Source organism: Propioniciclava sp. LT432 (assembly GCF_059515965.1).
The window spans coordinates 1-45,534 of sequence record NZ_JCAKNE010000033.1 but is presented as its reverse complement, the minus strand read 5'-3'; the positions used below and the strand labels follow the sequence as shown (position 1 = coordinate 45,534).

General features: G+C 69.4%; 44 protein-coding genes, 1 tRNA gene and 1 pseudogene. 21 read left to right on the top strand and 25 right to left on the bottom strand.

Annotated elements, in window-relative coordinates:
* The first annotated feature begins 244 nt into the window (after nt 1–244).
* From AC5YDV_RS16840 to AC5YDV_RS16830, 3 genes are read left to right on the top strand one after another with little or no spacing between them, the layout of a single operon-like run.
* Nucleotides 245–1,300, top strand: a complete 1,056-nt coding sequence (locus AC5YDV_RS16840) for an IS110 family RNA-guided transposase (protein ID WP_496182335.1) — start codon at nt 245–247, stop codon at nt 1,298–1,300.
* Nucleotides 1,301–1,314: 14 nt separating this feature from the next.
* Nucleotides 1,315–1,554 (top strand): hypothetical protein, encoded by a 240-nt coding sequence (locus AC5YDV_RS16835; protein WP_496184716.1) that lies wholly within the window; start codon nt 1,315–1,317, stop codon nt 1,552–1,554.
* Between the two features lie 6 nt (nt 1,555–1,560).
* A complete protein-coding gene (locus AC5YDV_RS16830; protein ID WP_496184715.1) occupies nt 1,561–2,970 on the top strand; it encodes a sodium:proton antiporter in 1,410 nt (469 codons plus the stop codon).
* Nucleotides 2,971–3,000: 30 nt separating this feature from the next.
* Here AC5YDV_RS16830 and AC5YDV_RS16825 read toward each other — a convergent pair.
* The 5 genes and pseudogenes from AC5YDV_RS16825 to rpsF all read right to left on the bottom strand — a co-directional run.
* Nucleotides 3,001–3,861 (bottom strand): annotated as a pseudogene (locus AC5YDV_RS16825) (DUF4349 domain-containing protein); the annotation flags it as partial.
* Nucleotides 3,862–3,977: 116 nt separating this feature from the next.
* A complete protein-coding gene (rplI, locus tag AC5YDV_RS16820; protein ID WP_496184714.1) occupies nt 3,978–4,424 on the bottom strand; it encodes a 50S ribosomal protein L9 in 447 nt (148 codons plus the stop codon).
* Between the two features lie 17 nt (nt 4,425–4,441).
* Complete coding sequence (gene rpsR, locus AC5YDV_RS16815) at nt 4,442–4,678, bottom strand: 30S ribosomal protein S18 (RefSeq protein WP_496184713.1); 237 nt, start codon at nt 4,676–4,678, stop codon at nt 4,442–4,444.
* A gap of 99 nt (nt 4,679–4,777) precedes the next feature.
* A complete protein-coding gene (locus AC5YDV_RS16810; RefSeq protein WP_496184712.1) occupies nt 4,778–5,329 on the bottom strand; it encodes a single-stranded DNA-binding protein in 552 nt (183 codons plus the stop codon).
* Nucleotides 5,330–5,432: 103 nt separating this feature from the next.
* Nucleotides 5,433–5,726, bottom strand: a complete 294-nt coding sequence (gene rpsF, locus AC5YDV_RS16805) for a 30S ribosomal protein S6 (protein ID WP_496184711.1) — start codon at nt 5,724–5,726, stop codon at nt 5,433–5,435.
* Nucleotides 5,727–5,897: 171 nt separating this feature from the next.
* Between rpsF and AC5YDV_RS16800 the strand changes: the two genes are divergently transcribed.
* Nucleotides 5,898–7,247, top strand: coding sequence for a M20 family metallopeptidase (locus AC5YDV_RS16800; protein WP_496184710.1), 1,350 nt, complete (start codon nt 5,898–5,900; stop codon nt 7,245–7,247).
* A gap of 36 nt (nt 7,248–7,283) precedes the next feature.
* Nucleotides 7,284–7,676: a globin gene (locus tag AC5YDV_RS16795; RefSeq protein WP_496184709.1), complete on the top strand. Its 393-nt coding sequence runs from the start codon at nt 7,284–7,286 to the stop codon at nt 7,674–7,676.
* A gap of 2 nt (nt 7,677–7,678) precedes the next feature.
* On the opposite strand, the gene AC5YDV_RS16790 is transcribed toward AC5YDV_RS16795, so the two are convergent.
* The 4 genes from AC5YDV_RS16790 to AC5YDV_RS16775 all read right to left on the bottom strand — a co-directional run bounded on the left by AC5YDV_RS16790 (nt 7,679) and on the right by AC5YDV_RS16775 (nt 11,324).
* The gene (locus AC5YDV_RS16790; RefSeq protein ID WP_496184708.1) at nt 7,679–8,185 is read right to left on the bottom strand and encodes a DUF6328 family protein; all 507 of its coding nucleotides are present in this window, start codon (nt 8,183–8,185) and stop codon (nt 7,679–7,681) included.
* Nucleotides 8,186–8,284: 99 nt separating this feature from the next.
* A complete protein-coding gene (locus tag AC5YDV_RS16785; protein WP_496184707.1) occupies nt 8,285–8,935 on the bottom strand; it encodes a hypothetical protein in 651 nt (216 codons plus the stop codon).
* Complete coding sequence (locus AC5YDV_RS16780) at nt 8,928–9,437, bottom strand: RNA polymerase sigma factor (RefSeq protein WP_496184706.1); 510 nt, start codon at nt 9,435–9,437, stop codon at nt 8,928–8,930. The genes AC5YDV_RS16785 and AC5YDV_RS16780 overlap by 8 nt, the downstream gene beginning before the upstream one ends.
* Nucleotides 9,438–9,512: 75 nt before the next feature.
* Nucleotides 9,513–11,324, bottom strand: a complete 1,812-nt coding sequence (locus AC5YDV_RS16775; RefSeq protein ID WP_496184705.1) for an AMP-dependent synthetase/ligase — start codon at nt 11,322–11,324, stop codon at nt 9,513–9,515.
* A gap of 164 nt (nt 11,325–11,488) precedes the next feature.
* Between AC5YDV_RS16775 and AC5YDV_RS16770 the strand changes: the two genes are divergently transcribed.
* From AC5YDV_RS16770 to AC5YDV_RS16760, 3 genes are all read left to right on the top strand, one after another.
* Nucleotides 11,489–11,932 (top strand): Hsp20/alpha crystallin family protein, encoded by a 444-nt coding sequence (locus AC5YDV_RS16770; protein WP_496184704.1) that lies wholly within the window; start codon nt 11,489–11,491, stop codon nt 11,930–11,932.
* 115 nt (nt 11,933–12,047) lie between these two features.
* Nucleotides 12,048–12,428 (top strand): ACT domain-containing protein, encoded by a 381-nt coding sequence (locus AC5YDV_RS16765; protein ID WP_496184703.1) that lies wholly within the window; start codon nt 12,048–12,050, stop codon nt 12,426–12,428.
* Entirely contained in the window at nt 12,425–13,216 is a 792-nt protein-coding gene (locus AC5YDV_RS16760; RefSeq protein ID WP_496184702.1) for a deoxyribonuclease IV, read from the top strand. The genes AC5YDV_RS16765 and AC5YDV_RS16760 overlap by 4 nt, the downstream gene beginning before the upstream one ends.
* A 37-nt stretch (nt 13,217–13,253) precedes the next feature.
* On the opposite strand, the gene AC5YDV_RS16755 is transcribed toward AC5YDV_RS16760, so the two are convergent.
* The 3 genes from AC5YDV_RS16755 to ahpC all read right to left on the bottom strand — a co-directional run bounded on the left by AC5YDV_RS16755 (nt 13,254) and on the right by ahpC (nt 16,466).
* Nucleotides 13,254–14,168, bottom strand: a complete 915-nt coding sequence (locus AC5YDV_RS16755) for a LysR substrate-binding domain-containing protein (RefSeq protein WP_496184701.1) — start codon at nt 14,166–14,168, stop codon at nt 13,254–13,256.
* Entirely contained in the window at nt 14,165–15,730 is a 1,566-nt protein-coding gene (gene ahpF / locus AC5YDV_RS16750; RefSeq protein WP_496184700.1) for an alkyl hydroperoxide reductase subunit F, read from the bottom strand. The genes AC5YDV_RS16755 and ahpF overlap by 4 nt, the downstream gene beginning before the upstream one ends.
* Before the next feature lie 175 nt (nt 15,731–15,905).
* Nucleotides 15,906–16,466, bottom strand: coding sequence for an alkyl hydroperoxide reductase subunit C (ahpC, locus tag AC5YDV_RS16745; RefSeq protein ID WP_496184699.1), 561 nt, complete (start codon nt 16,464–16,466; stop codon nt 15,906–15,908).
* Nucleotides 16,467–16,624: 158 nt separating this feature from the next.
* On the opposite strand from ahpC, the gene pta reads away from it, so the two are divergent.
* Both pta and AC5YDV_RS16735 read left to right on the top strand, forming a co-directional pair.
* Entirely contained in the window at nt 16,625–18,685 is a 2,061-nt protein-coding gene (pta, locus tag AC5YDV_RS16740) for a phosphate acetyltransferase (protein WP_496184698.1), read from the top strand.
* A 13-nt stretch (nt 18,686–18,698) separates the two neighbouring features.
* The gene (locus AC5YDV_RS16735) at nt 18,699–19,883 is read left to right on the top strand and encodes an acetate/propionate family kinase (protein ID WP_496184697.1); all 1,185 of its coding nucleotides are present in this window, start codon (nt 18,699–18,701) and stop codon (nt 19,881–19,883) included.
* Nucleotides 19,884–20,120: 237 nt separating this feature from the next.
* On the opposite strand, the gene AC5YDV_RS16730 is transcribed toward AC5YDV_RS16735, so the two are convergent.
* Together AC5YDV_RS16730 and AC5YDV_RS16725 are read right to left on the bottom strand one after the other, a co-directional pair.
* Nucleotides 20,121–20,915: a DUF4097 family beta strand repeat-containing protein gene (locus AC5YDV_RS16730; RefSeq protein ID WP_496184696.1), complete on the bottom strand. Its 795-nt coding sequence runs from the start codon at nt 20,913–20,915 to the stop codon at nt 20,121–20,123.
* A gap of 11 nt (nt 20,916–20,926) precedes the next feature.
* Nucleotides 20,927–21,403, bottom strand: coding sequence for a YlcI/YnfO family protein (locus tag AC5YDV_RS16725; RefSeq protein WP_496184695.1), 477 nt, complete (start codon nt 21,401–21,403; stop codon nt 20,927–20,929).
* A gap of 87 nt (nt 21,404–21,490) precedes the next feature.
* Here AC5YDV_RS16725 and AC5YDV_RS16720 point away from each other — a divergent pair, with 87 nt between their 5' ends.
* Nucleotides 21,491–22,258 (top strand): SDR family NAD(P)-dependent oxidoreductase, encoded by a 768-nt coding sequence (locus tag AC5YDV_RS16720; protein ID WP_496184694.1) that lies wholly within the window; start codon nt 21,491–21,493, stop codon nt 22,256–22,258.
* Between the two features lie 28 nt (nt 22,259–22,286).
* On the top strand, nt 22,287–23,123 hold the full coding sequence (locus AC5YDV_RS16715) for a lysophospholipid acyltransferase family protein (RefSeq protein ID WP_496184693.1): 837 nt from the start codon (nt 22,287–22,289) through the stop codon (nt 23,121–23,123).
* A 16-nt stretch (nt 23,124–23,139) separates the two neighbouring features.
* Here AC5YDV_RS16715 and AC5YDV_RS16710 read toward each other — a convergent pair whose 3' ends face one another.
* Together AC5YDV_RS16710 and AC5YDV_RS16705 are read right to left on the bottom strand one after the other, a co-directional pair.
* Entirely contained in the window at nt 23,140–25,704 is a 2,565-nt protein-coding gene (locus tag AC5YDV_RS16710; protein ID WP_496184692.1) for a YhgE/Pip family protein, read from the bottom strand.
* Nucleotides 25,701–28,484: an MMPL family transporter gene (locus tag AC5YDV_RS16705; protein ID WP_496184691.1), complete on the bottom strand. Its 2,784-nt coding sequence runs from the start codon at nt 28,482–28,484 to the stop codon at nt 25,701–25,703. The genes AC5YDV_RS16710 and AC5YDV_RS16705 overlap by 4 nt, the downstream gene beginning before the upstream one ends.
* Nucleotides 28,485–28,580: 96 nt before the next feature.
* On the opposite strand from AC5YDV_RS16705, the gene AC5YDV_RS16700 reads away from it, so the two are divergent.
* Nucleotides 28,581–29,216, top strand: coding sequence for a TetR/AcrR family transcriptional regulator (locus AC5YDV_RS16700; protein ID WP_496184690.1), 636 nt, complete (start codon nt 28,581–28,583; stop codon nt 29,214–29,216).
* Between the two features lie 25 nt (nt 29,217–29,241).
* On the opposite strand, the gene AC5YDV_RS16695 is transcribed toward AC5YDV_RS16700, so the two are convergent.
* The 3 genes from AC5YDV_RS16695 to AC5YDV_RS16685 all read right to left on the bottom strand — a co-directional run bounded on the left by AC5YDV_RS16695 (nt 29,242) and on the right by AC5YDV_RS16685 (nt 33,353).
* Nucleotides 29,242–29,856 (bottom strand): Dps family protein, encoded by a 615-nt coding sequence (locus AC5YDV_RS16695; RefSeq protein ID WP_496184689.1) that lies wholly within the window; start codon nt 29,854–29,856, stop codon nt 29,242–29,244.
* A gap of 102 nt (nt 29,857–29,958) precedes the next feature.
* Nucleotides 29,959–31,071 (bottom strand): mannosyltransferase family protein, encoded by a 1,113-nt coding sequence (locus AC5YDV_RS16690; RefSeq protein ID WP_496184688.1) that lies wholly within the window; start codon nt 31,069–31,071, stop codon nt 29,959–29,961.
* 44 nt (nt 31,072–31,115) lie between these two features.
* Nucleotides 31,116–33,353: a transglycosylase domain-containing protein gene (locus tag AC5YDV_RS16685; RefSeq protein ID WP_496184687.1), complete on the bottom strand. Its 2,238-nt coding sequence runs from the start codon at nt 33,351–33,353 to the stop codon at nt 31,116–31,118.
* 187 nt (nt 33,354–33,540) lie between these two features.
* On the opposite strand from AC5YDV_RS16685, the gene AC5YDV_RS16680 reads away from it, so the two are divergent.
* Nucleotides 33,541–33,613, top strand: a tRNA-Ala gene (locus AC5YDV_RS16680).
* A 123-nt stretch (nt 33,614–33,736) separates the two neighbouring features.
* Nucleotides 33,737–34,474 (top strand): hypothetical protein, encoded by a 738-nt coding sequence (locus tag AC5YDV_RS16675; protein ID WP_496184686.1) that lies wholly within the window; start codon nt 33,737–33,739, stop codon nt 34,472–34,474.
* 14 nt (nt 34,475–34,488) lie between these two features.
* Here AC5YDV_RS16675 and AC5YDV_RS16670 read toward each other — a convergent pair whose 3' ends face one another.
* The gene (locus AC5YDV_RS16670) at nt 34,489–35,697 is read right to left on the bottom strand and encodes a hypothetical protein (protein WP_496184685.1); all 1,209 of its coding nucleotides are present in this window, start codon (nt 35,695–35,697) and stop codon (nt 34,489–34,491) included.
* Between the two features lie 51 nt (nt 35,698–35,748).
* Nucleotides 35,749–36,195, bottom strand: coding sequence for an NUDIX hydrolase (locus AC5YDV_RS16665; protein WP_496184684.1), 447 nt, complete (start codon nt 36,193–36,195; stop codon nt 35,749–35,751).
* A gap of 419 nt (nt 36,196–36,614) precedes the next feature.
* Between AC5YDV_RS16665 and AC5YDV_RS16660 the strand changes: the two genes are divergently transcribed.
* Nucleotides 36,615–37,154: a hypothetical protein gene (locus AC5YDV_RS16660; protein WP_496184683.1), complete on the top strand. Its 540-nt coding sequence runs from the start codon at nt 36,615–36,617 to the stop codon at nt 37,152–37,154.
* Between the two features lie 73 nt (nt 37,155–37,227).
* Here AC5YDV_RS16660 and AC5YDV_RS16655 read toward each other — a convergent pair whose 3' ends face one another.
* A complete protein-coding gene (locus AC5YDV_RS16655; protein ID WP_496184682.1) occupies nt 37,228–37,611 on the bottom strand; it encodes a nuclear transport factor 2 family protein in 384 nt (127 codons plus the stop codon).
* A 216-nt stretch (nt 37,612–37,827) separates the two neighbouring features.
* On the opposite strand from AC5YDV_RS16655, the gene AC5YDV_RS16650 reads away from it, so the two are divergent.
* The 3 genes from AC5YDV_RS16650 (at nt 37,828) to AC5YDV_RS16640 (ending at nt 40,540) form a co-directional block, all read left to right on the top strand.
* Nucleotides 37,828–38,262 carry a DUF6653 family protein gene (locus AC5YDV_RS16650; protein ID WP_496184681.1) on the top strand — a complete coding sequence of 145 codons (435 nt, stop codon included), beginning with the start codon at nt 37,828–37,830 and terminating at the stop codon, nt 38,260–38,262.
* A 69-nt stretch (nt 38,263–38,331) separates the two neighbouring features.
* Nucleotides 38,332–39,582 carry an MFS transporter gene (locus AC5YDV_RS16645; protein WP_496184680.1) on the top strand — a complete coding sequence of 417 codons (1,251 nt, stop codon included), beginning with the start codon at nt 38,332–38,334 and terminating at the stop codon, nt 39,580–39,582.
* A 409-nt stretch (nt 39,583–39,991) separates the two neighbouring features.
* A complete protein-coding gene (locus tag AC5YDV_RS16640) occupies nt 39,992–40,540 on the top strand; it encodes a methyltransferase family protein (protein ID WP_496184679.1) in 549 nt (182 codons plus the stop codon).
* A gap of 72 nt (nt 40,541–40,612) precedes the next feature.
* On the opposite strand, the gene AC5YDV_RS16635 is transcribed toward AC5YDV_RS16640, so the two are convergent.
* The 3 genes from AC5YDV_RS16635 to AC5YDV_RS16625 form a co-directional block, all read right to left on the bottom strand.
* The gene (locus tag AC5YDV_RS16635; protein WP_496184678.1) at nt 40,613–40,843 is read right to left on the bottom strand and encodes a hypothetical protein; all 231 of its coding nucleotides are present in this window, start codon (nt 40,841–40,843) and stop codon (nt 40,613–40,615) included.
* Nucleotides 40,844–41,163: 320 nt separating this feature from the next.
* A complete protein-coding gene (locus AC5YDV_RS16630) occupies nt 41,164–41,469 on the bottom strand; it encodes a hypothetical protein (RefSeq protein ID WP_496184677.1) in 306 nt (101 codons plus the stop codon).
* Nucleotides 41,470–41,516: 47 nt separating this feature from the next.
* The gene (locus AC5YDV_RS16625) at nt 41,517–42,458 is read right to left on the bottom strand and encodes an IS3 family transposase (RefSeq protein WP_496184717.1); all 942 of its coding nucleotides are present in this window, start codon (nt 42,456–42,458) and stop codon (nt 41,517–41,519) included.
* Between the two features lie 23 nt (nt 42,459–42,481).
* On the opposite strand from AC5YDV_RS16625, the gene AC5YDV_RS16620 reads away from it, so the two are divergent.
* Together AC5YDV_RS16620 and AC5YDV_RS16615 are read left to right on the top strand one after the other, a co-directional pair.
* A complete protein-coding gene (locus tag AC5YDV_RS16620) occupies nt 42,482–43,534 on the top strand; it encodes a tyrosine-type recombinase/integrase (RefSeq protein WP_463644791.1) in 1,053 nt (350 codons plus the stop codon).
* Nucleotides 43,535–43,593: 59 nt separating this feature from the next.
* Nucleotides 43,594–45,516 carry a tyrosine-type recombinase/integrase gene (locus tag AC5YDV_RS16615; protein ID WP_459018334.1) on the top strand — a complete coding sequence of 641 codons (1,923 nt, stop codon included), beginning with the start codon at nt 43,594–43,596 and terminating at the stop codon, nt 45,514–45,516.
* Nucleotides 45,517–45,534 lie beyond the last annotated feature (18 nt).

Genomic DNA, 45,534 nt, shown 5'->3' with positions numbered 1-45,534 from the left:
TCAGTGTCAGGGTGGTGGTACCGCGGTTGCGGTGGTTGGATCCTGACCATCAGTCGGCTGGTTCTTAGGCTTCGTGCCGGGAGTCCTTTTTGTGGGGATGTGGCGTCCATGCGTTTTGCCGTCGGCTGGTGGGAAGGAACCGGCCGGCGTGACTTGATAGGAGCGTGGCATCGCCCCCACTGAGATGTGTCCGCCGACCGGTTCCGACCGTCCTCCACTGATCAGGTGAAAGGAGGCAACCACCATGGTTGTCGTTGGTGTGGATGTTCACAAGCAGGCCCACACGTTCGTTGCGGTCGACGAGGTCGGCCGCAAGCTGGGCCAGTTCACGGTGAAAGCGACCAGCGAGGGGCACGCGAAGGCGTGGGCCTGGGCCACCGGCGAGTTCGGGGCCGAGTTGGTGTGGGCCATCGAGGACTGCCGGCACCTGTCGGCCCGCTTGGAACGTGACCTGCTCACGGTCGGGCAGAAGGTGGTGCGGGTGCCGCCGAAGATGATGGCCGAGCAGCGTCGGGTCGCACGGACGCGGGGGAAGTCTGATCCGATCGACGCGTTGGCGGTGGCGCGGGCGTTCTTGCGGGAACCCGATCTGCCGGTTGCGTCGCACGATGAGGGGTCACGGGAGTTGAAACTGCTGGTTGACTACCGGGAATCGTTGGTGTCGACCAGGACCAGGATCATCAACAGCTTGTTGTGGCGGATCCATGAACTCGACCCCGAGCGTGTGCCGGCGCCCCGGTCGCTTGACCGTCAGGCCACCCAACAGGCCTTGCGTGGGTGGCTGGTGGGTTTGCCGGGGATCGTGGCCGAGTTGGCCTTGGCGGAGCTCGACGACGTCGTTGCGCTCACGCGTCGGGTCAACGAGCTGGAGCGCAGGATTGCCGCCTCGGTGGTCAGGGTGGCCCCTTCGTTGGTGGCCATGCCTGGCTGCGGGGTGTTGACCGCGGCCAAGCTGGTCGGCGAGACAGCAGGTGTCACGCGGTTCGCGACCGAGGCCAAGTTCGCCCGGCATGCCGGGATCGCACCGATCCCGGTGTGGTCTGGCCGGACCGAAGGACGGGTCCGGTTGACCAGGTCCGGCAACCGGCAGCTGAACGTGGCGATCCATCGGATCGCCCTCACCCAGATCCGGCTGGCAGGCGGCCTCGGGAAGGTGTACTACGAACGGAAGAAGGCCGAGGGCATGTCCACCCCCGAAGCCCTGCGCTGCCTCAAACGACGCCTCGCCCGCATCGTCTACAACACCCTGAAGACCGACCACGAAGCGACCCTCGGGACCTGCATCCCGGCAGCCGCTTGACATAGGAGAAACGCATGGCGGAGACACGCAAGCACCGCGTCGAGGTGCGCGACGAACTGGACAAGGCACTGATCGCAGCCTTGGGCGCCCCCGTGCGTCCGGCCGAGCCCGGAGCCCCCGCCACACCCCAGCACGATGACGGCGATGCGCGGGCCGAGGACGCCGAGAAGCGCCACACGACCCCGTTCGTGACCCCCGGCAGCACGATCGCCGGCTTCACCTTCGGGGCGGCCACCCCGTCCCGAGAGGGCTGAGTTTCGTTGCAGGTCGAATGGTGGAGCATCATCCCGTTCGTCGCGTTGCTGCTCGCGATCGCGATCCTTCCCCTCGTCCCGGCGACGGCCCACGCCTGGGAGCGCAACGCCACCAAGCTGGTGGTCGCCTTGGCGTGCGGGCTCCCCGTCGCCACTTGGTTCGTCCTCGCCGGCCACGGTGGTGAGGTCACCCACGCCCTGTGGGAGTACGTGCAGTTCATCTGCCTGCTCTTCGCGCTGTTCGTCGTGTCAGGCGGGATCTTCCTCGCCGGCGACATCCGCGCGACCCCGCGCAACAACACGATCTTCCTGGCCATAGGTGGCCTGATCGCGTCCTTCGTCGGGACGACCGGCGCCGCCATGCTCCTCATCCGGCCCCTGTTGAACACCAACAGCGAGCGCAAGTACCGCGTCCACACCGTCGTGTTCGCGATCTTCATCGTGGCCAACTGTGGTGGCCTGTTGACGCCGCTGGGCGATCCGCCCCTGTTCCTGGGCTTCCTCCGGGGAGTGCCGTTCGAGTGGACCTTCTCCCTGTGGCCGATGTGGCTGCTCGTGAACGTCCTGCTGCTGGCCACCTACTTCGGCCTGGACCGCCGTGCGTATGCCCGCGAGGATCTCACGGACATCGCGTGGGACGACATCGAGCAATCGCCGCTGCGCATCATCGGCAAGGTGCAGTTCCTGTTCTTCGCGATGGTGATCGCGGCCGTCGCGTTCGTCCCCTCGCTGGATCTCCACGCGCTCGAGACCGGGCACGCCACCTGGGTGCAGTCAGTCCCGTGGCGTGAACTCATGTTCCTGGGTGCCGCGGCGCTGTCGTACTGGGTGGGCAACCGCGAGGTGCGCTTCGTCAACAATCAGTTCTCCTGGAGCCCGATCCTCGAGGTCGCCGCGCTGTTCATCGGCATCTTCCTGGCGATGATCCCGGCGCTCAACTTCCTCGGACAGGCCGCTCCGAGGTTGCCGCTCAACGAGGTCACGCTGTTCGTGTTCACGGGCGGCCTGTCGGCCTTCCTGGACAACGCCCCCACGTACGCGACGTTCTTCGAGATGGCCTCCCAACTGCCCGGTGACCCGCGCATCGGGCTCGCGCCCGGCGTCCCCGAGGCCTACCTGGTGTCGATCTCCCTCGGATCCGTGCTGTGCGGCGCCGTCACCTACATCGGGAACGGTCCCAACTTCATGGTCAAGGCCGTGGCGGACGGGGCGGGCGTCTCGATGCCGACCTTCGGTGGGTACCTGGGGTGGTCACTTCGCCACCTCGTCCCCGTCCTGGCTGCCATGGCGCTCATCTTCATCGTCGACGGCGTCCTCTGGAACGTGCTGGGCATCGCCCTCGCCGCGGGCATCCTCGCGCGGGCGGTCCTCGTGGCCCGCACCTCGCGCACGCCCGTGGCGTCCGTCACGCGCTGAGGCGCGGCGGCGCCACCACCACACCAGCGGCAGGGCCACCAGCGCCAGGACGAGGACGAAGGGCAGCACGGCGCCGATGACGGTGATGAGGGTCGCCACCGACTCGAGGAAGGCGGCCCACCCGCGAGCCCACCCGGTCTGGAGCGGGTTGGTCGTGGTGGATTCCGTGGGGGTCAGAAGGGAGACCGTCAGCGTCGCTCGCTCGACCGCCCCGGCCAGACGCAGCCGCTGCGACTTCAAGGACTCCAGTTCGGCCTGTCGGCTCGCGAGTTCCCGTTCGACCGCGGCGATGTCTGCCACGCTGCCCGCCCGGCCGACCAACTCCTGCAGACGGGCGACGGACGCCTCGAGCGACCGGATCCTGACGTCGACGTCAACGACGAGGTCGGTGAGGTCCTCCGCGGACGCGCCCCGGTTGCGGACGGTGCCGAACGCCGCGATCTGGTCGGTGGCCTCGTCGAGGCGGGAAGCAGGGACCGAGATGGTCAGCCAGGACCCCGCGGGCATGATGCGGTCAGCGAGCTCCCCGGCCTCCAACTGCAGTGACTCGTGGGCCACCCAGCCGTCCAGGGCCTCGGCGACGCCACGGATGCGATCCGCCGTGCCCCGGACGTCCGCGACGACGAGCGTGAGGGACGCCGTGCGGGCGATCTGACGTCCGGTCGGGTTCGTGAAGGACTCCGTGCCCTTCCCCCCGGACGCGTCGGCCGGAAGGCTGTCCCTGTCCGTGGCGCCCCCCACTGGCTGCCCGGGGACGGGTGCGGGTGCGATGCCGGGCTCGGTGGCGCCGCCGATGGACGTCCCACCGGCCGTACAGCCGGCGAGGAGGACGGCGCTGGCGACCAGCGCCGCGAAACGCACCGTGCGCGAGGTGGTTCGGTTGGTACCCATACCGGTTCCACGCCGGGGTCGGGCGTCGCGTTGCGGGCACGCGGACACGGTCTTGTCACGGGACGCGAAACCGGCCGGCCCCCAGGGGACCGGCCGGTTGGGCCAGGAGGCAGGCGTCAGGCGGCGACGACCTGCACCGGGACGTGCGCGACGACGGCGTCGGTCAGCTTCACGCCGACCTTGTGCTCGCCGACGGTCTTGATCGGCTTGGCGATCTGGACCGATCGCTTGTCGACGGACGGACCGCCGGCCTTCTTGATGGCGGCCGCGATGTCGGCGGCGGTGACGGCACCGAACAGGCGACCCTCGCCACCGGCACGAGCCGGAACCTCGACGGTCAGACCCTCCAGCTGCGTGCGCAGCTCGACGGCGTGGGCGTTGTCGCGGACGGTCCGGGCCTCGCGGGCGCGGTTGATGCCCTCGATCTGCTTCTCCGCACCGCGGGTCCACTTGATCGCGTAGCCGCGGGGCAGGAGGTAGTTGCGGCCGTAGCCGTCCTTGACCTCGACGATGTCACCGGCGATGCCGAGGGGAGCGACGGCAGCAGTCAGGATGAGCTTCATCTGTTCGTCTTCCTTTCTCAGCGGGCGGTGGACGCGTAGGGCAGCAGCGCGACCTCGCGGGCGTTCTTGATCGCGATGGCGACCTTGCGCTGCTCCTGGACGGACAGACCGGTGACACGACGGGCGCGGATCTTTCCACGCTCGGAGATGAACTTCCGCAGGGTCGCGGTGTCCTTGTAGTCGATGTTGCCGATCTTGATGGACTTCGCCGGAGCGATCTTCTTCTTGTTCACAGGCTTGCGCTGTGAGGCCATTGTGGTGCTCTCTCTCGTGAGCCCGGCAGGTGCCGGAATGACGTGTTGGTGGACGGGTGGTGGTGCCGGGCCCTGTTCTCACAGGAGCCGGGCGGTCGGTCAGAACGGCGGGTCGTCGTTCTGGGCCGTGGCCCAGGGGTCGTTGACCGGCTGCTGCGGACGGCTCCCGCCGCCATAGCTGCCTCCGCCGTTGCCGCCGCCACCCTGACCCTGGTTGGACGACCACTGGTCGCCGCCACCGGAACCGCCGCCCTGGGGGGCGTTGTTCCAGTTGCCGCCACCGCCACCCGACGTGCGGGTGATCTTGGCGGTCGCGTAACGCAGGGAGGGACCGACCTCGTCGACGTCGACCTCGAACACCGTGCGGCGCTCGCCCTCGCGCGTCTCGTAGGAGCGGCTCCGCAGCCGGCCCTGCACGATGACGCGCATGCCCTTGGTCAGCGACTCAGCCACGTTTTCAGCGGGCTGGCGCCAGATCGAGCAGTTGAGGAACATGGCGTCCCCGTCCTTCCACTCGCCGGTTGCCCGGTCGAAGGTGCGGGGGGTCGAGGCGACGGTGAAGTTGGCCACCGGTGCCCCGGACGGGGTGAAGCGGAGCTCGGGGTCAGCCGTCAGGTTGCCCACGAGCGTGATGTTGGTTTCGCCTGCCATGTGGAAGTCTCCGATTCAGTCGGACGTGGTGGATGAGTTCGTCTCCCAGCCTCTCAGGCCGCACTGACACTTTGGAAGTGTCGGCCCGAAATCTGGGGACGGCTCACTTGTGCAGGTCGGGGCGGATGACCTTCGTCCGCATGATCTGCTCGTTCAGCGTGTACTGGCGGTCGAGCTCCTTGACGACATCCGGCTCAGCGGTCACGTTGAGCACCGCGTAGATGCCCTCGGACTTCTTCTGGATGTCGTAGGCGAGCCGACGACGGCCCCAGTGGTCGATGTTCTCGACGGTGCCACCGGCGGCCTTGAAGGCCTCCAGCGGCTTCTCCACGACGGCGGCGACCTGACGGTCGTCCACGTCGGGGCTCACGATCACCATGATCTCGTAGTTGCGCATGTTGGTGTCCCCACCTCCTCTGGTCTTGACGGCCACGGGTATCTCCCGGGGCAGGAGGGTTCTCATGCAATCGGCGCGCAACGGACGCACACCGAAGGGCCAGTCTAACGGAGGTCGCACCGGCTGATGAAATCCCTCCCCATCAGTGGTCGTCCGATTAACCTCGGGCAGGTGCCTGACCTGTCCGGACCCACGCTGCCCTCGTCCTACTTCTCGGAGAGGATGGCGCTCGACACCCTCGAACGGCTCGCATCGGCGCCGGAGATCACCTCCGGGTTCGCCGGGGGGTCCGACGAACTCCATGCCGCGGTCGCCGGGGCGATCGAGGCGTTGCACCCGGCGCTGATCGAGTTGGCCCTGGCGCTGCACGCCGATCCCGAGACGGCCTTCGCGGAGGTCCGGTCCGCCCAGCGGGTCGCCGACCTCCTGGCGTCCGAGGGCGTCGCGGCGACCGTCGGCGTCCACGGGCTGGAGACCGCGCTGCGCGCCGAGTTCACGGCCGGCAACGGCGGCCGCACGATCGCGATCCTCGCCGAGTACGACGCCCTGCCCGACATCGGCCACGCCTGCGGCCACAACATCATCTGCGCGACCGGCGTCGGCGCGTTCCTCGCGCTGCACCGCCTCGCGCAGGCCGACCCCGACGCGTTCGACGGCCGCGTCGTCCTGCTCGGCACGCCCGCCGAGGAGGGCCACACCGGCAAGGAGTACATGGCCCGCGCGGGCGCCTTCGACGGCCTGGACGCGGCGATCATGCTGCACCCCTACGGCCAGGACGCCGCCGACCAGGTCTGGCTCGGACGCCGCACCTGCAGGGTGACCTTCACGGGCCGCCCGGCACACGCGTCCGCGGAGCCGTTCATGGGACGCAACGCGCTGGACGCCGCCACCCTGATGTACACTGGCATGGGCCTGCTGCGGCAGCAGATGATCCCGGTCGACCGGATCCACGCCGTGATCAGCGAGGGCGGGACGCGGGCGTCCATCATCCCGGAGAAGTCCGTGGTGGACCTCTACGTCCGCTCCAAGTACGCCCCCACGCTGGTGGACCTGTCCGAGCGGGTGACCGCGATCGCGCAGGGCGCCGCGCTGATGGCCGGCGTCGGCGTCCACATCGAGTGGGACCAGCACCCGCCGTCCCTGCCCGTCCGCAGCAACCAGCCGCTCACCGCGCGCTGGGCGGTCGCGCAGGCCCAGCGGGGACGCCGTGCGCTCCCCCTGGGCGTCGTCCCCGAGACGATCGCCGCCTCCACCGACTTCGGGAACGTGAGCATGCGCGTCCCCGGGATCCACCCGCTGTTGAAGATCGCCGACGAAGGAGTCGCCCTGCACACGCGCGGCTTCGCCGAGGCCGCCGGTTCGAAGCCGGCCCTCGACGCCATCGCGGACGGTGGCTACGGCCTGGCTGCCACGGCCCTGGACTTCCTGGTCGACGATGCGCTCGCCCAAGCCGTCCGCGACGACTTCGAGGCAGCGGGTGGCGCCATCGATCCGGAGAGGTTGTTCGCCCAGTCGTCCTGATGCAGCGCACCGCGGGGCGGCTGGCACCATGGCGGGGTGACCGAGAGCTTCTACGATCGCGTCGGCGGGGAGCCGACGTTCCGCGCCCTGGTGGACCGCTTCTACGAGGGCGTGGCGAACGACCCGCCGCTGCGCGCCCTGTATCCCGAGGAGGACCTCGGGCCGGCCGCCGACCGGCTGCGCCTGTTCCTCGAGCAGTACTGGGGCGGGCCGAAGACGTACGGCGACACCCGTGGGCACCCGCGGCTGCGCATGCGCCACGCGCCCTTCGTCGTGACCCCGACCCAGCGCGACCGTTGGCTGCACCACATGCTGGGGGCCGTGGACACGCTCGACCTCCCCGAGGCCGAGGACGCCGAACTCCGCGAGTACCTCGTCCGTGCCGCGCAGTTCATGGTCAACGCCTTTGACGATCCCGAGGCGCGCTGACCCTAGTCGGGCGGCGGGAGGCGCGGTCGCGGGTCCACGCGGTCGAGCACCGGACCCAGCACGAACCAGAGCACCACGAACACGGCGACGGTGACCCCGAACGCCGTCCCTCCGTACCGCTGCCCCAGCACCACCTCCACGGCGAGCAGCGCCACCCCGGCGATGGTCACCGCGAGCGTCGCGAGGGCGGCGGTGGAGCAGGCCTGCCCGACGTCCACCAGCAGCTGGCGTCGCCTCTGCCGGAAGAGCGTCCGGTGCAGGGCCACGGGGGTCATGGCGAGGGCGGTCGTCAGGATCGACCCGGCGAGCACCAGGAGGTAGACCTGACGTTGCTGGTCATTGAGCCGCAGGAAGCCCTCGGAGAACGGCACCATCAGCAGGAAGCCCGTCAGGATCTGCACGCCCGTCTGCGTCACCCGGATCTCCTGGAGGAGTTCGTCCCAGTTCCGGGTCAGGCGCTCGGCGTCCGGGGCGTCACCCTGCGGCTCCGCACTGGCGTCCTGGGTCATGGCCGAACCTCCTCCGGGTCGGGCGGCCGCGGTCCGGCCGCGTTTGGAGAAGACTAGCGCCCGGCCACGGTGGGAGGCAGTGGGCTCCAACGGCAGTCCTCAGCCGCACAGCGCAGCGGCGTCCGCACCGGCCACGCGCACCTCCCGGACGCCCCCGTCGAACCGCAGCAGCACCTGCTCGGTGTCCGGGGCGCAGGTCAACGCGAAGCGTTTCGTCACGCCCGCACCCTGCACCGCCTCCAGGACGCGTTGGGCGTCCGCCCCCGTCAGCACGGACGACCCGAGGAGTTCCTGCCCTTGGGTTCCGTACTGGCACACCACCACCTCGGACACCGGGGCGGATTCCGTCCTGGGTGCGGCGGAGAAGCCGTCACCGAGCTGGGCCGGGCAGCCCAGCGGGTCCACCCCAGGCCCGGACGCCGCCGTGCCGCCGGCCGCGGCGTCCACCTGGTTGTCACGGGCGGGGGCCGGTGCCGCTTCCGGCGCCGCCGCTGAGGTCGCGTCCACTCCCCCGCGTTGGGCGAGCCACACCCCGCCCAGCGGAACCGCCACCACCAGGACCGCGGCGGCGGCCACGAGCCCGACCCACCCACGGCTCCGGCGCCCACCAGCGCCGGACCCGGACTCGTCCGCCTCGTCGCGCGCCTGCCTCGCCAGCACGTCGGGATCCAGCGGCGCGAAGGCGTGGTCGTCCGCGTGCTCGGCGAACGCCACGGTGAAGGCGCGCTCGGCGCGCTCGTGGTCACTCATCGGAGTCCTCCACCATCCGCGTGCGGAGCCGGATCAGCGCCCGGTGCACATGGCTGCGGGCGGTGGCCTCGGCGCAGTCGAGCACGTCGGCGATCTCGGCGAAGCTGAGGTCCGACCAGAACCGCAGCACCACGGCGGCACGCTGGTCGGGCGAGAGGGTGGCGCAGAGCCGCCACGCGGCGTCCGCGTCGGCCAGTTCCTCCTCGAAACCGGACGCCGCGGCCGTCGGCAGGCCCTCGGGCGCCTCCACCGGGACCATCCGATGGTTCTTGCGCCACCGCGACACGGACGCGTTGACGATCGACCGGTGGACGTACGCGTCCACGTCCCCTCGCGCCTGGACCTCGTCGAAGCGCGGCCAGAGCCCCACGAGGGCGTCCTGGACGGCGTCCCGGGCGTCCTCGGGGTGGCGGGTGACGAGGTACGCGAACCGTTGGAGCGCGACGGAGCGTTCACGCACGTACTGCTCGAACGTGCGCACCCCCTCGACCGCGTCCGTCACGGGCCTCTCCTCAAGCAGGGTCACACCATCATCCACGAACGAGGGACCTGCGGCGTTGCACCGCGGGCCGGGACGTCAGTCGTCGCGGTGCCGGCGCCGCTCCTGGACCTTCGCGTACATGTCCTCGATGAGCGCATGGAAGCGCTCCTCGACCTGACGGCGCTTGACCTTCAGCGTCGGGGTGAGGAGCCCGTTGTCCATGGTGAACTCCTCCAGCATCACCCGGAAGTCCTTGATCTTCTCCTGGCTCGGCAACCGCTCGGTCAGCGCCTCGACGCGACGCCGGATCTCCTCCTCGATCTCGGGCCGGGTCGGCAGCTCGCGCACGTCGCCGAACTTCACCTGCAGTTGGGCGGCGAGTTCCTCCAGGTGCGGCAGCGAGGGCCGCACGAGCAGCGTCACGAACGGACGGTTGTTGCCCAGCACGACCGCGTGCTCGAAGAGCGGGTCGGCCAGGATCATGCCCTCGATCGGGGCCGGGGCGATGTTCTTGCCGCCCGAGGTGACGATGATGTCCTTGATGCGGTCGGTGATGACCAGATAGCCGTCCGTGTCCACGTAGCCGACGTCTCCCGTGTGCAGCCAGCCCTCGGCGTCGATCGCGGCGGCGGTCGCCTCGGGGTTGTTCCAGTACCCCTTCATCACGTTGGGCCCCCGGAAGCAGATCTCGCCCTCGTCGGCGATCTTGATCTCACCGCCCTCGAGCACGCGCCCGGCGGTCCCGAACTTGAAGGCCGCGGGGGCGTTGAACGACACGAGCGGGGCCGCCTCGGTGAGGCCGTAGCCCTGGCACAGCAGCATGCCGGCCGCGGAGAAGAACTCCTCGATCTCCTTGCGCAGCGGCGCTCCGCCGCAGGCCATCACCGTCTTGGGGCCACCCAGCGCGTCACGGACCGCCTTGAACACGAGCCTGTCCGCGATCGGCAGCTGCGCCAGGAGGGCGGCCGAGGGGCGGCGTCCCTTGCGGTACGCGTGCTGCGACTGCGCGCCGACGCTCATCGCCCAGCGGAAGATCGCCTTCTTCGCCGGTGAGGACGCGACCTTCTGGTGGACCGTCGTGAACACCTTCTCGTACAACCGCGGCACCGAGACGAACATGGACGGCCGGGCCTCGACGAGCGCCTCGGCGACGGCGCGGGCGTCCGCGACGTAGGTGTTCAGGCAGCCCTTCGTCAACACCTTGAACGTCCACGCGCGCTCGAGCGCGTGCGACAGGGGGAGGAACGCCAGCGAGGTGTCCTCGGGGGTCATGTCGAAGAAGGCGTCGAGGGCGTCCAGTTCGGACGTGAACGCCCGGTGCGTGAGCATCGCGCCCCGCGGGTCCCCCGTGGTGCCGGAGGTGTAGATGATCGAGGCGAGGTCGTCCGCGGACGCCTCCTCCAAGCGCGCCGTGGCCGCGGCGGCGGCGTCCGGGTCGACGGGTTCGGCCAGCACGTCGGCGAGGTTCCGGACGCGGCCGTCCTCGGACGCGGTGGGCTCGAACGTCCACAGCCCGCGCAGGCCGGGGAGCTCGTCCCAGACCGGGACGATGCGGTCGAGGAGGGTCGCGTTCTCGACCACGCCGAACACGGCGCCGGAATCGGCGGCCATGTGGCGTACCTGCTCGGGCGTGCTCGTCGGGTAGATGGGGACGGGCACCGCCCGGACCGACAGCAGCGCGAAGTCGGCGACGCTCCACTCGGGCCGGTTGTTCGACAGCAGCAACACGCGGTCGCCCGCCTGGACGCCCTGCGCCACGAGGTGCGCGGCCAGCGTCGAGACCTGCTCACCCAGCTCGCGGAAGGTCTGAACCTTCCAGCCGTCGCCGGCCTTGATCCGGGTCGCCGGGCGTGCACCGTGCTTCGCGATCGTCTCGGCGAGCCGGACGGAGAGATGTGCGTGGTCCATGGGGAACGTCCTTGTCCGTTGACTGCCTCCAACTTGCCACATCTGGCCGACAGATCGCAGGCCGGGGGCACATGATGAAGGTTGAGTCCCCTCTACTCAACTCCTGAGTTGAGTGTGTTAAACTCAACTACGTCCCGGCCACTACCACACGAAAGGAAACCGACATGGCTGGCTTTGACCCGTTCCGCGACTTCGACCGCCTCCTGGGTGATGTCACCCGCACCCCGGCGTCGGTGGCGATGCCCATGGACCTCTACCGCACCGGCGACAGCTTCGTCGCCCGCATCGACCTGCCCGGCGTCGACCCGAGCAGCATCGACATCGACATGGATGGCGCCACGGTGACCATCCGCGCCGAGCGCAAGTCCCCGGCAGAGGAGGACGCCCAGTGGCTCACCCGTGAGCGCGCGTCCGGCACCTTCGCCCGGCAGCTCACCCTGGGCCGCGGCCTGGCGACCGACCAGATCCGCGCCGACTACTCCGACGGCGTCCTGACCCTGACGATCCCCGTCGCCGAGGCCGCCAAGCCCCGCAAGATCGAGGTGCGCCACACCAACAACGCCACCCAGATCGAGGGCTCCGTCGAGGACGCGCCCGCTGAGGGCTGACGCAGCCGAGGTCTGACGCACCACGACCGCGCCGCGAGGCGCACCACAACCCCACGAGGGGCGGTCCATCGGGCCGCCCCTCGTGACTGTCTGCCCCGTTCCCTAGACTGCTCGCATGTCCGGACTGACCAACCTGCACGAGATCCTCGGCGCGCTGCGCCCCAGCGTGCGCCAAGGCTCCTTCGTGTACGTGACCGCCCCCACGCCGCCCGAGGTGGACGCGCATGCCCGCATCGTCGAGGACGAGGGGGTCACCCTGGTCCTCGACCAGGCGGTGGCGGACGCGCACGGGCTGGAGTACGAGGGCGTCTTCGGGTGGATCACCCTCCAGGCACACACCTCCCTGGCGGCCGTCGGCATCACCGCCGCCGTCGCCACCGCGCTGGCGCGCGTCGGCATCTCCTGCAACGTGCTCGCCGGCTTCTACCACGACCACCTGCTCGTGCCGATGGACGCCGTGGACGAGGCCGTCGACGTGCTGGGCGGGCTGGAGTGACGTTCGAGGTCGGCGCCCACGTGGACTCCGCCCCGCTGGCCCACGCGGCGGCGGGTGGCTTCAGCATCGTCCAGACGTTCATCGGCGACCCCCAGGCGTGGAAGGGCCACGCCGTCGACCACCCCGACGGTGCTGCCGGGCTGAAGCGGGACGCCGAGGCCGCCGGCGTCGGCCTGTACATCCACGCGCCGTACGTCATCAACGTGGCCACGAAGAACAACCGCATCCGCATCCCCTCGCGCCAGATCCTCGCCCGCCAGGTGAAACTCGCCACGGAGGTCGGCGCGCGGGGCGTCATCGTCCACGGCGGCCACGTGGGCGCCGGCGACGACCCGGCGGTGGGGTTCGACAACTGGCGCAAGGCGGTCGAGGGCCTCGACCTGACCGTGCCGATCCTCATCGAGAACACCGCGGGCGGCGCCAACGCGATGGCGCGACACCTCGACCGCATCGGCATGCTGTGGGACGCGCTGAGCAAGGCCGAGGGCTTCGAGAACGTCGGCTTCTGCCTCGACACCTGCCACGCCCACGCGGGCGGGCTCGACCCGTCGGGCCTCGTCGACGCGATCAAGGCGATCACGGGCCGCATCGACCTGGTCCACCTGAACGACTCCCGCGACGCGGCGGGTTCGGGGGCCGACCGCCACGAGGTGCTGGGGCAGGGGCTGGTCGATCCCGAGTTCTTGGCGCAGGTCGTGAAGGACGCCGACACCGCGACCATCTTGGAGACACCGGGCGATGCCGCATCCCACGCGGCCCAGGTGCAGTGGCTGCGCGCCCTGCTGTGAGGTCGGGGCTGTGCGGTCCGGGGGCGTGAGGCCTGGCCTAGCTCTGGGGCAGCGGCGTCACGTGCGGTGACATCGCCGGGACCAGCGCCTGCGCCAGTGCGAGCAGCAGGTCCGTGCGGGTGGAACCGCGCCGCCACACGAGGGCGAGCTCGCGGCTCGGTACGGGGTCGGTCACCGGGCGAGCCACCATCGAGGCCCCCAGGGGGCCGGGGTCGCGCAGCGCCAGCGCGGGCAACAGGGTCGCCCCAGCCCCGGTGGCGACCATCGAGCGCAGGCTCTCCAGGCTGGACGCACGGTAGTCGAGGCGCGGGCGTCCGCCCACCACGGCCAGCCACGACGCGACCTGGTCGGCCAGGCAGTGCCCGTCCGACAGCAGGATGATCTCCGTGTCCAGCACGTCGGAGGCCGTGACCGGCCCCTCACCGGCCAGGTCGTGATCCGGCGGCACGACGAGCAGGAAGTCCTCGCGGAAGAGCGGACGTACCGCGAGGTCCGGCCGGTCGACGGGCAGGGCCACGACGATGGCGTCCAAAGCGCCCTCGTCGAGGAGGCGGACCAGCGACGTCGTCTTCTTCTCGGTCAGCAGCAGGTGGACCTGCGGGAACTTCTCCCGGATGCCGGCCAACACGGTCGGCAGGAGGTACGCCCCCAACGTGGGGAAGACACCCAGGCGGAGCGTGCTGGCCTCCTCCGCGGGACGCTGGCGGGCGGCCTCGCGGATCTCGTCGGCGTCCTGCAGGAGGCGTCGGGCGCGGGCGACGACGTCCTCACCCACCGGCGTGAGGCGGGGCGGCACGGAACTGCGGTCGAGCAGGTCGGCCCCAAGGTCGACCTCGAGCCTCTTGAGCTGCGCCGACAGCGTCGGCTGCGACACCCCGACGGCCACGGCAGCCTTGCGCAGGCTGCCGTGGTCGGCGACGGCGACGAGGTACTCGAGGTCGCGGAGGTTCACGCGGCCCTCAACACGCTCGCCCTGATCAGGTGGTCGAAGGACGAGAGCGACGCGGTGGCACCGGAACCCATGGCGATCAGGATCTGCTTGAACGGTGCGTCCGTGCAATCCCCCGCCGCGAAGACGCCGCGCAGGGAGGTGGCGCCACGGCCGTCGACGACGACCTCCTTGCGACCGTTCAGCTTCACCGCACCGTCCAACCACTCGGTGTTGGGCAGCAGGCCGATCTGGACGAACACGCCGTTGAGGTCCAAGGTGTGGGACTCGCCTGTCGTCCGGTCGGTGTAGACCAGCCCGGTGACCTGCTTGCCGTCGCCGACGACCTCGGTCGTGGCCGCGCTCTTGATGACGTCCACGTTCGGCAGGCTCTTCAGCTTGGCGATGAGGATGTCGTCCGCGGCGAGGCGGTCGGTGAACTCGAGGACCGTGACGTGGCCCACGACGCCGGCCAGGTCGATGGCCGCCTCGATGCCGGAGTTGCCGCCGCCGATCACCGCGACGCGCTTGCCCTTGAACAGCGGGCCGTCGCAGTGGGGGCAGAAGGTGACGCCCTTGTTGCGGTACTCCTCCTCACCCGGGACTCCCATGGTGCGCCACCGCGCTCCGGTGGCGAGGATGACCGACCGGCCCTTGAGCGTGCCGCCGCCGGCGAACCGGACGGTGAACAGGCCGTCGGCGTCCGCCTGGTCGAGGCCGGTCGCGTGGACGCCCTTGATGATGTCGACGTCCTCGTGCTGCGCCACGTGCTCCTCGAGCTGCGCGGCGAAGCGGGGGCCCTCCGTGTGCGGGACGGAGACGAAGTTCTCGATGGACATGGTGTCGAGCACCTGGCCGCCGAAGCGCTCGGCCGCGACGGCCGTCCGGATGCCCTTGCGTGCGGCGTAGATCGCCGCGGTCGCCCCGGCGGGCCCGCCGCCGACGACGAGGACCTCGTAGGGCTCGCGCTGGGTGAGGTCCTCGGCCACGCGGGCCTCGGCGCCGGTGTCGAGCTTGGCGAGGAAGTCGGGGATGTCCATGCGGCCGCTCGCGAACGGCTCGCCCTCGGAGTAGACGGTCGGGACGGCGAGGATGTTGCGCGCCGCGATCTCGTCCTGGAAGGCGCCCCCCTCGACGATGGTGTGCTTGATGCCCGGGTTCAGGACGGCCATCGCGTTGAGCGCCTGGACGACCGTCGGGCAGTTCTGGCAGGTGAGCGACATGTAGGTCGTGAACTCGCGAGCCGGCAGCGCCTTGATGGCGGCCGCGGTGGCGTCGTCCACCTTGACGGGGTGACCGCCGACCTGGAGCAACGCGAGCACCAGCGAGGTGAACTCGTGGCCCAGGGGGACGCCGGCGAAGCGAACGGCGATGTCGGTGCCGACGCGGCGGATCGCGAAGGACGGCGTCCGCTCGTTGGCCTCCTCGGTGACGGTGACCTTGTCCGACAGCGCGGCGATCTCGCCGAGCAACTCGCGCGTCTCGCGGGACTTCTGCGTGTCGTCGAGGCTCGCGGCGAGCTCGATGGGCTCGCGGAGCAGCTCGAGGTACTGCTTCAGCTGTGCAGTCAGGGTTGCGTCAAGCATCCGGGTTCTCTTCCTGCGCTCGAGAGTTGGGTGGAGTGGGGGTGCGGGGGGTGCGGGGGGTGAGGCTGGGTGGGGGTGTGGTGCGGGAGGACGGCTCCCCGACTGCATTTCCGGGTGGAGATTCCCCCTCCACAGAGGGGGATCTGCCACCCGGAAATGCATCTGTGGGAGCGGGTCAGATCTTGCCGACCAGGTCGAGCGACGGGGTCAGGGTCTCGGCGCCCTCTTCCCAGGCCGCGGGGCAGACCTCGCCCGGGTTGTTGCGCACGTACTGGGCGGCGCGGACCTTGCGGACCAGCTCGGCCGCGTTGCGACCGATGCCCTCAGCGGTGGTCTCCAGGAACTGGATGACGCCGTCCGGGTCGACCAGGAAGGTGGAGCGGTCGGCCAGGCCCGAGTCGCGCAGGGTCTCGAAGTTGCGGCTGATCTGGCCGTTCGGGTCGCCGATCATGGCGTACTGGACCTTGCCGACCTCGTGGCTGGAGGCGTGCCACGCCTTGTGCGTGAAGTGGGTGTCGGTGCTGACCGAGAAGACCTCGACACCGAGGCCCTGGAGCTCCTCGTAGTGGTCGGCGAGGTCGGACAGCTCGGTCGGGCACACGAACGTGAAGTCGGCGGGGTAGAACATGAAGATGGCCCACTTGCCGGCCAGGTCCTCGCTGTTGACGTCGACGAACTCGCCGCTCTTGAAGGCGGTGGCCTCGAACGGGACGATCCGGGTGTTGATCAGGGACATGCGAATGCCTCTCGTCTCGGTGGTGGTGATAGTCAGAGCCTATCATGCTTGCTTTCCTGAAAGGCAAACTCTATCAGCGTGGGATTCGAAACAATGATCCGTCGACGGCGGTGCAATCCGGGTGAGCGCCGCGACGAAGGCCCTAGTAACCTGACCCCGTGACTCGGAGCATCTATGTGATGGCGCCTGAGGGCCAGACAGGGAAGTCGGTCGTCGCGCTGGGAATCGTTGACGCGCTCACGCGCGAGGTCGAATCGGTCGGCGTGTTCCGGCCCGTCATCAGGGCCGGGGAGGAGGACGCGATCCTCGCGGCGCTGATCAAACAGCCGGCCGTGCACCAGGAGTACGCGGAGTCGTACGGCGTCACCTATGACGAAGTCCGGGCCGACATGGACGAGGCCCTGTCCACGATCGTCCGTCGCTACGGCGAGTTGGCTCGCCACTTCGACGCCATGGTGATCCTCGGCACCGACTACCGGGACGCCCTGGGCACGATCGAGTTCGGACTCAACGCGCGCATCGCGGCCAACCTGAACGCGCCCGTCGCGTTCGCGATCTCCGGCCGGACGCGGACGCCGCAGGAGGTCGTCCAGTTCACCCGCAGCTCGCTGGAGGAACTGTCCAAGCACCACGCGGCCACGATCGCTGTGATCCCCACCCGTGTCCCCGAGGACCAGGCGTACACCTACGCCCAGGCGGTGAAGGCATCCTTCCCGGAGGTGGTGGCGGGCACCATCCCCGACAACCGGGTCCTGGCCGCGACGACCGTGGCCGCCCAGGTCGAGGCCGTCGGCGGACGCCTCGTCTCCGGTCGCAAGGAGCTGCTCCAGCACGAGAGCCAGATCGTGATCGTGGGCGCGATGACCCTGCCCAACCTGTTGGCCCGCCTCGAGCCCGAGTGCACGGTCATCATCCCGGGTGACCGCACCGAGATGATTCCCGGGCTGCTGCTGGCGCAGTCGTCCGGCGCGTTCCCGCAGCTGGCGGGCCTGATCCTGACCGGCGGCTACGAGATTCCCGAGACCGTCCAGCGACTCATCACGACCATCCACCACGAGCTGCCGATCGTCATCACCGACCTGGGTACGTTCCGGACGGCTGAGCGTGTCTTCCGCCTCGAGGGCACCATGACCAGCTCCGACCGCAAGATCGAACTGGGCCGCCGCCTCTTCTCGGAGTACGTGGACGAGGCCGCCCTGCTGGGAGCCATGCACGTCGACCGTGCGGCCGTCCGGACGCCGGTCATGTTCGAGTACCAGATCAACGAGATGGCACGGAGGGACAAGCGTCGCATCGTCCTGCCGGAGTCCGGCGACGACCGCATCCTGGAGGCCGCGTCCATCGTGCTGCGCCGCGGGACGGCCGAGATCATCCTGCTCGGCGACCCGACCGAGGTGAAGGCCCGGGCCCTCGCCAACGGTTTCTCCCTCGACGGTGCGGAGATCGTCGACATGCGGACGCCCGAGCTCGTCCAGCGCTTCTCCGAGGAGTACGCCCGCCTGCGGTCCGCGAAGGGCGTCACGGTCGAGCAGGCCCGTGACAAGATGACCGACCCGAGCTATTTCGGCACCATGATGGTCCACTTGGGCCTGGCCGACGGCATGGTCTCGGGCGCGGTGAACACGACCGCGAACACGATCCGGCCGAGCCTGGAGTTCGTGAAGACCAAGCCGGGCGTCTCGGTCGTCAGCTCGAGCTTCCTCATGTGCATGTCGGATCGCGTGGACGTGTACGGCGACTGTGCGGTGAACCCCGACCCGACGGCCGAACAGCTGGCCGACATCGCGATCAGCTCCGCCCAGACGGCGGTGTCGTTCGGCATCGAACCACGCATCGCGATGCTGTCCTACTCGACCGGCACGTCCGGCGCGGGGGCGGACGTCGACAAGGTGCGCGAGGCCACCGATCTCGTCAAGCTTCGGGCGCCGCACCTGAAGGTCGAGGGCCCGATCCAGTTCGACGCGGCCGTCGACCCGACGGTCGGTGCGAAGAAGATGCCGGGGTCGGAGGTCGCAGGTCAGGCGACGGTGTTCATCTTCCCCGACCTCAACACGGGCAACAACACGTACAAGGCGGTGCAGCGATCCGCCGGTGCGCTGGCCGTGGGCCCGGTCCTTCAGGGCCTCAACAAGCCGGTGAACGACCTGTCGCGCGGCGCTCTCGTCGATGACATCGTCAACACCATCGCCATCACCGCCATCCAGGCCCAGAACTCCTGAGGAAGAGATTCACATGAGCACACCCATCCTGCTTCTGAACTGTGGTTCGTCGTCGATCAAGTACCAGATGATCGACGCCGACAGCGAGGAGGTGTTGGCGTCGGGACTGATCGAACGCATCGGCCTCGATGAGGGCGTTCTGACCCACAAGCGAGGCGGTGAGGAGTTCGTCGCCCGCGAGGAGTTCATGAACCACACACTGGCGCTGACCCACATGGTGGAGATGTTCGCTAAGCACGGGCCGTCGCTGGAGGCGGTCAAGGCCGTCGGCCACCGCACCGTCCACGGGGGCGACAAGCTGACCCACGCGACGCTGATCGATGACGAGGTCGTCGAGACCCTCGAGAAACTGTCCCCGCTGGCGCCGCTGCACAACCCGCCGGGCATCGCGGGCATCCGCGGCGCCCAGAGGGCCCTGCCGGACGTCCCGCACGTGGCGATCTTCGACACGGCCTTCTTCTCGACCCTCCCGCCCGAGGCGTACACCTACGCGATCAACGCCGAGGTGGCCGAGAAGTACTCGATCCGCCGTTACGGCTTCCACGGCACGTCGCACAACTACGTGTCGCACCAGGCCGCGGAGTTCCTGGGCAAGCCGTACGAGGAGGTCACGCAGATCGTGTGCCACCTCGGCAACGGCGCCTCGATCTCGGCGATCAAGAACGGTGTCGCCGTCGACACCTCGATGGGCCTGACCCCGCTCGAGGGGCTCGTGATGGGCACCCGTTCCGGCGACATCGATCCGGGCATCATCGCCTACCTGCACCGCGAGGCCGGCCTTGCCACGGACGCGATCGACAACCTGCTGAACAAGCAGTCCGGTATGGCGGGCCTGTGCGGGATGAGCGACATGCGTGACGTCGAGGCCGCCCAGGTGAACGGCGACGAGGCGTCCACGATCGCTTGGGGCGTCTACACCCGCCGCATCGCCGGCTACATCGGCCGCTACATCGCGATCCTCGGCGGCGTGGACGTCGTCACCTTCACGGCGGGCGTCGGCGAGAACTCGGTCGGGGTCCGCCGCGACGTCCTCAAGGACCTCGGCGCGCTCGGCCTGGTCCTCGACCCGGAGCGAAACGCCGCCCGTTCGCGCGAGGCCCGTCGGATCTCGACCGACGACTCCCCCGTTGCCATCCTCGTGATCCCGACGAACGAGGAGCTCCAGATGGTCCGCGAGGTGAAGGAAGTCATCGCCTGATCGACCGTCCGGCCCACGCGACCTCACGCCGGCCGTCGCCCCCTCTTGGGATCGCGACGGTCGGCGTGGTGTCGTTCCCAGGGTTTGCTGGTGGAGGCCCCTCAGTCGTCAAATCTGAGCCGATTCTTTGACGGTCGCGCAGGCTCCACCAGCAAGACCACAACAACTCCCCATGCCTGCGCCGCGGCAGCGGTGAAGGATCGGGTCCGTTTCGGAACCGGACCAATCCTCGCCCCCTCACGCGTTGTGGAGCGTGATGTCCCCGGAGGCGGCGGTCACCCGGACGGTGATGAACGGCTCACCCTCGGCCGGTTGCCCGACGGGCAGCAGTCGCGACTCCACCTCTCCGCTGGCCGACTGCACGTCCTGCCAGACCGCCACGCCGGCCGGCAGCCCGACCGTGACGTCGCCGGACGCCGTCCGGGCGGTGAGCGCCTGACCGTCGAACAGGTCCACGGCCAAGTCACCCGATCCGCTCCCGACGGTGAGTGTGCCGGACGCGTGGCGTACGCGGACCTCCCCGGATCCGGAGCGGAGCTGTCCCGATTCGGCGATCCGTCCGATCTCCACGTCGCCCGACCCGGTCACCACGACCACGTCGGCGGCCTCCGCCAGTTCGACGTCGCCGGACCCGCTCGTGGCCTTGACCCGCCCGGACCGGCCCGTGACGACGACGTCGCCCGACTTGGCTCCCACGTCGAGCGAGGCACCCTCCGGGAGGACCGCGGTGATGGCGAGGCCCCGGGCGCGGGCGTCCCCCAGTGACAGGCTGAAGAAGCCCAGGTCGAGGGACAAGCCACGACGCCCGGGCTCATCGACGAGCAGGGGTGGGACGCGCACGGTGACGACGTCACCGGTGGCGCCGATCTCGACGGGCTCGAGGCTGACGTCGTCGGCGCAGGTGACGTCGATCGTGGCCGTGTCGGTCGCCTCGTGCCGGATCGTGACATCGGCGTACGACGCGTCGATGCGCAGGGTGGTGGCCGACGAAGCGGGGAAGGCCTCGCGGCGGACGGTGGCGGTGGTGGTCATGGGGTTTCCTCTCAGGCCCAGGACGTGATGCGACGATCCGTGCGGACGCCGGGGCCACGGCGGCCTGTGTTCCCGGCGAGGTGGGCGCGGACCGCTGTCACGATCCACGCGTTGAGGGACGTGCCGGCGGCCTCCGCCGCGGCGTCCGCCCTGGCCTTGACACCCTCGGGGAGGCGGAGGGTGATGCGGGCGAGGCCCTCCTCCTCCGGCCCGGGCAGGACGAGCGTGGGCTCGACGGCCTCGTCCCCCGCCTGGCGCTGGACCCACCAGACGGGGTCACGGCCCTCCATGCGCACCTCGACGACGTCACCCAACTCGGCACTGATGGACGCCGCGGCGTCCGTCAGCACCTCGATGATCCGGAGCCGGAGCGCGGGCTCGAGGGCGACGAGGAGCCGTACGGCCACCTCGCGGGTCTGGTCGTCGGCCAGCGCGGTGGCCTTGGCGAGGTCCTCCCGGAGACCAGTCAGGCAGGGGTCGAGATCCATGACGTCAGTTTGACACCATCGCGACGTCACCACAAGACCTGGATGGTGTCATCCTGGCGTCGTCGCGGCCCCGGTAGGTTGGCGGGCATGACCACCGCCCTCGTCACCGGCGCGAGCGCCGGCCTCGGCGCCGAGTTCGCGCGCCAACTGGCCGCCCGCGGGCACGACCTCGTGCTCGTCGCCCGCAACACCGAACGCCTCGCCACCACCGCGGACGCGCTGCGCTCCAGCCATGGCGTCCACGTGGAGGTGATCACCGCGGACCTCGCCGACCGGGACGACGTCGCGCGGGTGGCCGATCGCCTGGCGGACGCGGACCGTCCGGTCGACGTGCTCGTCAACAACGCGGGCTTCGGCGACACCACCCGGCTCCTGGACGCCGACACCACTGCCCATGAGCGGGCCTTGGACGTGATGGCGACCGCCGTCCTCGTGCTGGGGAACACCGCGGCCCGGGCGATGGTGGCCCGGGGCCGCGGCCAGGTCATCACCGTGGCGTCCCTGTCGGCGTGGATCACCCAGGGCAGCTACTCGGCGGTGAAGTCGTTCGCGAAGCTCTACTCGGAGGCGCTCAGCAACGAACTCCACGGGACCGGTGTCACCGCCACGGCGCTGTGCCCCGGCTGGGTGCGCACCGAGTTCCACGAGCGGGCCACGATGGACGCCGGCAAGATCCCGGCGCCGTTGTGGGTCAGCGCCGAGCGGTGCGTCCGGGAGTGCCTCGTCCACGCGGACGCCGGCAAGCCCGTCTCGCTCCCCACCACCCGCTGGAAGCTGGCGGCCCTCGCCCTGCAGTACCTGCCGCGCGGGGCCGTCCGCTCCCTCACCCGCATGGTCGACCGGGCCCGGAACTGAGGGCCCCCGCGTGGTGCAGAATGGTGAGGTGACCAAAGACCGCGACGAGGCCGAGGCGACGGCGGACGAGGACAAGGCGAAGCCGAAGCACGACCTCTCCAAGTACTCCGACACGCCTCAGGCTGTCGCGCGCTTCGTGGCCCAGCAGCTCATCATGAAGCCGTACGTGTGGTCGGCGCTGTCGATCCACGTCCACGGCGAGCGTCACCTGACCGACCTGAACGCGCCCTTCATCGCCATCGCGAACCACTCCAGCCACGTCGACACCACGGTGATCTACGGCGCCCTCCCCCGGCGCCTCTCGCGCAACCTGGCCGCCGGCGCCGCCGCCGACTACTTCTTCAAGAAGAAGGCGTCCGCGCTCGGCACCCGCCTGTTCTTCAACGCCTACCCCGTGGACCGCGGCGGTATGCGGGGCCACGCCGGGTTGTCGGGCCGCCTGCTCGACGACGGCGTACCGCTGCTGATCTTCCCCGAGGGCACCCGCAGCCGCACCGGCGCGATGGCCAGGTTCAAGATGGGCGTCTCGGCCCTGGCGATCCAGCACGGTGTGCCGGTGCTGCCGATCGCGCTGGTCGGGGCGTACGCCGCGATGCCGTACAACCAGAAGCTGCCCGGCCCAGGGCGTCCGACCGTGCACATCGTGTTCGGCAATCCCATGCGTCCGTACCCGGGTGAGACCGTCCCGCGCTTCAACGACCGCCTGTACAACCGGGTGGTCGAGCTGCACGACGCCACCGCCCGCGCCTACGGCATGCCCACGCAGGCGGACTTCCACCGGTCCGTGGCGCTGAAGGCCGCCGCGAAGAAGGCCAAGGAGGCGGCCAAGGAGGCTCCGGAGACGGACGAGTCCCCCGAGTCCTGACCCCCCGGGCGCCGGATCAGCGCACGGCGGCGACCGCAGCGAGCGGCACGGTCCGTGAGCGGACGACGGACGCCACCGAGACACCCAATCCCAGGAGTCCCCAGCCCACCAGCAGCAACAGTGGGATGGTCACGCCGGTCCCGGTCGAGACGGCGCGCACGGCGTCCAGGGCCGGGGAGACCGGCGAGAGCACGCGGAGGGCGTCGAACACGCCCGGAGCCGTCGCCGTGGTCGCCGTGACGGCCGTCACCACCGCCATGGCCAGCGCCACGACACGGCCCCCCGTTCCGAAGGAGGCCAACGCGTGGTTGACCACGGCGAACGCGACCCCCGCGACGAGCAGGACACCTGCGAGGAGGAACCCCTCCCCGACGGTCAGCCCGAGCGCGATCCATCCGGCGATCGCCAGCAGGACCGCCTGCGCCGCCACGATGGCCATCCCGGGCACCAGCGAGCGCCGCAGCAGCTGACCGGACGCCGCCGTCGACAGCGCGGCCCGGCGCGAGGTGCGCGGCACGACGACGAAGGTCGCCAGGGCACCCACCCAGAGGGCGGTGGCCAGCAGCAGGCTCACCCAGGCGAGATGGGGCCGGACGAGCGCGGACAGCCCCGACGTCTCGACCGGCGAGGCAACGACCCCGGAGAGCTGGTCACGTTCGGCGTCGGAGTACGTCGGGATCTGGTCGACACCCCCGGCGACCCCGTCGGCCAGCTCTTGGGTGCCACCCGCGAGCTCGTGCGCCCCGTCCGCGAGCTGGCCGAGCCCACCCGCGAGCAGCCCGGCGCCGTCCGCCGCCTGGTCGATGCCGCCCGTGTACTGGTCGACGCCCGAACTCAGCTGGCCGAGCCCGTCCGCGAGCAGGCGTGCACCACCGGCGGCCTGGTCGACGCCGCCGGTGTAGGCGTCCACACCCCCGGACAGCTGCTGCAGGCCACCGGTGAGTTCACGCAGGCCCGCGGAGAGCTGCCCGGTGCCGTCGGCGAGGCTTCGCGCCCCCGAGGACAGCTGGTCGGCGCCGGACGCCAGTTGGTCGGCACCGTCGGCGAGCTGCTGCCCGCCGGCGTCCAACTGCTGGCCGCCCTGGATGAACTCGTCCAGCAGGGCGATCACGGCCTCCTTGGTCAGCGGCGTCCCCGCGGGGATGGAGGTGCGGACGCGCTGCAGTTCGGCCTGCACGCGCGGAGCCCAGGCGACCATCTCGGTCGAGGCGGCCGAGAGTCGGTCCAGCAGGGCCAGGACCTGCTCGCCGGTCTCGTGCAGCCGGGCAGCGTCGACGTCCAGGGCACCGGCGTCCGCGGTCACGGGGGCGAGGGCGTCCGTCATGCGTTGCCCCGCGGCGGCCATGCCTGCGCGGTAGGCCGTGCACGCGTCCGCCGACAGGTCGGTCGGGCACGTCGCCGCCCCGGACGCCAGCCCCCGGGACGCCAGCGCCGCGGCCTCGGCGGCCGCCGCGTCGACGCCGTCGCGGACGCCGGACGCCCCGTCCGTCAGGGCCATGGCCTCCTTGATCCATGCCCTGGCCTCCGCGACGAACGCCTGCACGCGGGCGTCCCAGACGATGGCGTCCGTGGTGAGGGTGTCGATCGCCTTCTCGACCTCGGCGAGCCAGCCCGCCCACTCGGGCAGCTGGTTGAGGCCGTCCCGCAGCGGGACGATGAGGCTGTTCACGCCGCCGGTGTAATGGGTGACGCCGTCCGCGAACTGGTGGGCACCCTGGGCGTAGGTGTCGACGCCGTCGGCGAAGCGGTCCGCCCCGTCGGCCCACTGGTCGGTGCCGTCGGAGAGCTTCTGGGCGCCGTCGGCCAGCTGCCCGGCTCCGTCGGAGGCCGACCGGACGCCGGCGCGCAGCTGGGCGGACCCCGCCGAGGCGAGGCCGAGGCCGTCCGCCAGCGCGTCCGCACCGGACGCCGACTGCCGGGCTCCGTCACGCAGCATGGGGGACCCGTCGGAGGCGAGCTCCAGGCCCCACGCCAGGTCCTGGGCACCCTCGGCCGAGCGGCTGGTGCCGTTGGCGAGTTGCCCGGCGCCGTCGGCGAGCTTGGCCGTGCCGTCCTTCAACTCGAGCATCTGGGCGTGCATCTGGTTGAAGCCCACGTAGATGTTCTTCAGGTACTCCCCGGTCAGGAACCGGTTGAGTGCGTTCGCGGCCGCGTCGGCGACGGTCTGGCCCAGCGCCGTCTCGTTGAGCCCCACCACCGGCGAGGTCTGGACGTGGATCGTCGCCCGCCGGGCCTCCCCCGGCTCCCCGCCGAACGACGTCGCCGCCGCGGAGAACTCCTTCGGGATCGTCACGACCGCCGCGTACCGCCCGGACGCCAGCCCCTCGGCCGCCTTGGCCTCGGTGGCGACGACCCAGTGCAGGTTCTGCTCGCGGTCGGAGTCGACGAGTTCGGCGGTGAGCTGACGCCCCAGGGGCATCTTCTGGCCGTTGACCTCGACCATCTCGTCGAGGTTGACCACGGCGGCCTGGACGCCGCGCAGGCCGGTGTCGGCGTACGCGGTGCCCCACAGGAAGCCCCCGGCGGTGAGCAGCGGCACGAGGAGGAGGGCGAGCACGGTCGTCCAACGGTTGCGGTTCATCGGGTACCTCCGGCGAGGGCGGGATCGAGGTGCTGCGTCTCCACGGTGGGTTCGGCGGGTTCCGGCTCGGGGCCGGGCGCAGCGAGGTCGGCCCGGACGCGCTGGGCCGGGACGAGGTCGGCCAGCACGTCGGCGTCCGAGGCGGCCAGCACGAGCGACACGCCCTCGTGCGCGGTGAGTCGTTCCAGGGCTCCGCGTGCGTCCGCGGGGAGCCGATCGGCGTCGTCGACCACGACGAGGTCGATGTGGGCCTGGCCGGCGGCCCGCGTGAGGATCCGCTCGGCGTCGGGGTCGCCGCCGTCCAGCCAGAGGGCGCGGCGGCGCAGGGGTCCGGCCTGCTGGGGTAGCACCAGCCCCAGGACCTTGAGCTCGCCCGCCGTGAGCGCGAGCCGCCCGGACAGGGCGAGGGTGAGGGCGCGCCGGGAGGCGGCGGGACCGTCGAGGACGAGGGTCCCGGCGCGGGGCACGTCCAGGTCGACGCCGGCGAACAACGTGGCCTGCTCGGTCGAGGCCCCCAGGCCCTCGCCGTGGATGGCCTGGTCGGCACCCGGGTGCGGCCAGTCGGTCAGGGACAGCTGGTGGGTGATGGCCTCACCCTCGGCGTCCATGTGGGGCAGACGGCGGGCGAGCCAGCGCGGCAGCCACCAGGCCTTGGCGCCCAGGAGCTTCATGACGGCGGGGCCGAGGGTCATGCGGACGAGGAAGGCGTCGATCGCCACGCCGACGGCCAGACCGAACGCGATGGGCTTGATGACGCCGCTGCCCTCGGGCACGAAGAAGGCGAAGACGCTGACCATGATGAGAGCGGCCGCGACGACGACCTTCGCCGAGTGGACGAAGCCCTCCTGGGTCGGGTTGGTGTGGTTGCCGTGCACGTACTCCTCGCGCATGCGCGAGGTGAGGAACACCTCGTAGTCCATGGCGAGGCCGAACAGGATGCCCATGAGGATGATCGGCAGGAAGGAGATCACCGGCACCGCCTCGGGCAGGTGGATCGCCTCCTTGAACCAGCCCAGGTTGAACACCAGGGCGGTCAGGCCGAACGCCGCGCCGACGCTGAGCAGGTAGCCCAGCGCGGCCTTGATGGGCACCACGAGCGAGCGGAACACCACCGTGAGCAGCACGAGCGACAGTCCGACGACGAAGATGCCGAAGGGCAGGAGGGCGCCGGCGAGCTGGGCGGAGACGTCGAGGGCCACGGCCGTGTACCCCGTGATGGCCATGTGGACGCCGCGGGTCTCGGCCCAGCTGTCCACCAGGACCTGGAGGTCGCGGACGAGCTGGGTCGTCGCGGGATCGTCCGGACCACTCTCGGGGATGACCTGGATGAGGCCGGTGTCCGCGTTCGGGTTGGGCACGGCCATCGCCACGAGCTTGACGCCGGGCACCTGCTCGACCTCGTCGGCCAGGGCGGTCACCAGGCCCATGGGGTCGTTGGATTCCACGATCGATCCGGTGATGACCAGCGGTCCGTTGTAGCCGGGGCCGAAGCGCTCGCTGATGATGTCGAAGGTCACGCGGTCGGGGGCCCCGGGCGGATTCTGGCCGGAGTTCGGCAGCGCGAGGTGCAGGTGCTGGGCCGGGAGCGCCAGGGCCCCGAGCAGGAGGATGACCGCGACGATCGTCACCGCTGGCACCTTCGTGACCACGCGCACCCACCAGCGGGACGCCCGCGCCCAGGCGTCCGGCTTGGCGGACGCCACGGTCACCTCGGCGGCCTCCTCGGCTGAGAGGCCCACCAGCGCGCGCGCGGCCCGCGGCCGGAGTCGCTCCCCGGCGAAGCCCAGCATGGCGGGGAGCAGCGTGAGCGCCAGGGCGACCTCGATGGCCACGGCGACGGCGGAGAAGACGCCCATGATCGAGAGGAACGGCATGCCGGCGATGCTCAGCCCCACCAGCGCCACGATGACGGTCGAGCCGGCCACGACGACGGCCGAACCCGCCGTGGCGGTGGCCCGGGCGGCCGACTCCGCGGCGTCCATGCCGGTGGCCAGTTGGTCCCGGTGACGGGACACGATGAACAGGCTGTAGTCGATGCCGACGGCCAGCGCGAGCATCAGCGCCAGCAGCAACGTCGTCGACATGACGGGGATCACGCCGGCGGCGATCACGATGATGAGGATCGACGATCCCGCCCCGACCAGGGCGCTGACGATCGGCATCATGGCCGCCCACACCGAGCCCAGCACGACCAGCAGGACGATGATGGCGACGCCGACACCGATCGCCTCGACGGCGGTGACGCCGGGCATCGAGAAGGAGAACAGGTCGCCGCCGACGTGCACCTCACTGTCGGGGATGGCTTGCTGGAGCCGCTTGCCGCTCTCGCGCAGCACATCGCGCTGGGCGTCGGTGAAGGTGCTGGTGGTGTTGCCCTCGGTCGCGCGGACGTTGATGAGCGCGGCCGTCCCGTCGTCGCTGACCAGGCCGTGGACGTACTCGTTGTACGGCGATTGGGCGATCGCCACCCACTCGATCTCCTCGAGCTCGGCGATCTCCGCCTCCACGGCGTCCTGGATCGCCGGATCCGTCACCTGCTGGCCGTCGGGGGCCAACACGATGACGGACGCCGAGCTCATCGCGGCCTCGGGGAACGTCATGCGCAGCTGGTCGAGGGCCTCCTGCGAGGCCGCGCCGGGGATGTCGAACTCATCACTGAAACTGCCGCCGACCGTGGCGGCGAGCCCACCCAGCGCGATCAGGATGGCGAGCCAGATCGCCACGACGCGGCGGCGTCGGTGCCAGCACGCGCGCGCGAGCCGGTAGATCCAAGTGGACACGGGTGACCCTCTCGATACAGAGCTGTATCCAATACGGTACTGTATCGAGTCGGGTCACCCAACCCGGCGCCAAGCCTTTTCGACGAGGAGGAAGACGTGACGGAACTCACGCCGCGGCGGGCCGCCACGCGCGATCGCCTCGTGGACGCCGCCGTCGTCGTCTTCGCAGAGAAGGGAGTCCTCGGCGCCTCCGTGGAGGAGATCTGCGACGTCGCCGGCTTCACGCGGGGCGCCTTCTACTCGAACTTCTCCACCAAGGACGACCTGTGCGTCGCCCTGTTGGAGCGCCACTACGAGAACCAGATGGCCGCCCTCGACCAGGCGGTGGCAAGCCTCGGGACGCCCGGCGGCAGCCCCGGTACGCCCGGCGGCAGCCTCGACGAATTGATCTCAGGGGCGCTGCGCGTGTTCTTCGCCGCCCAACCGGCGGGCCGGTCCTGGATCCTCGCCTCGCAGGAACTGCGGCTGCACGCCGCGCGCTCACCAGAGTTCGCCGAGGCCTACCGGCAGTTCCGCCACCAGGGCGTCGGGCGCGTCGCCGAGACGGTCGAGGGCGTCGTGGAAGCCTTGGGGTACGAGTTGGCCACCACCGGCCCCGCCGCCATCGGTCTGCTGGATGCGGTCCACGAGTACGGGACGCTCGGCTCCCTGATCGGCCCGGACACCCAGGGCGATTTCAAGGAGCAGCTGCTGGCCGAGGTCCTGCGTACGCTGATCCGCCCCGCGGCCTGACGGCGTCGGGGCCGGCGGCTTTCGGTCAGTCGGCCTGCTTGTCGGCCGCCAGGCCCTTGGCGGCGGCGTCCTTGGCGTGGGTCACGCCTTGGGTTGCGAGATTGCCGCTGTCGTCCATGAGGTGGGCGCGGACGAACCACTGGTACTGCTCGAGCTCGGCCACCTGGCCGATGAGCAGGTCCTGCGTGACGAGGTCGATCTCCTCGAGCTCGTCGATGAGGGCGCGATGGTCCTCGATGACCCCGGCGTAGACGAGGTCGAGCGCGCCGAGGTGCTCGGCGGCCTGACCCAGGCCGATCGGGTAGTCGTCCCACGTCCGGCGCGCCACGAGGTCGCCCGGGCAGCCGTTGGGCGCGATGCCGAGGGTCGCCATCCGCTCGGCCAGCTGGTCGACCATGACCCGGACGCCGTCCACCTGCGGGTCGAGCATCTTGTGGACGCCGATGAACTTCGGGCCGACGACGTTCCAGTGTGCGTGCTTCAGCGTCAACTGCAGGTCGTTCAGGGCATGCAGGCGCAACTGGAGCTTGTCCCCGAGTTCGTGGACCTGCTCGACCTCGACGCCGGGAACGGTGAACCCGAGCGTCTTCGACGTGGTGCTGGACTTCTGCTTGGACTGGGTCTTGTTCTGCGTAGCCATGTCGTCCACCGTGCCCCGGTCCGCGCGAGAGGGGCAAGGGCGTTCAGGGCCGGAACAGGGTTTTCATGGACGGGAATGGGGGTGGGCCCCAATCGACGGCTGTCAACTCGACCAGCGGCCCGTGAAGTAGAGCCACGCCCACACGCCTTGCACGGCCAGCGCAACGATCCCGAGCAGGATTCCGACGACCTTCCAGCCGGTCGTGTTCGGTCGCGCCTCGACGAACTCCCCCACCTGGCGCCACAGCGGGAACCACAGCAGGACCGCCCGGTTCACGCTCATCAGCCAGTAGCTCAGCGAGAACGCCAGGACCTGGACGCCGACCCAGGCCGCCTCGGCGATCCGCTTGCGGAACAGGGCCACGAGCGTGACGAGGACACCGACGACCCACGAGATGAGCTCGGCGCGGAACAGCCACACCCATTCCGGATGGTCCGGCGTGGGGCGTTGGACGACCTCCCAATGGTTCGCCAGGGCCTCCCAGGGCCAGTGGAAACCGCGGTTCCACCCCGCCTCCTGCGCGGAGAACCAGGCGGTCCAGGTGCCGGTCAACCCGTAGAGGTACACCACGTAGGTGACGATGACGGCGGTGGGCAGGACCAGCCAGGCCAGCCGTGCGCCGAGGCCACCATCTCGGACGCCGCGGCGGCGGGACGGCCGGCGGCCCTGGGTGAGGGCCAGGATGGCGAGGGCCCCGATGAGGAACAATCCGGAGACCCGCAGCGTGCAGGCCAGTGCAGCCAGCAGTGCGGCCTGCCCCCACCGCCGCTCGGATGCCCGCTCCCACGCCCAGAAGGCCGCCGCACAGAAGGGCGCCTCGGTGTACGGGACGGCGGTGAAGACGGCCGTCGGAGCGAGGAGCCACGCCACGGCGCCCCAGACGCCCGCCAAGCGGTGGAGCGCGAAGGCGGCGGCCAAGGAGCAGGCCAGGGCGATGGCCGTTCCACCGAACACGGCCGAGATGCCCAACTCGCTGAAGCCGCGCAGCACCAACGGCAGGCCCGGGAAGAACGCCATCTCCTTGGGATCGGCGTACCCCTCAGCTGCGATCTTGAGGAAGTGGCCGACGTCCCACTGCGCCAGGACGTTGTCCAAGGAGCGCCGCTCCGTCACGGCCAGCGTGACCGCGATGATCGCGAGAAGGAGCCGGCTGACGAGCCACACCTGCACGATCAGCAGGTTCTCGTCGGCCAGTTTCGCCGCCCTGCGCGCCATCCCCCTCCTCGTCGTCCGGAGGGAGCCCCCTCAGGTCCTGAACCTTACGGGGTGCCAGGAGTCGGCTTCGACTGCCCGGGCGGCACGATTCCCGCCGTCGGCTTCGGGGACACGGTCGGGTCCGTGGTCGGCGAGGGGTCGGGCTTCGGCCCCTTGGGCGGATCCGGCGTCGGCTGGGGCTTCGGCTCCTTCGTGGGCTCCGGCGTCGGGGAGGGCTCCGGCGTAGGAGCGTCCGGCGTGGGTGTCGGGGTGGGCTCCACGGTCACCGGAGCGGGCGGCGGGGGCGTCGGCATCGCCGAGAACTTGCCGGAACCCGACTGCTTGGTGGGGCCGGGGAATGCGATCTTCTCCTTGCCCTCCATCGCAATGCGCATGTAGGCCAGCCAGGCGGGTGCCGGATAGGTCGAGCCGTATGTCTGACCGATGTCGCTGTAGCCGTGCTCGCCGCCGGTGAGGACCACCGCGGTCGAGATCTGGCGGGTGGCGCCGACGAACCAGGTGGCCTTCGTCTCCTTGGCGTCGGAGTCGTAGTACGTACCGGTCTTGCCCGCGACGTCGTGCCCCAGGGCGCCGACGCTCTTGGCCGTGCCGTCCCGCACCACACCGGTGAGGGCGCTCACGGCGTTCTGCGCAACATCGGGCTCGATCGTCTGGTCCTGGGCCACCGCGGTCGTGTAGATCACGTTGCCCTGGGCGTCCTGGACCTCCGCCACGACGTGCGCGTTCGTCCGCTTGCCCTCGTTGACGAGGGTCGCGAATCCGCGGGCGGCGTCCAAGGGGGAGACTTCGGAGTAGCCCAGGGGGATCGTCGGCTGCGGGTCAAAGTTCGTGTTGCGCAGGCCGGCATCCTCCGCCGCCTTGATCACCTTGTTGGGGCCGTCGTCCATCTGTGCCACGAGATCCACGTAGGCCGTGTTGATCGACTCGGTGGTCGCCTTCTCGAGCGTCACCGGGCCGTAGCTCGCGCCGCCGGCGTTGCTGACCTCCTTGGAGCTCCCCTTGACCTTGTACTTGTTGTTGCCGTCGAAGCGGTCACTCAGAGTCGCGCCGTCACGCAGGCCGGCCACGAGCGCCCACGGCTTGAACGTCGAGCCGGTCGGACGAGGAGTCTCAGCCCAGTTGACGTCCTCCAGGGCATCGGGCCCGGAGTACATCGCCAGAATCGCGCCGGTGCCGGTGTCGATCGACGCCATGGCCGGGTGGTAGAACATCGGATCCTTGCTCGGATTGGCCGGGGAGCGCAGGTTCGCCGCGACCTTGTCCCGCATGTCCTGCATGGTCTTGATCGCCGCGTCCTGCAGCCGCTTGTCGACGGTGGTGATGATCCGCAGGCCGCCACCGTCGATGAGGGACTCCTCGAAGCCGGCCGCCAGCAACTCTTCCCTGGCCTTGTTCATGAAATAGCCGTTGGGGCCGCCGAGCCGGTTGTCGCGCGCCAAGGCGGGGAAGTCGGGCAACTGCTGGTAGATCTCGTTCTTGCGGGCCTCGGTCATGTACCCCAGCTTCACCATCTGGTTGATGGTGTACTGGTAGCGCTCCAGGAGGTCCTTGGCCTGCTTCTCGCCGCGTTGCGGATCGAGGCGACCGGGATCGTTGATCATCGCCGTCAGCGCGATGGCCTGCTGATCGTTGAGGTCCTTCGCGTCGACGTCGAAGAATGCCTGCGAGGCGGCCTGGATGCCGTACGCACCGCGTCCGTAGTAGACCGTGTTGAGGTAGCCCTCCAGCACCTGCTCCTTGGGCACGTCGCGGCCCATCTTCAGGGCCAGGACGATCTCGGTGAGCTTGCGGGTCATGGTCTTGTCCTGCGTGAGGTACATGACCTTGACGTATTGCTGTGTGATCGTGGAGCCGCCCACCGTGTCGACGCCCGGCGTCAACGCGGTCTGCACCGCGCGCGCGAGGCCCGCGACCGAGATGCCCGGGTCGGTCCAGAAATCCTCGTTCTCACCGGCGATGATCGCGTTCTTGGCGTTGTCGGGCATCTCCGACAGCGGGATCGACACGCGATTCTGCACCTGGAATGTGCTGATCGGCTGCTGGCCGTCACTGAAGTAGACGGTCGAGACGTTCGTCTGGAAGTCCTTGTTCGGGTCGGGCACCTCGGCATTGGCGTACATGATCCCGAAGCCGGCGGCACCGATGACGACCAGGGCGACTGCCACGATGCCGATCCACTTGAAGACGCTCAGCGCCACCTCGCGGGGGGACCTCTTGCCGGGTCGCTTCTCGCCCTTCGGGCCTTGCTGGGCCGGGGGCACAGCGCGCTTGGGGTCAGACATGCAAATCCTCAACGTTCAGGGAGCGGGGTGCGTGGCGGTCGTGCGCTACCACACCCGTCCAGAGTAGTTGCCCCGGCGTCCATCCCCTAAGCGGACGTCCCTGCGCCCGGCCAACGGCGGCGCGCGGTTGCCACGGCGGGCACGTTTGGTGGCCGAGGGATCCCGTGCCGTAGACTGTCCCTCCGCCGGGCCCATGGCGCAATTGGTAGCGCACCTGCTTTGCAAGCAGGGGGTTGGGGGTTCGAGTCCCCCTGGGTCCACCGGAGTCACGCGGCAGTGGACTCCCGCGAAACCCTTCCGCACCAGCGAACCTCATTGACAGGGCTCCGCGGCGCGCGCACGCTGGCAAGTGGGCAACGATGCCTCGACAGGAGGGAACTCTGATGTCCATCGGGCGCGCCGGCAGGTCTGCCAGCCGGATCGTTCTTGCTTGTGGGGTGGCGTTAGCCGCCCTTGCGACCACGACGGCTGACGCCGTCGCTGCCCCGGACCAACGGGCCGGGGTCTTCAAGCTCACCTTCGCCGGTTACGCGTCGATGGCGTCCTGGACCACCTGCCCCGACCTGGCGTCAGAGCCGCTCGGCACCGTCTGCACGGGCGCGGACGTCATGGCCTTCTACTCCTCCGGGAGGGAGCAGGCCAGCAGTGAGTTCCACTTCCATGACCGCAAGAGCGGGGTGGTCAAGACCTGGGACTACACCTGCGTGGTGACCGACGTCGAGTTCGACCCCGGGCAGGTCGAGCGGACGTGCGTCTTGCAGTCGGAGCGGTTCGGTCGGGCGACGGACGCCGATGTGTCCGTCGATCCGCAACTCGACTGGACTGAGGCGACGGCAGCGGTGCCGGTGAGGATCCTCGACTTCGTGAACGGGACCGAGACGGAGGGCACGCTCGACGTGGCGGTGTCGTTCACGGGGACAGGCCCGACGACTCGAATTGATGAGCGGACGCACTGGACGGATCGCTACGTCATGTGGCGCGAGGGCACCCGAGGTTGGGAGCGGGGCTGCGCAGCGACCGCGGAGTTCAACGGGGCGACGGTGCCCGGCGAACTGGTGTCCTGTTCCTTGTCGCGCGTGCGCCAGACCGAGGTGCGGGTCTACCACAACGTCCCCGCCTGAGCCGGCGGGACGGGTCACCGACCCGCACGCGAGATGGCGGCCAGGTCGGCACCCCCACCGACGTCCCCGACCGACACCACGCCTGCGGCGGGGCGCGCGACGTAGGTGAGCCGCTCGCGTTGCACGCCCTCCCCCGGCCTGACCTGGAACCGGGTGTCGACGCTCCGAACACTCGGACCGGTGGCGTCCAACGCCAACCCGACGGTCACCGTGCCCGTGACGAGGTCCTCCGTGCCCGTGCACCCGTCGAACGAGAACCTGGTCACGCCGACCTCACCCGCGGCGTCCGCCTCGGTCAGGCGCCGGTCGATGCTGACCGCGGCGGGCCCGGAGCCCTCCACCATCTCGACCTGCTCGGCCCACACGCCGCCGCCGCACTCAACCAGCGTGCTCGTCAGTGCGAAGGCATCCAACCGTCCGTCCTTGGCGGGCGGGCCACTCACCGACGCAGTGAGGAACACGTCCTCGAAGACCGGGTCTCCGGCGACCTCGGACCAGCGACTGTAGGCGCCCACCGCGCCCAGCCCGCCCGCGGGGGCGGCGTTCGGCAGCACCTCCACGCCATCACCCCTGACCCGCGTGGTGTCCACGGCGTACTTCAGGAACGCCGCCTCACTGCGCACATCGGACAGGAACCCGCCGATGGAGACCGAGCCAACGCCGTCGCGGGAGAAGTCCACGCTGCGCAGCAGCGTCCCGTTCCGTCCCGAGGACGCGGCCGACTCCCTGCCGGTGCGGAAGCGGACGGTCGTGCCCTCCACCTCGATGGCGACCCGCTGCGCTGGGTGGACGATGGTGACGGCATCCGCGCCGCACCCGGGGCTGGTCTCCTCGACCAGGTCCACGACCGCCTCGCCCGATGCCAGACGAACTCGGCGGTCGATCTCCAGGGACACGGGTCCGGGACCGGTGGCCTCACGCGTGGCCGTCCGGACGGTCGTCGATGCGAAGTCATCGGACCCGTCGTCGCACACCACCCCCGCAGCCCGGGACACGAACACGTCCACCGACGTCATCCCGCCCAGGACACGCACGAACGAGACCCCGCCCGCGAAGCCCTCCGCCCCGGGCGCATCGGGGAAGAGGTTCACAGCCGCCTGGTAGTAGTGATGGTCGCTGGACGCCACGGGCGCGGCCCCGGCCGGCACCGGAAGTGTCAACGCCACGGCACAACAAGCCGCCCCGACGAGGAGCCGCTCCAGGGTGCCGTGCAAGGGACTCATGGCACCATTGTCGAACTCGCCCGGGCCAGCCACAATCCCTCAACGCGACCCTCAGCGCGCTTGGGGAAGCCAGCTGACGGCGTTCACCGGATAGAGCGGCACCTCGACGTGCGCATCGTCGAAGGGTCGCCACATGACCGGCACCACCGATCCGTCAGTTTCGGTGAGGGAGGCACCCCTTGGGGCGGGCTCGGGGTTCAGGCGGCCCGTGTAGAGGAACACGATCTCATGGCCGAGCTGGCCGTTCAGCTGGAAGATGTTCTCCACGACCCCCAGATAGGTCAGGCGGTCAACGGTCGCTCCGAGTTCCTCGCTCACCTCGCGGAGGACTGCGTCGCGATGGGTCTCCCCCACCTCGACGCTGCCGCCGATCAACCGGTGGTAGCCGTCAGGGTTCTCAGCGGTGGGCTGGTTCACCGAAACCGCATGAGCCGTCCCGTCGGCGTTCGGAGCGATGAGCATCGCCTTCACCCGGATTCGAGAACGCTCAATGGCCACCCCCTGACGGTACAGCGCTGCGAAACCACGGGTGGGCTCACGCTTCCGTGCTTCACGCTGCTGAACGGTTTGCCCTTGCAGGCGCTTGGACTGGTCCCGGATGCTGAGGTCATGCCCGGACCATCTCCAGCGATACCGAGTGCCCTCGGCCGTCCGGCCGGCCGCGCTCTTGATTCAGCCGGCTTTCGAACGATCGCCGACCTGGACGGGATCAGTGAGCGAGAACTCCTCGCCCTGCACGGAGTGGGTCCACGAGCAATCAGGATCCTCCGCGAGCATGGAGCGCGGCTGACTCCGTAGCCAGACCCGGGAGAGCGCGCTTTTCTGGCCGGTGGGCCTTGAACGAAAGGCGCGGCGTAGCCTGTTGGTGTGCCCGCGGAGGGCGGGTCCGGCGTGGGCATGGCCGCGGAGGTGGCGCCATGGAAACTGAGTTGTTCGTCCATTTCGCAGAAATCGCCGGCGTGTTCGTCGGATTCGGTTCATTGATCGCGCTCCAGAGCGCTCGCCCGTCCGACCTGCACGATGTGGTCTACCTCAGAGCCGTACTCACGCTCGGCGTCCTGGTCGTGATCGGTGCTCTCATCCCGATCGCGATCAACCGTTACGGCATCCAGGGCCACCTGCTCTGGCTGTCCTGCGCCCTGGTCTTCCTGACCCTGTGGGTCATCGTCATCGTGGGACTCAATCTGAGCCGCGAGTACGGCGCCTTCAACGACAGGCTCGACCCTGTGGACCGGCTCTTCCCTGTCGTCGGGTTGCCGTTACACCTGTGCATTGCCGGCAGCTTGATCCTGATCATCACCGGTCGGTGGCCTGACACCGAGGAGGCACTGTACGTCACGGCGCTCACAGCCGGGGTGATCTTCGGCGGGTACACGCTCCTGGTCGCTGTGCTGAGCCAGCACCAACAACAGCTCAACCAGACCGGAACGACCCCCAACGACCCAAAGGAAGCGTGAAGCCCGCTCCAAGCTGTCTGACCAACTCACCCGCCGTGGCAGAGTCGTGCATCGTCATCCGCCCGCGGGATGGCTAAGGGTGTTCTCGTAGCTTCCAGAAACTGTCCTTGCGGACAATGCGTCCATCGTCTCCAAACGTCCATAGGTCGCAGCCTCGGACCGTGATGAACTCACCGGCCGTTGTCGTGCCGGTGAGAGTCCACTCTGACACGCCCGGATGGCCGGCCACGAAGTGGGCGTCGTCGCGGTAGGAGACGTCGGGGATGCCTTCGAAGCGAGCTGCCAGACCGCGTCGGACTTGGTCCTTCCCGACAAACCGGGTGCCCCAGGGTTCCTGACCGCGCGGCGACTCGAAGACGCAATCCTCAGCGAAGTGGGACAAAATCGTGTCGAGGTCGTGCCTGTTGAACGCGTCCAGAACCTCCCGCAAGGCCGCCAGCCGTGAGTCGGTGGACATTTCTCCTCCTCGGGGTTCGCCGCCCGCTCACACGGCGCAGTTCCTGGTGTGCGAGGCTGCACCGGGGGCGGCTGGCCATCGTCGTGTTCCACAGCCTCAACGATGTCACCCTGGACACCCGATGACTAGGCCTGCGATCTCCTGATCGCGCTCGCATCAACAACCGCGGACGGGCGTGGGGTGGTCGTCACGGTGGTCCAGTGTCACGCTGGAGGCGTGGCTTCTGGAGACGGTTTCTACGCCCGCATGTTCCAACGACACGCTCATCCGTTCAGCGCCTGGTCGAGGCTCCTGAGCACACCGCTGCTGTTGGTTCCGCTGTGGACACGCCGCTGGTGGCTGTACGCCCCCATCGGCGCCTGGCTTGCGGTCAACCCCATCATCACTCCGTCGGTTCACGACACGTCATCGTTCGCGACCCGGGCCATGCTGGGCGAGGAGTCCTGGTCACGGAACCCGACGTCCGAGCCGATGATTCTGGCCCTCACGGGCGTTGCCAGTGCATCACTCGTGGGCGCCATGGTGGCCGCCCATCGACATAGCAAGACCGCCGCAGTGATCGGCACTGGGTTCTTCATGGGCCTCACCTTGTGGGAGTGGAAGCTGTGGGCGGACCGATTCACGCACGAGACAAGTCGGGTGACAGTCTGACTTCGATCCAGCCCGACCCGCCAGCCCTACCCCGCGAAGCCCAAGTGTGGCCTGTGCCAGACTCTTTGGGTGCGTGCCTACCGGGACATCCTCAGCATTCCGGGTGCGTTGAGGTTCTCTGCAGCCGGACTGTTGGCGCGCTCGGGCGGGGCGATGATGGGGCTGGGGATCGTGCTGATGGTCTCCGCCCTGTACGGCAGCTACGGGCTGGCCGGCACATTGGCCGCGGCGAACGCGGTGGCTTGGGCGGGCGGCACCGCGTTGCTGTCGAATCTGGTCGACCGTCACGGCCAGCGCCGGGTGATGTATCCGGCGACGGTGGTGTCGGCGTCCATGCTGGCGGTGGCAGTCGTCTTCGCCGTCCTTCAACTTCCTGCGTGGACGCTGTTCCCGCCCGTGATCCTCAGTGGCGCGACCGCCGGGGCGCCGGGAGCCCTGGTCCGGGCACGGTGGAACCACGTGGTCACCACCCCGCATCAGCTTCACGCAGCGTTCTCGTTGGAGTCGACGCTGGACGAGATCACCTTTGTCATCGGTCCGGTCGCCGCGACCGCCCTGTCAACCGGGGTGCACCCGGCCGCGGGGCTGGCCGCGCCAGTCGTGCTCGCCTTGGTTGGCGCGCACCTGTTCTACTCCCAGCGCGACACCGAACCGCCGGTCACGCCGAGGCCGGCCGTCAGCCAAGAACACCCTTCGCGACGCTTCGTCCTGCTGATGCCCGGCGTGGGGTCCGTCGTGGCGGTCAACGTCCTGATCGGCGCCCTGTTCGGCGCGATCGACCTCAGCGTCGTAGCGGCCACCACCACGTGGTCAGCCCGGCCGGCGGCGGGCACCGTGCTGGCCGTGTTCGCGTTCGCCTCCGGTGTGGCCGGCTTCGCCTACGGAGCCCGGCGATGGCGGTCCCCGACTCGTCAACGCTTCGTCATCGGTGTGGTGGCCATGTTCCTCAGCACTGTGGGCCTGCTGTTCGCCGGCTCGGTACTCGTGTTGGCCGGTGTCGGGATCCTGATCGGCGCCACCATTGCGCCCACCCTGATCAACGGCAACACCTTGGTTGGACGCCTCGTGCCGCGTGAACGGCTCACCGAGGGCTTGGCCTGGATGAGCACGGGTCTGGGGATCGGCGTTGCGATCGGCTCCAGCATCGCCGGCCCATTGATCGACACCCACGGACACGTCATGGGCAACGCGGTGGTGGCAGGCTTCGGCGGACTTGCTGCGCTGATCGCATTGGGGTCAAGTGCCAGGCTGCGCCGGGCCGACGCACTGGCCGCCTCAACCAGCAAGCAAGGGCCAGACCGCGACACAGTCTTCGAATAGCGGGATCGACCCGGTCAGACTGAGAGCGACTCTCGCGTTTCCTGGACACGAAGTCGCTCGGATCGGTCGGGTCGTGTCCCGACAGGGCGACCGCGACGACGTGATACCGGGTGGCCAGCAGCGGGATGATCTCGCCGAAGCTCTGCTCCCACGTCGTCGCCAGACCGTGGATCACGACCACCGTCGGAAGATGCACCTCCCCGAAGCAACGAAGCCTCATCATCACCTCCGCCCCCCGTGCGGTCCGGGAACTCCTCCGCGACTCGTCACTGACGTCGAGTATCGCCGACGGTCACCTTGGTGCGCCCGTCCGGCTGGTTCACTCGGGGCGTTCGGACTCGTGACACCATCGGATGACGTCGTCGACCGCCCCCACCGGGGGCAGGATGTCCTCAGGGGGGCTACCGGCATGAGGAAGTACTTGGAGTGGGCAAGGCGTGAGCCCAGCACGCGGCAACTCCTGATCACCCTGGGTTTGGCGGGCGGCTTCTTCCTGGCCGGGTTGCCCGTCCTGATCGCCGTCACGTCCGGCTGGCTCGACCGGTCACTGGGCCTGCCCCAGTTCCCCGCCGGCATCGCCACCAACATGGTCGGGATCGTTCTGATGGTGGCGGGCGGCTTGTTTGCGTTCTGGGCGGTGTTCGCCGAGGCGCGGGTCGGGCACGGCACGCCGGTGCCGATGATCCCCACCCGGCGACTGGTCGTGGTGCCACCGTTCACGTACTGCCGTAACCCGATGGTGCTGGGCACCGTCGTCGGCTATCTCGGCTTCGGCGTGTGGCTTGGCTCGGTGTCGGCGATCGTCCTCGTGCTGGTGTTCGCCGCCCCGCTGCTGGTCTACGTGAAGGTGCTCGAGGAGAAGGAACTCGAAGCCCGGTTCGGGGCCGAGTACGTGGAGTACAAACGGTCGACACCTTTCCTGCTTCCCCGCCTCCCCAAGCAACCTCATGGTCGGTGAACGAGGGGCCCGGCACGCGGCCACGGCGGCGTGGTGTCAGTGGTCGGCGAACGCGTAGCGCAGGAAGGGTGTTCAGGGTGACGGCGACCCGGCGCCCGGCAGACCGATGACGTGACGGAACTTGGCTCCACTCTCCTGGTTCCGGGGCGGTTCATCGGCACGGACCAGTTCGACATTCTCCAAGCCCGCCGTGTGGAGGTAGCCCGCCAGCCTCCCGGTGAGAGCGCGCCACACCGTCTCGGCGTCCTGGTCAGGGTCGACGTCGAGGCGGACGCGGAGTGCCGCGGGTCCGGTCTGCACCATCTGGCGAGCCGGACGCCGACGGTCTGTTCGAACAGGGGCACGAGGGCCAGAGGTGGGACGTCCACGATGGACCCGTCAGCGGATCGCAGGTGCAGGATGTCGTCGTGTCGCCCGGCGACCCTGATCGCGGGCAGCGGGCACCCGCAGGGGCAGGGATCGGGTCGGGTGACCACCGAATCGCCGAGGTCGTAGCGGATGATCGGTTGAACACCGTTGGCCAGGTTGGTCAGCAGGACCGTGTCGGATCGTTCACCCGCCGGGGTGGGGCGTCCGTCCGCGTCGACCGGCTCGAGGACGGGGGGTGAGGCTCCTATTCCGTGTCAAGCGGCGTTGAGCCATTCTCGGTAGCGCACTGCGAGTTCGGGGTTGGGGCGTCTGCCGAGTTCGAGTTCTCCGATTCGTGCGGGCCATACGCCGAGGTGTTGGGCTGCCGCGGTGAGCGTGAGGTTCTTGGCTCGTCTGGCTGGTCTGAGGTCGGAGTAGTCGGGTGCTTGGGTGTGCCCAGCGAGGGCGCGGAAGACTTCACGTGCGACGGCTCGTTTGAGGGCTCGGAAGACTTCCTTGCTGGTCCATCCTTTGGCGAGGCGCGCGTCGCGGTAGGCGATGGTGGTCGGGTCGTAGGACATCCGGACTGGGCTGCGGGATGAAATCCGGACCGCTTGATATTCATGTTTCAGGCTGCCTTGTTGGTTTCGTACCAGTCCTGCTCTGCCTCGTTCGGGGTACGATATTGAAGCGCGGAATGCAACCGTTTCTGATTGTAACGCAACTCGATGTAGCGTGCAATATCCCGGATAGCATGCCGCCGAGTCGGATACACGGTCCGATGAACCCGCTCCACTTTCAAGGTCGCATTGAACGACTCAGCCCACGCATTGTCATAGCAGATACCAGTCCGTCCGACCGACCGAACAATCCCGGCCGCGCGCGTGAACTCGGCAAACTCGGCCGACATGTATTGAGTCCCGCGATCCGAATGAAAAATCGTCTCCCCGCTGCGGATATGGCCATTACTGATCGCCATGGCCAGGGCGTCGGTGACCAGCTCGGTTCGCATGTGCTCGGCCATCGCGTACCCGACGGCCTTCTTCGTGCAGCAGTCCAGCACGGTGGCCAGATACACCCACCCCTGCCAGGTCGGAATGTAGGTGATGTCGCCGACCAGCTTGAGCCCGGGCTCGTCGGCGGTGAAGTCCCTGTTGACCAGATCCGGCAGATCCTTCGCGTCAGCCGGGATCGTGGTCCTGGGCCCGCTGCGGCGCGGCTGACAAGCCACCAAGCCACGCTCGGCCATGATCGCACGCACCGTCTGCGGGTCACACGGCCTCCCGGCCCGCACCAAGGCGGCATGGATCCGTCGGTAGCCGTAGGTGGCGTCGGAGTCGGCGAACAGGACCTCGATGATGTCGCCGAGCTCGTCGCGCCACCGCTGGGTCACCGAGACCGGCCGGTTGAGCCACTCGTAGTAGCCGGCCCTCGACACCCTCGCCCACCGACACATGCTCCGGATCGAGTAGTTGCCTTCTTCGCTGTTGATGAACGCGTACTTCGCGGTCACCGGACCTCTTTGGCGAAGAAGGGCTTGATATGTAGGTGATCTCGACTCCGGGTGGATGGCGGTTCGTGACGGGGTCGACGATGTGGTCGTCGTTCTCGTGGCTGGAGCTGTTGATGGAGTTGTTCGTGCCTGTCCTTGCCCGCTCGCGCGGCGCCGCTCCCGAGTTGGGTGACGCGCTGTTGGATGAGTATCTGCGGTTCACTGCGGCGCGGCTGCGTCCGAACTCGGTGACGGCGCAGGCTTTCGACTTGAAGGTCTTCTTTACCGTGGTGGGTAAGCGGCCGCTGGCCGTGGGGACTGCGGACGTGTTGGCGTTCATCGAGGCACAACGCCAGCCACGACGTGGTGGGAACGTGGTGCGCCTGTCCGATGGCGAGCAGGGGTTGGCGGCCTCCACGATCAAGCGCCGGTTGGCGACGGTGACCTCGTTGTTCGACTACCTCATCGCGCGTGGCGTGTGCGAGCGCCAGCCCGTCCCGCGATCGATCACCCCTAGGACACGGTCGCTGCGAGGGGCACCGCTGGTCCGGGCCCCGAAGCGTCTGCCGCGCATCCTCGCTCCGGGTGAGGCCGTCGCGCTGACGAACGCGCTGCGCACGCAACGGGACCTGGCGATGGTCACGCTCATGCTGCGCGCCGGGCTACGGCGTTGCGAAGTCCTCGGCGTGCGGTTCACCGATATCCAGCCAGGCGACCAGCGCGTGTTCATCTGTGCGGGCAAGGGCGGTCACGAACGGATCGTCCCGGTCGATCCGTTGTTCTTCACTCACCTACACGCCTACCTGTCCCTCGAGCGGCCACGCGACGGCGACGGCGAGCGCGTGTTCGTGGTGTTGAAGGGCCCCAACCGGGGTCGTCCGCTCACGGCGGCGGGGCTTGACGAGGTCCTCGCCGGAGCCCGCCGCCGAGCCGGGCTCGCTCATGCGACGTGCCACGAGTTGCGTCATACGTGCTTCACTCGCCTGCGTGAGGCTGGGATGAGCCTGGAAGCAATCCAGGCCCAGGCGGGGCACGCGAACCTCGACACGACTCGCCTTTACCTGCACTTGTCCAACGACTGGCTCGCCGACCAGTATCGCGACGCCATGACCGTGCTCGCCGACATCTACGACAACAACGGAGCGGTGTCGTGACCCCCTCTACAGGCCCAGTGAGTGCGTCCCCGGCGCCGACGTCATCGCCGGACCGTGCTGTGGCTGAGGCGGTCGACGTGCTGCGCTGGTTCGCGGACGCGTACATCGCGGCCGGCGCGACGCCCGCAGCCCGCCAGACCCGCCGCCAGGGCGTGGCTGGGTTCGACCGGCGTTTCACCACTCTTGCCGCTTGGAACGCGGCCGACGTCATGACCCGGCGGGCCGTACGAAGCGAGGTCATGTCGTTTGCCGCCCACGCTGCTGTGGCGACTGGCCTGTGTGTCGATCCTGCCTTCGTGACGGGGTCTGGATGCCGCTGGGGCGTCTACCTGCGTACCGCCTATCCCGACCAGTACGACCGGTTCAACGGCCAGGCCGCTCAGCTCGGGTTCTGCGACAAAGAGATCGGCCGCATGTGGACCCACCTGTCCCGCATTGCCGTGATCGCCGGTACGGGTCCCGACGCGCTCACCCCCGCCGCCTACCAGCGGGCACGAACAGTGTTCTTCGAGTCCGTGACCGCAGGCAAGGACGCCATCCCGCACAAGTCACTGTCCACCCCACTGTTCGGGCTCGACGCGCTCATGCATCACCGTGGCCAAGCACCCTCCCCGGACAAGCGACGACGCTGGATTCACCGGCCCGTCGCCGAAGTCGACTGGGACCACCTCGAAGCCCACGCCCCGGTCATGACCGCAACAATGCGTCGCTACCTGCATCAATGCTCCCTGTCACTACGCCCGGCGTCGGTCACCTTGTTCGACACCACGCTCCGCCAGTTCGCCGGTTACCTCATCCACCACCACAGCGCCGACCAGCACGGCACCGATCCCGGCGGCGACGGCGACGTTCACCTGGTGGTGCGGGTCGCGGACATCGATCGCGCACACGTCGAGGGCTACAAGACCTGGCTCGCAGCACGGCCGGGACACCGAGGCAAGCCGCTGACCAAGACGACCCTGGCCATGCGCATGGGCCACCTGCGCTCGTTCTTCACCCGGATCATCGAGTGGGGCTACGACGACGTCCCCGCCCGGGTACCCGTGTACCGCGACGACCGTCCCCGCCTGGACAAGCCACTTCCGAAGTTCCTCGACGACGCCCAGGCAGCCGCGTTCATGGCTGCCGCCCGAGCACTGCCGAACCGACTCGACCGGCTCATCGTGCAGACCCTGGCCCGTACCGGGATGCGGCGCGGTGAACTGCTCGGCCTCACCATCGACGCCGTCGTCCAGATCGGCACCGGCTATTGGCTGCGCACCCCCATCGGCAAGCTCCACAACGACCGGTACATCCCCTTGGACCCGCAGCTGAAGACCCTGATCGACGACTGGCTCGCCGACCGTCCCGACTGGCAGGCCAGCGACCTGCTCCTACTCGACCGGGGCCGCCCGATCCCACCGACCCGCATCGACAAGGCCGTCGCGAAGGCCGCATCCGGTGCCGGGCTCGGCCACGTCCACCCCCACCAACTGCGTCACACCCTTGCCACCCAAGCCATCAACCGCGGCATGAGCCTGGAAGCCATCGCCGCTCTGCTCGGACACGCTGACCTGTCCATGACCATGGTCTACGCCCGGATCGGGGACCGCACCGTCGCCGACCAATACTTCAACGTCACCCGCAAGATCGAGTCCCTCTACGCCACGACCACACCCACCACGACAGATGTCGCAAAGAGCGCCACCGGCACCAAGCGCGCAACAGGTGTGCGCCTACCCGCCGACGCGGCCGGACCAGCCATGACCAGCCTGCACGCTGAGGTAAGCAAGCGTCTACTCGGCAACGGCTACTGCGCCCGCCCGATCGAGCTCGACTGCCGCTACGAAACCATCTGCGAGTCCTGCACCATGTTCTTCACCACCATCGAACACCGCCCCACCCTGCAAGCCCAACGCGACGACGCCTGCGCCAAAGGCCAAACCCGCCGCGCCGAGGTCTACACCAACCTCCTCGAACGCCTCGATCAAACCCCCGCTTGACAGACATCACCCACATAA

Bases quoted from the DNA above. Each gene is read 5' to 3' on its own strand.
- AC5YDV_RS16790 (WP_496184708.1), bottom strand. From the start codon at position 8,185: ATGACCCAGGACGCCAGTGCGGAGCCGCAGGGTGACGCCCCGGACGCC.
- AC5YDV_RS16675 (WP_496184686.1), top strand. From the start codon at position 33,737: ATGTCCATCGGGCGCGCCGGCAGGTCTGCCAGCCGGATCGTTCTTGCT.
- AC5YDV_RS16620 (WP_463644791.1), top strand. From the start codon at position 42,482: ATGTGGTCGTCGTTCTCGTGGCTGGAGCTGTTGATGGAGTTGTTCGTG.
- AC5YDV_RS16730 (WP_496184696.1), bottom strand. From the start codon at position 20,915: ATGACCACCACCGCCACCGTCCGCCGCGAGGCCTTCCCCGCTTCGTCG.
- AC5YDV_RS16685 (WP_496184687.1), bottom strand. From the start codon at position 33,353: ATGTCTGACCCCAAGCGCGCTGTGCCCCCGGCCCAGCAAGGCCCGAAG.
- rplI (WP_496184714.1), bottom strand. From the start codon at position 4,424: ATGAAGCTCATCCTGACTGCTGCCGTCGCTCCCCTCGGCATCGCCGGT.
- ahpF (WP_496184700.1), bottom strand. From the start codon at position 15,730: ATGCTTGACGCAACCCTGACTGCACAGCTGAAGCAGTACCTCGAGCTG.
- AC5YDV_RS16690 (WP_496184688.1), bottom strand. From the start codon at position 31,071: ATGGCGCGCAGGGCGGCGAAACTGGCCGACGAGAACCTGCTGATCGTG.
- AC5YDV_RS16835 (WP_496184716.1), top strand. From the start codon at position 1,315: ATGGCGGAGACACGCAAGCACCGCGTCGAGGTGCGCGACGAACTGGAC.
- AC5YDV_RS16840 (WP_496182335.1), top strand. From the start codon at position 245: ATGGTTGTCGTTGGTGTGGATGTTCACAAGCAGGCCCACACGTTCGTT.
- AC5YDV_RS16630 (WP_496184677.1), bottom strand. From the start codon at position 41,469: ATGTCCTACGACCCGACCACCATCGCCTACCGCGACGCGCGCCTCGCC.
- AC5YDV_RS16695 (WP_496184689.1), bottom strand. From the start codon at position 29,856: ATGGCTACGCAGAACAAGACCCAGTCCAAGCAGAAGTCCAGCACCACG.
- AC5YDV_RS16725 (WP_496184695.1), bottom strand. From the start codon at position 21,403: ATGGATCTCGACCCCTGCCTGACTGGTCTCCGGGAGGACCTCGCCAAG.
- AC5YDV_RS16720 (WP_496184694.1), top strand. From the start codon at position 21,491: ATGACCACCGCCCTCGTCACCGGCGCGAGCGCCGGCCTCGGCGCCGAG.
- AC5YDV_RS16710 (WP_496184692.1), bottom strand. From the start codon at position 25,704: ATGAACCGCAACCGTTGGACGACCGTGCTCGCCCTCCTCCTCGTGCCG.
- AC5YDV_RS16635 (WP_496184678.1), bottom strand. From the start codon at position 40,843: ATGGTGCAGACCGGACCCGCGGCACTCCGCGTCCGCCTCGACGTCGAC.
- AC5YDV_RS16765 (WP_496184703.1), top strand. From the start codon at position 12,048: ATGTCCGGACTGACCAACCTGCACGAGATCCTCGGCGCGCTGCGCCCC.
- ahpC (WP_496184699.1), bottom strand. From the start codon at position 16,466: ATGTCCCTGATCAACACCCGGATCGTCCCGTTCGAGGCCACCGCCTTC.
- AC5YDV_RS16670 (WP_496184685.1), bottom strand. From the start codon at position 35,697: ATGAGTCCCTTGCACGGCACCCTGGAGCGGCTCCTCGTCGGGGCGGCT.
- AC5YDV_RS16775 (WP_496184705.1), bottom strand. From the start codon at position 11,324: ATGGACCACGCACATCTCTCCGTCCGGCTCGCCGAGACGATCGCGAAG.
- AC5YDV_RS16770 (WP_496184704.1), top strand. From the start codon at position 11,489: ATGGCTGGCTTTGACCCGTTCCGCGACTTCGACCGCCTCCTGGGTGAT.
- AC5YDV_RS16810 (WP_496184712.1), bottom strand. From the start codon at position 5,329: ATGGCAGGCGAAACCAACATCACGCTCGTGGGCAACCTGACGGCTGAC.
- AC5YDV_RS16660 (WP_496184683.1), top strand. From the start codon at position 36,615: ATGGAAACTGAGTTGTTCGTCCATTTCGCAGAAATCGCCGGCGTGTTC.
- AC5YDV_RS16785 (WP_496184707.1), bottom strand. From the start codon at position 8,935: ATGAGTGACCACGAGCGCGCCGAGCGCGCCTTCACCGTGGCGTTCGCC.
- AC5YDV_RS16640 (WP_496184679.1), top strand. From the start codon at position 39,992: ATGAGGAAGTACTTGGAGTGGGCAAGGCGTGAGCCCAGCACGCGGCAA.
- rpsF (WP_496184711.1), bottom strand. From the start codon at position 5,726: ATGCGCAACTACGAGATCATGGTGATCGTGAGCCCCGACGTGGACGAC.
- rpsR (WP_496184713.1), bottom strand. From the start codon at position 4,678: ATGGCCTCACAGCGCAAGCCTGTGAACAAGAAGAAGATCGCTCCGGCG.
- AC5YDV_RS16735 (WP_496184697.1), top strand. From the start codon at position 18,699: ATGAGCACACCCATCCTGCTTCTGAACTGTGGTTCGTCGTCGATCAAG.
- AC5YDV_RS16655 (WP_496184682.1), bottom strand. From the start codon at position 37,611: ATGTCCACCGACTCACGGCTGGCGGCCTTGCGGGAGGTTCTGGACGCG.